49 protein-coding genes are annotated in these 55,261 nt (G+C 68.0%); 31 read left to right on the top strand and 18 right to left on the bottom strand.

What is annotated here, in order from left to right; translation table 11 throughout:
* From VGT00_10550 to VGT00_10525, 6 genes are all read left to right on the top strand, one after another.
* The coding region (locus VGT00_10550; protein ID HEV8531845.1) for an RNA polymerase sigma-54 factor at positions 1–604 on the top strand (604 nt) is incomplete at its 5' end.
* 7 nt (positions 605–611) lie between these two features.
* Positions 612–1,505: an RNase adapter RapZ gene (rapZ, locus tag VGT00_10545; protein HEV8531844.1), complete on the top strand. Its 894-nt coding sequence runs from the start codon at positions 612–614 to the stop codon at positions 1,503–1,505.
* Positions 1,498–3,630, top strand: coding sequence for an alpha-amylase/4-alpha-glucanotransferase domain-containing protein (locus VGT00_10540; GenBank protein ID HEV8531843.1), 2,133 nt, complete (start codon positions 1,498–1,500; stop codon positions 3,628–3,630). The genes rapZ and VGT00_10540 overlap by 8 nt, the downstream gene beginning before the upstream one ends.
* Positions 3,631–3,754: 124 nt before the next feature.
* Positions 3,755–4,906 carry a methionine adenosyltransferase gene (gene metK, locus VGT00_10535; GenBank protein ID HEV8531842.1) on the top strand — a complete coding sequence of 384 codons (1,152 nt, stop codon included), beginning with the start codon at positions 3,755–3,757 and terminating at the stop codon, positions 4,904–4,906.
* A 114-nt stretch (positions 4,907–5,020) separates the two neighbouring features.
* Entirely contained in the window at positions 5,021–6,289 is a 1,269-nt protein-coding gene (gene ahcY, locus VGT00_10530) for an adenosylhomocysteinase (protein ID HEV8531841.1), read from the top strand.
* A 93-nt stretch (positions 6,290–6,382) separates the two neighbouring features.
* A complete protein-coding gene (locus VGT00_10525) occupies positions 6,383–9,076 on the top strand; it encodes a UPF0182 family protein (protein ID HEV8531840.1) in 2,694 nt (897 codons plus the stop codon).
* A gap of 204 nt (positions 9,077–9,280) precedes the next feature.
* Here VGT00_10525 and lptG read toward each other — a convergent pair whose 3' ends face one another.
* Positions 9,281–11,605: an LPS export ABC transporter permease LptG gene (lptG, locus tag VGT00_10520; GenBank protein ID HEV8531839.1), complete on the bottom strand. Its 2,325-nt coding sequence runs from the start codon at positions 11,603–11,605 to the stop codon at positions 9,281–9,283.
* Positions 11,606–11,628: 23 nt separating this feature from the next.
* Here lptG and VGT00_10515 point away from each other — a divergent pair, with 23 nt between their 5' ends.
* The 15 genes from VGT00_10515 (at position 11,629) to VGT00_10445 (ending at position 31,800) form a co-directional block, all read left to right on the top strand.
* Entirely contained in the window at positions 11,629–12,702 is a 1,074-nt protein-coding gene (locus tag VGT00_10515) for a hypothetical protein (protein HEV8531838.1), read from the top strand.
* Between the two features lie 3 nt (positions 12,703–12,705).
* Positions 12,706–15,327, top strand: a complete 2,622-nt coding sequence (locus VGT00_10510; protein ID HEV8531837.1) for a valine--tRNA ligase — start codon at positions 12,706–12,708, stop codon at positions 15,325–15,327.
* On the top strand, positions 15,324–16,097 hold the full coding sequence (locus tag VGT00_10505; protein ID HEV8531836.1) for a biotin--[acetyl-CoA-carboxylase] ligase: 774 nt from the start codon (positions 15,324–15,326) through the stop codon (positions 16,095–16,097). Before VGT00_10510 ends, VGT00_10505 begins: the two co-directional genes overlap by 4 nt.
* Entirely contained in the window at positions 16,081–16,875 is a 795-nt protein-coding gene (locus VGT00_10500; protein HEV8531835.1) for a type III pantothenate kinase, read from the top strand. Before VGT00_10505 ends, VGT00_10500 begins: the two co-directional genes overlap by 17 nt.
* Before the next feature lie 125 nt (positions 16,876–17,000).
* The gene (locus tag VGT00_10495; protein ID HEV8531834.1) at positions 17,001–18,161 is read left to right on the top strand and encodes a GuaB3 family IMP dehydrogenase-related protein; all 1,161 of its coding nucleotides are present in this window, start codon (positions 17,001–17,003) and stop codon (positions 18,159–18,161) included.
* Between the two features lie 87 nt (positions 18,162–18,248).
* The gene (guaA, locus tag VGT00_10490; protein ID HEV8531833.1) at positions 18,249–19,790 is read left to right on the top strand and encodes a glutamine-hydrolyzing GMP synthase; all 1,542 of its coding nucleotides are present in this window, start codon (positions 18,249–18,251) and stop codon (positions 19,788–19,790) included.
* A complete protein-coding gene (gene dnaE, locus VGT00_10485; GenBank protein HEV8531832.1) occupies positions 19,781–24,640 on the top strand; it encodes a DNA polymerase III subunit alpha in 4,860 nt (1,619 codons plus the stop codon). Before guaA ends, dnaE begins: the two co-directional genes overlap by 10 nt.
* Positions 24,624–25,577 (top strand): acetyl-CoA carboxylase carboxyltransferase subunit alpha, encoded by a 954-nt coding sequence (locus VGT00_10480; GenBank protein HEV8531831.1) that lies wholly within the window; start codon positions 24,624–24,626, stop codon positions 25,575–25,577. The genes dnaE and VGT00_10480 overlap by 17 nt, the downstream gene beginning before the upstream one ends.
* Positions 25,578–25,632: 55 nt before the next feature.
* Positions 25,633–26,985, top strand: coding sequence for a tRNA (N6-isopentenyl adenosine(37)-C2)-methylthiotransferase MiaB (gene miaB / locus VGT00_10475; GenBank protein HEV8531830.1), 1,353 nt, complete (start codon positions 25,633–25,635; stop codon positions 26,983–26,985).
* Positions 26,986–27,006: 21 nt separating this feature from the next.
* Positions 27,007–27,540 carry a bifunctional nuclease family protein gene (locus VGT00_10470; GenBank protein HEV8531829.1) on the top strand — a complete coding sequence of 178 codons (534 nt, stop codon included), beginning with the start codon at positions 27,007–27,009 and terminating at the stop codon, positions 27,538–27,540.
* Between the two features lie 3 nt (positions 27,541–27,543).
* Positions 27,544–28,734 (top strand): glycosyltransferase, encoded by a 1,191-nt coding sequence (locus VGT00_10465; protein HEV8531828.1) that lies wholly within the window; start codon positions 27,544–27,546, stop codon positions 28,732–28,734.
* The gene (locus VGT00_10460; GenBank protein HEV8531827.1) at positions 28,731–29,000 is read left to right on the top strand and encodes a hypothetical protein; all 270 of its coding nucleotides are present in this window, start codon (positions 28,731–28,733) and stop codon (positions 28,998–29,000) included. The genes VGT00_10465 and VGT00_10460 overlap by 4 nt, the downstream gene beginning before the upstream one ends.
* 7 nt (positions 29,001–29,007) lie before the next feature.
* Entirely contained in the window at positions 29,008–30,321 is a 1,314-nt protein-coding gene (locus tag VGT00_10455) for a phenylacetate--CoA ligase (protein ID HEV8531826.1), read from the top strand.
* Between the two features lies 1 nt (position 30,322).
* Positions 30,323–31,150, top strand: a complete 828-nt coding sequence (locus VGT00_10450) for a Phenylacetic acid catabolic protein (protein HEV8531825.1) — start codon at positions 30,323–30,325, stop codon at positions 31,148–31,150.
* Between the two features lie 5 nt (positions 31,151–31,155).
* Positions 31,156–31,800: a hypothetical protein gene (locus VGT00_10445; GenBank protein ID HEV8531824.1), complete on the top strand. Its 645-nt coding sequence runs from the start codon at positions 31,156–31,158 to the stop codon at positions 31,798–31,800.
* A gap of 111 nt (positions 31,801–31,911) precedes the next feature.
* On the opposite strand, the gene VGT00_10440 is transcribed toward VGT00_10445, so the two are convergent.
* The 8 genes from VGT00_10440 to VGT00_10405 all read right to left on the bottom strand — a co-directional run bounded on the left by VGT00_10440 (position 31,912) and on the right by VGT00_10405 (position 36,075).
* Positions 31,912–32,565: a tetratricopeptide repeat protein gene (locus VGT00_10440; protein HEV8531823.1), complete on the bottom strand. Its 654-nt coding sequence runs from the start codon at positions 32,563–32,565 to the stop codon at positions 31,912–31,914.
* The gene (locus tag VGT00_10435; GenBank protein HEV8531822.1) at positions 32,562–33,050 is read right to left on the bottom strand and encodes a polymer-forming cytoskeletal protein; all 489 of its coding nucleotides are present in this window, start codon (positions 33,048–33,050) and stop codon (positions 32,562–32,564) included. Before VGT00_10435 ends, VGT00_10440 begins: the two co-directional genes overlap by 4 nt.
* A 50-nt stretch (positions 33,051–33,100) precedes the next feature.
* A complete protein-coding gene (locus VGT00_10430) occupies positions 33,101–33,703 on the bottom strand; it encodes a DNA-3-methyladenine glycosylase I (protein ID HEV8531821.1) in 603 nt (200 codons plus the stop codon).
* Positions 33,704–33,780: 77 nt separating this feature from the next.
* The gene (locus tag VGT00_10425; GenBank protein HEV8531820.1) at positions 33,781–34,143 is read right to left on the bottom strand and encodes a hypothetical protein; all 363 of its coding nucleotides are present in this window, start codon (positions 34,141–34,143) and stop codon (positions 33,781–33,783) included.
* Entirely contained in the window at positions 34,140–34,358 is a 219-nt protein-coding gene (locus VGT00_10420; protein HEV8531819.1) for a hypothetical protein, read from the bottom strand. Before VGT00_10420 ends, VGT00_10425 begins: the two co-directional genes overlap by 4 nt.
* Before the next feature lie 285 nt (positions 34,359–34,643).
* Entirely contained in the window at positions 34,644–35,255 is a 612-nt protein-coding gene (locus VGT00_10415) for a thioredoxin family protein (protein HEV8531818.1), read from the bottom strand.
* Positions 35,256–35,278: 23 nt separating this feature from the next.
* Complete coding sequence (locus VGT00_10410) at positions 35,279–35,746, bottom strand: VOC family protein (GenBank protein HEV8531817.1); 468 nt, start codon at positions 35,744–35,746, stop codon at positions 35,279–35,281.
* Entirely contained in the window at positions 35,743–36,075 is a 333-nt protein-coding gene (locus tag VGT00_10405; protein HEV8531816.1) for a Lin0512 family protein, read from the bottom strand. Before VGT00_10405 ends, VGT00_10410 begins: the two co-directional genes overlap by 4 nt.
* A gap of 99 nt (positions 36,076–36,174) precedes the next feature.
* On the opposite strand from VGT00_10405, the gene VGT00_10400 reads away from it, so the two are divergent.
* Positions 36,175–36,525: a hypothetical protein gene (locus VGT00_10400; GenBank protein ID HEV8531815.1), complete on the top strand. Its 351-nt coding sequence runs from the start codon at positions 36,175–36,177 to the stop codon at positions 36,523–36,525.
* 7 nt (positions 36,526–36,532) lie between these two features.
* Here the strand turns inward: VGT00_10400 and VGT00_10395 are convergent, their stop codons facing one another.
* A complete protein-coding gene (locus tag VGT00_10395) occupies positions 36,533–37,552 on the bottom strand; it encodes an LLM class flavin-dependent oxidoreductase (protein ID HEV8531814.1) in 1,020 nt (339 codons plus the stop codon).
* Between the two features lie 96 nt (positions 37,553–37,648).
* On the opposite strand from VGT00_10395, the gene VGT00_10390 reads away from it, so the two are divergent.
* Complete coding sequence (locus VGT00_10390) at positions 37,649–38,719, top strand: hypothetical protein (GenBank protein HEV8531813.1); 1,071 nt, start codon at positions 37,649–37,651, stop codon at positions 38,717–38,719.
* Positions 38,716–39,651 carry a fumarylacetoacetate hydrolase family protein gene (locus VGT00_10385; GenBank protein ID HEV8531812.1) on the top strand — a complete coding sequence of 312 codons (936 nt, stop codon included), beginning with the start codon at positions 38,716–38,718 and terminating at the stop codon, positions 39,649–39,651. Before VGT00_10390 ends, VGT00_10385 begins: the two co-directional genes overlap by 4 nt.
* Positions 39,652–39,866: 215 nt before the next feature.
* Here VGT00_10385 and VGT00_10380 read toward each other — a convergent pair whose 3' ends face one another.
* Positions 39,867–40,763 carry an aldo/keto reductase gene (locus tag VGT00_10380; GenBank protein ID HEV8531811.1) on the bottom strand — a complete coding sequence of 299 codons (897 nt, stop codon included), beginning with the start codon at positions 40,761–40,763 and terminating at the stop codon, positions 39,867–39,869.
* 60 nt (positions 40,764–40,823) lie between these two features.
* Here VGT00_10380 and VGT00_10375 point away from each other — a divergent pair, with 60 nt between their 5' ends.
* The 3 genes from VGT00_10375 (at position 40,824) to VGT00_10365 (ending at position 43,970) form a co-directional block, all read left to right on the top strand.
* Positions 40,824–41,912, top strand: coding sequence for a mandelate racemase/muconate lactonizing enzyme family protein (locus VGT00_10375; GenBank protein ID HEV8531810.1), 1,089 nt, complete (start codon positions 40,824–40,826; stop codon positions 41,910–41,912).
* A gap of 142 nt (positions 41,913–42,054) precedes the next feature.
* On the top strand, positions 42,055–42,975 hold the full coding sequence (ilvE, locus tag VGT00_10370; protein HEV8531809.1) for a branched-chain-amino-acid transaminase: 921 nt from the start codon (positions 42,055–42,057) through the stop codon (positions 42,973–42,975).
* Positions 42,976–42,995: 20 nt separating this feature from the next.
* Positions 42,996–43,970 (top strand): SMP-30/gluconolactonase/LRE family protein, encoded by a 975-nt coding sequence (locus VGT00_10365; protein ID HEV8531808.1) that lies wholly within the window; start codon positions 42,996–42,998, stop codon positions 43,968–43,970.
* Between the two features lie 70 nt (positions 43,971–44,040).
* Here the strand turns inward: VGT00_10365 and VGT00_10360 are convergent, their stop codons facing one another.
* The 7 genes from VGT00_10360 to VGT00_10330 all read right to left on the bottom strand — a co-directional run bounded on the left by VGT00_10360 (position 44,041) and on the right by VGT00_10330 (position 51,519).
* Positions 44,041–44,829, bottom strand: coding sequence for an undecaprenyl-diphosphate phosphatase (locus VGT00_10360; GenBank protein HEV8531807.1), 789 nt, complete (start codon positions 44,827–44,829; stop codon positions 44,041–44,043).
* 4 nt (positions 44,830–44,833) lie between these two features.
* Positions 44,834–45,853 (bottom strand): NAD(P)-binding domain-containing protein, encoded by a 1,020-nt coding sequence (locus tag VGT00_10355; protein ID HEV8531806.1) that lies wholly within the window; start codon positions 45,851–45,853, stop codon positions 44,834–44,836.
* Between the two features lie 23 nt (positions 45,854–45,876).
* Positions 45,877–46,728 (bottom strand): DUF1932 domain-containing protein, encoded by an 852-nt coding sequence (locus tag VGT00_10350; GenBank protein HEV8531805.1) that lies wholly within the window; start codon positions 46,726–46,728, stop codon positions 45,877–45,879.
* A gap of 161 nt (positions 46,729–46,889) precedes the next feature.
* The gene (locus VGT00_10345; GenBank protein HEV8531804.1) at positions 46,890–47,660 is read right to left on the bottom strand and encodes a class I SAM-dependent methyltransferase; all 771 of its coding nucleotides are present in this window, start codon (positions 47,658–47,660) and stop codon (positions 46,890–46,892) included.
* Positions 47,661–47,677: 17 nt separating this feature from the next.
* Positions 47,678–48,355: an SOS response-associated peptidase gene (locus tag VGT00_10340; GenBank protein ID HEV8531803.1), complete on the bottom strand. Its 678-nt coding sequence runs from the start codon at positions 48,353–48,355 to the stop codon at positions 47,678–47,680.
* A 41-nt stretch (positions 48,356–48,396) separates the two neighbouring features.
* Positions 48,397–50,646 carry a SulP family inorganic anion transporter gene (locus VGT00_10335; protein ID HEV8531802.1) on the bottom strand — a complete coding sequence of 750 codons (2,250 nt, stop codon included), beginning with the start codon at positions 50,644–50,646 and terminating at the stop codon, positions 48,397–48,399.
* 372 nt (positions 50,647–51,018) lie between these two features.
* Positions 51,019–51,519 carry a hypothetical protein gene (locus VGT00_10330; GenBank protein HEV8531801.1) on the bottom strand — a complete coding sequence of 167 codons (501 nt, stop codon included), beginning with the start codon at positions 51,517–51,519 and terminating at the stop codon, positions 51,019–51,021.
* A 7-nt stretch (positions 51,520–51,526) separates the two neighbouring features.
* Here VGT00_10330 and VGT00_10325 point away from each other — a divergent pair, with 7 nt between their 5' ends.
* The 4 genes from VGT00_10325 to VGT00_10310 form a co-directional block, all read left to right on the top strand.
* Positions 51,527–52,342, top strand: coding sequence for an ABC transporter substrate-binding protein (locus VGT00_10325; GenBank protein ID HEV8531800.1), 816 nt, complete (start codon positions 51,527–51,529; stop codon positions 52,340–52,342).
* Positions 52,343–52,446: 104 nt separating this feature from the next.
* A complete protein-coding gene (locus tag VGT00_10320; GenBank protein HEV8531799.1) occupies positions 52,447–53,394 on the top strand; it encodes a cyclase family protein in 948 nt (315 codons plus the stop codon).
* A 67-nt stretch (positions 53,395–53,461) separates the two neighbouring features.
* Positions 53,462–54,448, top strand: a complete 987-nt coding sequence (locus VGT00_10315; GenBank protein HEV8531798.1) for an ABC transporter substrate-binding protein — start codon at positions 53,462–53,464, stop codon at positions 54,446–54,448.
* On the top strand, positions 54,448–55,261 hold an 814-nt coding region (locus VGT00_10310), incomplete at its 3' end, for an ABC transporter substrate-binding protein (protein HEV8531797.1). The genes VGT00_10315 and VGT00_10310, both read left to right, overlap by 1 nt.

The following is a 55,261-nucleotide window of genomic DNA, read 5'->3' as shown; positions in this document are numbered from 1 at the left end:
CAAGGTGGGCGACGACTACGTGGTGGTGCTCAACGAGGAGGGGATCCCCCGCCTGCGCGTCAACGCCCTCTACCGCTCGCTCCTGCGCCGCTCGGGCGACGAGGCGCGGCTCTATGTCGAGCAGAAGCTGCGCTCGGCCGTGTGGCTCATCAAGAGCGTCGAGCAGCGCCAGCGCACGCTGCGGAAGGTGACGCAGAGCCTGGTTAAGTTCCAGCGCGATTTCCTCGACCGGGGCGTGGCCCACCTGAGGCCTCTGGCGCTCCGGGACGTGGGCGAGGATATCGGCATGCACGAGTCCACCATCAGCCGCGTGACCACCAACAAGTACGTGGAGACGCCGCAGGGGCTCTTCGAGCTCAAGTACTTCTTCCACAGCGGCATTGCCTCGGACTCCGGGGAGATGGTCTCCTCCGTCTCCGTCAAGAAGAACATCCGGGATCTCGTGGCCGCCGAGGACGGGGGCAAGCCGCTGTCGGACCAGGAGATCGCCCAAGTCCTGCGCGGACAGGGCCTCACCATCGCGCGGCGCACGGTAGCCAAGTACCGGGAGGAGCTCGGCATTCTCCCCTCGCACCAGCGGCGGCTCCAACCCAAGAAGCGCTGAGGGGAGCATGCCTGCCGAGCAATCGGCCGCGTCCGTCCCCGCTCCTCGCTTCGTCATCATCACGGGCATGTCGGGAGCGGGGCGCAGCTACGCCATCAAGTGCCTCGAGGACTTGGGATATTTCTGCGTGGACAACCTGCCCACCACCCTGATCCCGACCTTCGCGGAGCTCTGCGAGCACTCGAGCCGCGATATCCGGATGATTGCCCTGGGGGTGGACATCCGCGAGGGCGAGTATCTCGCCCACCTCATGGAGACGCTCGACAAGCTCCGGGCCCAGGGGCACAAGCCCGAGGTGCTCTTCCTCGAAGCGGGGGAGGAGACCCTGGTGCGGCGCTACCAGGAGACACGGCGCCGCCACCCCCTGGCCGGCGAGGGCGGCGTGCTCGAAGGCATCCGCGCCGAGCGGAAGGCCCTGGCCCACCTGCGCGGGGTCGCCGACCGCATCCTCGACACCACCGGGCTCTCCGTCCACCAGCTCAAGGACCGGCTCGTGGAGGCCTATGGTCCGCACGGGACGCGCGACGGGCTGACGGTCTCGCTCATGTCCTTCGGCTTCAAGCACGGCGCGCCGTACGATGCCGATCTCGTCTTCGACGTGCGCTTCCTGCCCAACCCGCACTTCGTGGCGGCCCTCAAGCCGCTGGACGGCCGAGATGAGCCCGTGGCCCAATACGTGCTGTCCTTCGAGGAGGCGCGGCAGCTCCTCGCCAAGCTCGAGGATCTGCTCCGCTTCCTCGTCCCCCTGTACCAGCGCGAGGGCAAGGCCTACCTCACCGTCGCCATCGGCTGCACGGGGGGCCGCCACCGCTCGGTCACGCTCGTCGAGTCCCTGCGCCGGGCGCTCGAGGCCACGGGTGCCGCGCCCGTGGTCCGGCACCGGGACATCGATCGTGAGTGAGGACCTCCGCTTCCTCTTCGGCGTTCACAATCATCAGCCCGTCGGCAACTTCGACTCGGTCGTCCTGGAGGCGGCCGCCCAGGCCTATCATCCCTTCCTCGAAGCGGCGGGGGCCGTCGAGGGCATGGTGGTGGCCGTCCACTGCTCGGGCGGCCTGCTCGCCTTTCTGCGGGAGCGGGCGACGGCGACCTTCGATCTGCTGGGACGGCTCGCGGCCGAGGGACGTGTCGAGCTCCTGACGGGGGGGTTCTACGAGCCCATCCTGGCCATGCTGCCCGATGAGGACAAGGTCGGGCAGATCCAGGCCCTGACCGAGTTCCTCCGCGCCAATTTCGGGGCGCGCGCGCGGGGGGTGTGGCTGGCCGAGCGCGTGTGGGAGCCCCAGCTCCCGCGCATCCTCCGTCGCGCCGGCGTGGAGTTCGTCGTGCTCGACGACGCCCACTTCGCCCTGGCCGGGCTCGAGCCCGAGTCCCTGGGCGGCTACTACCTGACCGAGGAGCAGGGCGATCGGCTCGCCGTCTTTCCCATCAGCCAGCGCCTCCGTTACCTCGTGCCCTTCTCCCCACCCGAAGACGCCCTCGGCTACCTCGAGTCACGGCGCGGCGCGGGAGCGCTGACCCTGTTCGACGACGGCGAGAAGTTCGGGGTGTGGCCGGGCACGCACCATCTCGCCTACGGAGAGCGCTGGCTCCCGAGATTCTTCGAGGCGCTGGTGGCCGCGCCGCGGCTCCAGATGTCGACCTTTTCCGGATGGCTCGACGCGGCGCCCCCGGCCGGCCGCGTCTACCTGCCCACGGCCTCCTACACGGAAATGGGCGAGTGGGCGCTGCCCGCGGCGGCCGCGCAGGAGCTCGAAGAGACACGTCGCCGGCTGGAGGCGCTGCCCGACGGCCCTCGTCTGGCGCGGCTGCTGCGCGGCGGCTTCTGGCGCAACTTTCTCGTGAAGTATCCGGAGATGGGCGATGCCTATGGAATCATGCTCGCCCTGTCGCGCCGTCTCCACGAGGCGCTGCGGGCTCGCCCGGACGACCCGCGCCTGCAGGCCGCGCGAGAGGATCTCTGGCGCAGCCAGGCCAATGACGCCTACTGGCACGGCGTTTTCGGCGGCTGCTATCTGCCCCACCTCCGCCGCGCCGTGAGGAGCGCGCTGGTGGCGGCGGAGCGCCGGCTGGACGAGGCGGCGGCGAGGAGGGCCGTGGAGTGGGCGCGCGAGGACATCGACGGCGACGGGCGCGAGGAGATCCGCGTGCGCACCCGGGAGCTCGCGGTCACCCTCCGCCCCGAGGCGGGGGGGACGGTGAGCGAGCTCGCCTTTCGCCCTCTCGATCTCGACGTGGCGGCCGTCTTCACGCGGCGGCCGGAGGCCTATCACGGCCTCGTCAAGGACAGGCTGGAGGCGGCGGACATCACCGGGGCCAAAACCATCCACGCGGCGCCCACGGTCAAGGAGGAGGGTCTTCAGAGGCTCCTTGATTATGATCCCTGGCGCCGCGCTTCGCTGATGGATGGGTTCTTTTCCTCCGCCGAGGCGCCCGACCCGCTCAACCCATGGTCCGGGGCCCGGCTCGCCCTCGGAGAGCGGGCATTCCACGCGCGGGTGTTCTCCACGGAGACAGCCTTCGAAGCGGCCCTCGATCTCGAAGCGCCCGACGGCCTGCCCCTTCGCGTGGAGAAGCGCGTCACCATCGGCGCATCGCTCGCGGAGGTGCGCGCGGAATACCGGCTTTACTGGCACGGCGAAGACCCGCTCGAGGGGCGATGGGCCGTCCAGCTCAATCTCACCCTCACCGCGGGAGACGCCGAGGGGCGTTACTACGGCGCCCCCGACAGACCGTCGCTGGGCTCGCGCGGCGCGCTCGACGGCGCGGTGGCCCTCACCCTCGTGGACGAGTGGATAGGCGGCGAGATCGCCCTCCAGTGGTCTCCGGGTGGGCATGTCGGCTGGGCGCCCATCGAGACGGTGTCGCTTTCCGAGAGCGGCTTCGAGCGCATTTACCAGGGCTCGGCGTTGCTCCTGAGTTGGCCCGTGACCTTGGCGAAGGGAAGCTCGTGGGGGGGCTTCGTCACCATCGCGCCGAGCGTGCGGCCGCGGGGAGCTCCCCGTGGCGCGCGCGGGTCGGCCTGACGACGGCATTTCGCTTGAGCGCTGTCGGGGACCATGCTAACCTCGCGTGAGTACGTCCGAATCCGGGCGGACGAAGTAGTCACCACTGCCCCCGGGCAGTGACCAAATTGACGGGAGGACGACGATGGCGCGTGAGGAATATCTGTTCACCTCGGAGTCGGTGACCGAGGGACATCCCGATAAGATCGCTGATCAGATCTCGGACGCCGTGCTCGACGCGATCCTGAGGCAGGATCCCACCGGGCGCGTGGCCTGCGAGACCCTGCTCACGACGGGCCTCGTGGTGGTGGCGGGTGAGATCACGACCTCCTGCTACGTGGACATCCCGAAGATCGCCCGCGAGACCATCAAGGGCGTCGGATATACGCGGGCCAAGTTCGGCTTCGATTTCGAAACCTGCGGCGTCATCACGGCCATCGACGAGCAGTCCAGCGACATCGCCATGGGCGTGGACAAGCTGGGCGCGGGCGATCAGGGGCTCATGTTCGGCTATGCCTGCACGGAGACCGAGGAGCTGATGCCGCTGCCCATCATGCTGGCGCACAAGCTGGTGCAGCGGCTCTCCCAGGTGCGCCGCAGCGGCGCCCTCGACTACCTCCGCCCCGACGGCAAGAGCCAGGTGTCGGTGCGCTATGCCGACGGCAAGCCCGTGAGCGTGGAGACGGTGGTCATCTCCACCCAGCACGGTCCCGACGCGAGCCTCGAGAAGATCAGGAAGGACATCATCGAGCACGTCGTCCTGCCCACCGTACCCAAGCACCTGATCGATCCCAAGAAGGTCACGTACCACATCAATCCGACGGGGCGTTTCGTCACCGGCGGACCCATGGGCGACACGGGCCTCACGGGACGCAAGATCATCGTGGACACCTATGGCGGCTCCTGCCCGCACGGCGGGGGCGCGTTTTCCGGCAAGGACCCGACGAAGGTGGACCGATCGGCATGCTACATGGCGCGGCACGTGGCCAAGAACATCGTGGCGGCGGGGCTGGCCGAGCGCGCGCAGGTGCAGGTCGCCTATGCCATCGGGGTCGCCGAGCCCGTGTCCGTCATGGTCGAGACCTTCGGCACGGGCAAGGTGACGAATGCCAAGCTCGAACAGATGGTCCGTCGTCACTTCGACTTCACCCCCATCGGCATCATCAAGTACCTGGACCTTCGGCGGCCGATCTATCACAAGACGGCGGCCTTCGGCCACTTCGGCCGGACCGAGCCCGAGTTCACCTGGGAGCAAACCAACCGGGTCAAGGACCTGCGGGACGACGCGGGCATCTGAGCCCGCGCCGAGACACGATCAGACGGCCCCACGTCCGGCGCGCGAGCCGGCGTGGGGCCGCGGCTTGACCGGGGTTCGCCTTCGCCACGATCGACAGGACGAAAGGAAGACGGCATGACCGAGCACGACGTGAAGGATCTCTCCCTCGCCGCGGCGGGGAAGCTGAAGATCGAGTGGGCCGAGCAATCCATGCCCGTGCTGCGCCAGGTGCGCGAGCGCTTCACCAAGGAGCAGCCGCTGAAGGGGATACGCCTCGGCGCCTGCCTGCACGTGACGACGGAGACGGCCGTGCTCATGATGACGCTCAAGGCCGGGGGCGCCCAGGTCGCCCTGTGCGCCTCCAACCCGCTCTCGACCCAGGACGACACCGCGGCCGCCCTCGTCAAGGAATACGGCATCCCCGTCTTCGCCCAGAAGGGCGAGGACAACAAGCGCTACTACAGCCACCTCGAGGCCGTCCTCAAGACGGGGCCGCAGGTGACCATGGACGATGGCGCCGACCTCATCTCCCAGCTCCATGGCGAGAGCAATGTGAGCAAGGGCCTCGCCAAGAACGTGATCGGGGGCACCGAAGAGACGACCACGGGGGTCATCCGATTGCGGGCCATGGAGAAGGAGGGGGTGCTGGCCTTCCCCGTCATCGCCGTCAATGACGCTGACACCAAGCATCTCTTCGACAATCGTTACGGCACCGGCCAGTCCACCATCGACGGCATCCTGCGGGCGACCAATGTGCTGCTCGCGGGCAAGATCGTGGTGGTCGCAGGCTACGGCATGTGCGGGCGGGGCGTGGCCTCGCGCGCCCATGGCATGGGCGCCCATGTCGTGGTCACGGAGACCGCGCCCATGCGCGCGCTCGAGGCCGTGATGGACGGCTACCCCGTCATGCCCATGGCGCGCGCCGCCGAGGTGGGTGACATCTTCGTCACCGTCACCGGCAACATGGCGGTCATCCGGCAGGAGCACTTCGTCAAGATGAAGGACGGCGCCATCGTCGCCAATTCGGGCCACTTCAACGTGGAGATCGACCTCGCGGCTCTCGGCGCCCTCGCCCAGTCCCGGCGCTCCGTGCGGCCATTCGTGGAGGAGTTCAGCCTCCGGGGCGGCAAGCGCGTCTATGTCCTCGGGGAGGGCCGGCTCATCAACCTGGCCGCGGCCGAGGGACACCCGGCCACCGTCATGGACATGAGCTTCGCCAACCAGGCCCTCTCCGCCGAGTACATGGTCAAGCACGGCCGCAGCCTGGAGAAGAAAGTTTACGGGGTGCCGAGGGACATCGATCTCGAGATCGCCCGGCTGAAGCTGGCCTCCATGGACGTGCAGATCGACGAGCTGACGCCCGCCCAGGAGGAGTACCTGTCCTCCTGGACTCACGGCACTTAACGCCGGTCCTTTTCGACAGCGTGGCTCCCGGGATTTCCCTCATCCGGGAGCCGGAGGTCCTCCTCCTTGGCGACAGGACAGCGTCCTCCGCGTTTGGGCTTGTGGCTCTTCCTGGCCTTCATCGTCCTCGCCGGCGTCGGCCAGGCCGTCCCGCTCTACACGGACTGGCTCTGGTACGGTGAGGTCGGCTTCACCCAGGTCTTCACGACCGTCCTGACCCTGCGGGGCTGGCTCGTGCTGGGCGCGGGGGGCATCGTCTTCGCCTTCCTCTACGCCAATCTCTGGATGGCCGCGCGCACCGCGGCTCCCGACGTGCTGTGGGAGCTCGACGATCAGCTCGGGCTGCCCGGACGCGCCGTCCTCGAGCCCTTGATCCGGCGCCTGCTCGTGCCCGCGGTGGCCGTCATCGCCCTCCTCTCCGGTATCAGGGCCAGCGCCTCCTGGGACATGCTCCTGCGCTATCTCAATGCCACCCCCTTCGGGGTGGCGGATCCGCTCTTCGGTCGCGACCTGTCCTTCTTCGTCTTCGAGCTGCCCCTCTGGCGCTTCATCTACAGTGGTGCCCTCACCCTCGTCGTCGGCACTCTCGTCCTGAGCATCGCCACCTACGTGCTGCTGCGAAGCCTGGTCCTCACGGCCCAGGGACCCCGGATGGCCGTGGGCGCTCGCACTCACCTCCTGGGCCTGGCCGCGCTGGCTCTTGTTCTCCGATCCGTCGGCTTCTGGCTCGACCGCTACGAGCTTCTCTATTCGCCGCGCGGGGTGGTCTTCGGCGCCTCCTACACCGACGTCCACGCCTCCCTTCCGGCCCTCGGCGCCCTCGCCGCCATCGCGCTCCTGTGCGCGGCGGCCTGCGTGCTCCAGATCGGGCGCGGGGGCTGGGGCTTCCTGGTGGCGGGCCTGGTCGTGCTCGCCGTGGTCTGGGTCGGTGGGCTCGGCATCTACCCAGCCCTCCTCCAGCGCTTGCAGGTGACGCCGAACGAGCTCGAAGCCGAGCGGCCGTACATCAAACACAATATCCGGATGACACGGCAGGCCTACGGTCTCGACGCGATCAAGGAGCAGGATTTTCCCGCCGAGGATCGGCTGACCGCGGCCGCCCTCGACCGCAACAGCCTCACCATCAAGAACATCCGGCTCTGGGACCATCGGCCGCTCCTCACGAGCTTCGCCCAGCTCCAGGAGATCCGGACCTACTACAAGTTCGCCGACGTGGACGTGGACCGCTACACCCTCAACGGCGAGCTCCGGCAGATCATGCTCTCCGCGCGGGAGATGTCCTACGCGCACCTCCCGAGCCGGGTCTGGATCAACGAGCACCTGACCTTCACCCACGGCTTTGGGCTGGTGGCCGGGCCCGTCAACCGCATCACCCCGGAAGGGCTGCCCGATCTCTTCGTGCAGGACATCCCGCCGGTGGTCAAAGGCGGGGTGCCCAAGATCACCCGGCCGGAGATCTACTACGGAGAGCTCAGCAACGAGTATGCGATCGTGCGCACCAAGTCGCAGGAGCTGAACTATCCGTCCGGCGATCAGAACGTGTACACCCGGTACGATGGCCGGGGCGGCATTCCCGTGGGGGGCTTTCTCCGCAAGCTCGCCTTCGCCATCCGCTTCGGCGAGATCAAGATCCTCCTCTCCGACGACATCTCGGCGGAGAGCCGGATCATGCTCTACCGTAGGGTAGGCGAGCGCGTCCGTCAGGTCGCCCCCTTCCTCCGCTTCGATCACGACCCCTACCTCGTCATCACGGACGAGGGGCGTCTCATCTGGATGGTGGACGCCTACACGGTCACGGACCGCTATCCATTCGCGCAGCCCGAAGGCCCCATCAACTACATCCGCAACTCGGTCAAGGCGACCGTGGATGCCTTCGACGGCACCGTGGCGTACTACATCGCGGATGAGAAGGATCCCTTGATCCGCACCTTCGCGCGGGCCTTCCCCGGGCTCTTCAAGCCGCTCGAGCAGATGCCTCAGAATCTTCGCGCCCACATCCGGTACCCGGAGGACCTCTTCCGGATCCAGGCGAAGCTCTATGGCACCTACCACATGCAGGACCCCCAGGTCTTCTACAACAAGGAGGATCTCTGGAGCATCCCGCGCCTGCAGCAGGAAGGGCGCGACCGGGAGATCGAGCCCTACTTCACCATCATGCGGCTGCCCGGGGAGAAGCGGGAGGAGTTCGTCCTGCTTTCCGGCTTCAACCCGGCGCGGCGCGACAACATGATCGCCATCATGGGGGCGCGGATGGACGCGCCGAACTATGGCGGGCTGGTCGTGTACATCTTCCCCAAGCAGAAGCTCGTCTATGGCCCGCGCCAGGTCGACGCGCGGATCAATCAGGATCCCGTCATCTCGCAGCAGATCTCGCTCTGGAACCAGCAGGGCTCGCGCGTGCTGCGAGGCTCACTGCTCGCCATCCCCATTGAGGAATCGCTGATCTACGTTCAGCCCCTCTACCTCTCTGCCGAGCAGGGGGCGCTGCCCGAGCTCCGCCGGGTCATCGTCGCCTTCGGCAATCAGATCGCCATGGAACCCACCCTCGAGCAATCCCTCCAGCGCATCTTCGGCGGGCGGGTGCGTGGCGATGACGCGCCCGCGGCCAAGAGCCCGGACGGCCGGCCGACTCCGGTCGTGTCGGGCGCGCTGGCCGGACTCGTCCAGAGGGCCTGGGAGGCCTGGCAGCGGGGGCAGGAGGCGATCAAGAGGGGCGACTGGTCGGCCTATGGCCAGGCGCAAAAGGAGCTCGAGGCCCTTCTCCGCCAGCTCCGCGACGCTCGGTAGCGGCGGCTGAAAAAGGCCCATCTGCGGGAGTGCGGCGAGCGCCGCGGCGCCCCTCAACGTACGTGGCATTTCGAGCTGAGGGGCGGAGCCACGAGGCGAGGGCTGAGTGAGTGAGAATCACGCCTCGGGGGCCGCGGCGCTCGCCGCCTCGCATCTGGACCCTTTTGAGCCGCCTGAGATGTGCGCTGGAAAACACTTCGGGGGCTAAGTGCGGGCGCGGAGAAACAAGGCCACTCCCACGCCCGCGAAGACGATGTTCGCCGTCCAGGCGCCGAGCAGGGGAGGGAGGAGCTCCGCCTTCGCGAAGGCGATGGCGATGGAGTGGATGACCCAGTAGCTGATGGAGATGAGAATGGCCACGCCGATCCCCACGGCGCGGCCGCCGCTCCGGGGCGAGCTCAGGGCGAACGGGATGGCCACGAGCGCCAGGATCACGTGGATGAGGGGGAACGAGAGCTTGCGGTAGAGATCGACGACATACTTGCCGACGTTGTGCCCCGTCTCCGCGAGCCGCGTGACATAGGTCCGGAGCTCTCTGAAGCTCATGGTCTCGGGCGCCTGCTGGACCTGGATCAGGTCATTGATCTGCTCGGGCATGGTGACGAGGCGCTCGGCAAAGGGGTCGGCGCTCACGTGGTTGCCCGGCCCCACGTGACGAGAGACGCCGTCGGAGAGCACCCATCCCTCCCCCGTCCAGCGCGCCTTGCGCGCGTCCAGCCGATCGGCCAGGCGAAAATCGGAGGTTATTCCCACCACGAGGAGGCCGTCGAGCGAGCGCTCGATCGGGTCCAGCAGCTCCATGCGCATGAAGCGGGTGTCCGACGACCGATACCAGATCTGCGTCTGGCGCTGGAGGTGACGGGGCTGGTTGCCACGGATCTTGATCCGGTCCACCTCTTCCGCCTTGCTGTTGATGACGGGAAGCACCGTCTCCTGGAGCACCACCGAGGTGAGGCTGATGGCGAGAGCGACGAGGAGGACGGGCAGGCTGGCGCGGTAGAGGCTGATCCCCGCCGCCTTCATGGCGTCCAGCTCCCGCGCTTGGGTCAGGGAGAGGAAGAGGAAGACGGTCGAGATCAGCACGATGATGGGCAGTCCATCGTACAGCGAGCCGGGCAGACGGTAGAGCAGGTGCTGGAAGATGTAGAGGAAGGGCGGCTTCACCCGGAGGAACTTGTCGAGGTACTGGAGGAGATCGACCACGAGGATGAGCACGGCGGCCACCGCCACGCCCGTCCCGATGAAGGTCAGATACTCGCGGACGAGATAGCGATCGATGATGTAGGTCGAGGCGCGCGGCCCGCGGGCGCCCGCGGGTTCCCGCCGCGTCCGCTCGACGGGCGGAGGCCGGGGGACCACCCGTCGGACGACGCGCGGGAGGGCGGCGCGGAGCCGTAGCAGGACTCGCGTGAAGGACAGGGGCATACCCGCGGTGGCGCCGTACAGCAGGACGAGGCCCGCGACGCCGAAGATGACATTGGGCAGCCACATGGCCAGGGTCACGGGCAGCCGCCGCCGGAGGGCCAGGCCTTCGAGGAAGGTGTGGATGACGTAGTAGCCGACCACGATGGCCAGGCTCGACCCCATGGCCAGGGTGCGGCCGCCGCGCAAGGTGCGGATGCCCAGGGGAAACCCGACCATGACGAAGATGAGAGCGGCCACGGGCAGGGTGAAGCGCTTCTGGATCTCGACGCGGAAGGGGACCACGATCTGTCCCTGCGGCTCGAGCTCGGCGATGGTGGCGCGCAGCTGCTCGAGAGTCATCTCCTTCTCGGGCTTCTCGATGCGCTGGGCGGCGCTCTGGGGATTCTCGAGCGGGAGGTTGAGGTCGTACAGGCTGAAGGCGGTGAGGCGGAATCGCCTCGCGTCGCTGGCGTCGGTCTCGCTCACCACTCCGTCGATGAAGCGCATGGTCACGCGCCGCCGCTTCGTGTCCGTGAAGAGGCGTCCCTCCTTGGCCACGATGACGCGCGAGAGCTTGGCATCGCGCTCGTCGGAGACGAGGAGGCCACGAAGGGCCATCTGCGAGGCGCTGATGTCCTCCACGTACATGACCATCTGGTTGAACGACGCGGTGAACGTGCGCTCCTTGATGCCCGTGGTGGCCTTGGTCTGGAGGATCTGGAAGAGCTGGTTCTGGAAGGCCCCACTGGCCGCGGGGGCGGCGATCAGGGTGACGAAGGCGACCACCGCGCTGACCACACAGGCCGCGAGCACGAAGGGGCGGAAAAGCCGGAGCGGGCTCACGCCGGAGGCCTTGAAGGCTGCCACTTCCATGTCGGCGGCCATGCGTCCCGACACGAGGAGGACGGCCACGAGGAGGGCCATGGGCAAGGTCAGGCCGAGGAAGGCCGGGAGCATGAACGCGAGCAGACCGAGGACCAGGTGGAAGGGAACGTTCTTGGTGATGACGAGATCGGTCAGGTCGTACACGCGGTCGATGACGAGGAAGAAGGTCAGCACGCAGACGGCGAGCACGAAGGGCGGGCCGAGCTCTCTCAGCAGGTAGCGGTCGACGGTCTTCAGCACCACGCCCATTGTACGATAGGCGCATGCGCGCTCCGGTCCTTCTCGCGCTCGTCTTCTCGCTCCTCTGGTGGCTGCTCTCGACCGGCGCGGCCGGCGCCGCGGAGCCTCGGGACCGTCTGGAACGCTTCCGCGAGCTCGCCTCGCGACGGCTCGCCCTCGTCGAAGAGATAGGCGGGCGGCTCGACGCCGACGTCCAGGACGAGCTCGAGGCTCTCCTCGATGCCGAGGTGCTGGACAACCTGCGCAGCGGCGGTCCTTTCGCTTCGTCCGAGTTCATCCGCGATCGTCTGGAGGCATTCGCCGAGGCCTGGGGTGGCGCCTCGCTCCGGATCGAGCCGGTGGGCGGTAGCTTTCTGGTGGGGCGCTTCCATCTCTCGGCCAAGGGCGTGGGCAATTCGATACGGCTGTATGGCCGGGACGGCGGCACCCCGTCGCTCATCAGGGCGTGGCGCGAGGACGGCGTGCCCGAGGTCTTTCCGTGGCCCCGCCAGGGGGAAAGGGACACGGCCAGCTTCCTCGCCGCGTGGACGGAGGCGCCCACCGGATGGGGAAGCCGTCCCCTGCGGGTCGCTCTGTGGCGTGTCCGCGGCCGTGCCCTTGTGTCGCCGTGGCGGAGCGCGGAGATGTACCCGGACGGGCTCTGGGCTTCCCAGCTCGTGGTCAAGGCGGGAACGGTCTTCGTCCGCTACGAGCTCCGCTATCCGGGCTGGAAACCGGGCTGCGACGTCCAGAGCGAGCAGGAAGACATCTATCGCGCCGAGGCGGCCACGGGCCGCCTCCGGCTCGTGAGCCGCCAGCTCTTCAACGGCTGGCACCGGGAGCTGCAAGTGGCGGTGACGCGCTTCTTCGCCGCGCTGGAGAGACGCGACACGCGCGCCGTCGCCACCCTTGTACCCGACGCGGCCGTGCGCGAGAGGCTGCCCGCGGGCCTCGCGCCCGAGTCGGCGTGCGATGTCCAGAACCCTGATACGCCCAGGACGGCGCAGGTGGCGGCCAGCGCGCCTGGAGACAGTGGACGGCGCGTTCCGTGGACGCTCTGGTGGGGCCGCGGCGCCTCCGGGTGGCGCCTGAGCGGCGTGGCCCCCGTGCTACAATGAGCGATCATCATGGCTGAGATCGCGGACCGCTACGACCCGAGCAACGTCGAGTCACGCTGGTACCGCGAATGGGAAGGGCGCGGATTCTTCGGCGCCGATCCCGCTTCGCCCAAGCCGCCCTACTGCATCGTCATCCCGCCTCCCAACGTCACCGGCTCGCTGCACTGGGGGCACGCCCTCAACAATACCTTGCAAGACATCCTCATCCGCTACAAGCGCATGGATGGCTACAACGCGCTGTGGGTTCCCGGCACCGACCACGCCTCCATCGCCGTCCACGTGATCCTGGAGCGGCAGCTCGCCGCCGAGGGCAAGACCCGTCGCGACATCGGGCGCGAGGCCTTCCTGGAGCGCGCCTGGAAGTGGAAGGAGGAATCCGGCGGGACCATCATCCGCCAGCTCAAGCGCCTGGGCGCCTCCTGCGACTGGTCGCGCGAGCGCTTCACCATGGATCCCGGGCTGTCCCGCGCCGTGCGCGAGACCTTCGTCCGTCTCTATGAGGAAGGCCTCATCTACCAGGACGACTACATCGTCAACTGGTGCCCGAGCTGCCAGACCGTGCTGTCGGATCTCGAGGTCGAGCGCGAGGAGCGCGACACGGACTTCGTGTACATCAAGTACGGCCCCCTCACCCTGGGAACGGTGCGCCCGGAGACGAAGCTGGGCGACACCGCGGTGGCCGTGCACCCCAAGGACAGGCGCTACGCCAAGTACGTGGGCAAGACGCTGGAGGTGCCGTCGGTCGAGGGCACCGTCACCTTGCGCGTGATCGCGGACAGCGCCGTGGATCCGAAGTTCGGCACCGGCGTCATCAAGGTCACCCCCGGCCACGATCCCATCGACTTCGAGATCGGGCGCCGCCACAACCTGCCCACGCGCACGGTCATCGGCTTCGACGGGCGGATGACCGCGGAGGCGGGCAAGTACGCGGAGCTCGATCGCTTCGAGGCCCGCAAGCGCATCGTGGAGGACATGCAGCAGCTCGGGCTCATCGAGCGCATCGAGCCCTACCGCCACGCCGTGGGCCTCTGCTATCGCTCCAAGACGGTGGTGGAGCCGCTCATCTCGCGCCAGTGGTACGTCAACGTCAAGCCCCTGGCCGAGGTCGCCACCAAGGCCGTGCGGGGGCGACGCATCAAGATCCTGCCCCGTCACTGGGTCAAGACCTACTACCACTGGATGGAGAACATCCGGCCCTGGTGCATCTCGCGGCAACTGTGGTGGGGGCATCGGATTCCCGTCTGGTACTGTGACGCGGATGGCAGCGTGCACGTCTCGCGGACCGATCTGACTGAGTGCCCGAAGTGCGGCGGCCCCCTGCGCCAGGATCCCGACGTGCTCGACACCTGGTTCTCGTCGGGGCTCTGGCCGTTCTCCACGCTGGGCTGGCCCGACGACACGCCCGACCTCCGGACCTTCTATCCCACCAGCGTCCTCATCACGGGTCCCGACATTCTCAACATCTGGGTGGCGAAGATGGCCATGCTCGGGCTCCATTTCCTGGACGAGGTGCCGTTTCGCGACGTGTACCTGCACGCCATCGTCCGCGACGCCGAAGGCCAGAAGATGTCGAAGTCCAAGGGCAACGTGGCCGATCCCGTGGTGGTCATGGAAAGGTACGGGACGGATGCCTTCCGCTTCACCCTGGCCGCCCTCGCGGGGCTCGGGAGGGATATCCGGATCAGCGACGAGCGGATCGAGGGCTACCGGAACTTCGCCAACAAGATCTGGAACGCCGCGCGGCTCGTGCTGACCAACCTCGACGGCTTCGACCGAGCGTTGGCGGCCAGGGGCAAGCCGTCCGTGGCGGACCGCTGGATCGGTAGTCGCCTGCACGCGACGACGGCCGCCGTCCGGAAGGCCCTCGATGCCTACCGCTTCAACGACGCGGGTTCTGCGGTGTACCAGTTCCTCTGGCACGAGTTCTGCGACTGGTACCTCGAGATCGCCAAGCGGAGCCTGTACCAGACGGAAGATCCCATCGCGCGGGCGGTGACCCAGCGCACGCTGACCGAGACGCTGGAGACGACGCTGCGGCTGCTCCACCCGTTCATGCCCTTCATCTCGGAAGAGATCTGGCAGCGGCTGCCCCACGAGGGTGAGTCGATCATGCTGGCGCCCTTTCCGAAAGCCGGGCGCAAGGGACGCGATGCGGCGGCCGAGCGCGAGATGGCGCCGGTCATCGCCGTGGTCAGCGCGATCCGGACCGTGCGGAGCGAGAGCCGGATCTCGCCCGCCGCCGAGCTCGAGGTGACCGTGCGGCCGTCGATGAAGGTGACCAAGGCTCTCGAAGCCGCCGCGCCTCTGATCGGCGGCCTGGCGCGAGCGAGGGTGCGGATCGTGCCCGGGGCCGAGCGGCCGCCCCTCTCGGCCCACGTGGTGGACTCCGGAATCGACGTCTTCGTGCATCTCCAGGGCGTGGTCGACGTCACCGCGGAGCGGACCCGCCTCGGCAAGGAGATCGAGAGGGCCCGCAAGGAGATCGCCTTCCTCGAAGGCAAGCTCTCGCGGCCGGACTTCGTGGAGCGCGCGCCCGCCGAGGTGGTGGCCCGCGAGCGCGAGCGCCTCGGCGAGCAGCAGCAGATCGAGGCCAAGCTCACCCAAAGCCTGGCCGGCCTCGCGTGATCCGGGCCGCGTCGGCGAGGCGCCTCGGCCACACCATCCATCGCTTCGCCGCCCTCGATTCCACGCAGGGGGAGGCGGCCCGATGCGCGGCCGCCGGCGCCCGCGAGGGCACCGTGGTCATCGCCGCCCACCAGAGCGCGGGCAGGGGACGCCGCGGACACGTCTGGCTCGACGCGCCGGGCGAGAGTCTCTTGATGTCGGTCGTTCTCCGTCCACCCATCGCGGCCGCCCTCGCGCCCCAGCTCTCGCTCGTCTCGGCTATCGCGGTCGCCGACGCTCTCCGTGAAGTTCCCGGAGTCCAGGCGGAGATCCGCTGGCCCAACGACGTGCTGCTGGACGGCCGGAAGGTCTCGGGCATCCTGGCCGAGGCCTCGACCGACCCGTCGGGTCGCCTCGCGCACGTCATCCTGGGCATTGGCGTCAATGTCAACCAGCTCGTCTTTCCGGACGAATTGGCCGAGCGCGCGACGTCGCTGCGGCTCGCCACCGAGCGTCCCCACGAGGTGGCGGCGGTGCTGGGCGCGCTGCTGGAGGCGCTCCAGGAGCGCTATGCCCGCTTTCTCGAGGGAGGCCTGAGCGTGCTCCGGCCAGCGTGGCTCGAGCGCGCCTGGAGCATAGGCCGCCGCGCCCAGGCCGCCGATGGGCGCGAGGGCCTGGCCGTGGACCTGGCCGCCGACGGGGCCCTCGTGCTCCGGATGGACGACGGCAGGAAGCTGCGGATCGTTGCCGGTGAAGTCGCCGCGGAGGCTGACCGTGCTCCTGCTCATTGAGGTCGGCAATACCAATACCAAGATCGGCGTCTGCCAGGACTCCCGCCTCCTCGTGTCCTGGCGCCTGACCACGCGCCGGGAGCAGACGGCCGACGAGTACGGCGTGTTCATCCGGACCCTCCTGGCCACGCGAGGCATCGCGCAGCAGGAGATCCGGGGCGTGGCCATCTCCAACGTGGTGCCCACCGTGCAGCAGACGCTCGAAGCCATGGTCGAGGCGTATTTCGGCGGCAACCCGTTCACCGTCGAGCCCGGCATGAGCGATGTACCGCTCCTCGTGGACGCGCCGCAAGAAGTCGGGGCCGACCGGCTCTGCGACATCGTGGGCGGCGTGACGCTCTACGGCGCGCCGTTGATCATCGTGAATTTCGGGACGGCGACCACCTTCGATTGCGTCAACGGTCGGGGAGAGTTCATCGGGGGCGCCATCGCCCCGGGACTGGTCACGGCCTCCGAGGCGCTGATCTCGCGCGCGGCGCGACTCTACCGGGTCGAGCTGCTCAAGCCGAAGGAGGCCATAGGCCGGAACACGGCGACCAATATCCAGTCGGGGCTGACCTACGGCTGGGCCGGCCTCGTCGATGGCCTCGTCGAGCGCATGCGGAGCGAGATGGGGTCGCCCGTGAAGGTCGTGGCGACGGGCGGCCTCGCCGAGCAGATGCGCGGAGTGGCGCGGAGCATCGACGCGGTCAATCCCGATCTCACCCTCGAGGGCTTGCGCGTGCTGTGGGAGCGCGCCCACCCCGCGGAGGGGCCGCGCGAAGGCCGTCAGGGTTGACTCTCCGCGCGCCCCCTCGTATACTCTCCCCCTAAATACGGTAGGGCGCGGCCGGTGGTTCTCTATATACGGGGCCTGGTGGGGGGGCGGTGACCCGTCCGGGCCTGGAGAGGACGATCAACCCTATGGGCATGTGGGTGGGGCGCGGGCGCAAGGCTCGGGCGGCGTACGGCTTTGACGACATCGCGCTGGTCCCCGGGTCGCTCACCATCAATCCCAGCGAGGTCGACATCTCGTGGGAGCTCTGCGGCCGCCGCTTCCAGATTCCCATCATGGCCGCGGCCATGGACGGCGTGGTCAGCCCCAAGCTGGCCATCGAGATGGGACGGCTGGGCGGGCTCGCCGTGCTCAACCTCGAGGGCATCTTCTCGCGCTACGAGAATCCTGCCGAGGTGCTCGACCGGATCACCTCGGCGAGCCTCGAAGAAGCGACCAAGATCATCCAGGGCATCTACGGCGAGCCCATCAAGGAAGAGCTGATCCACAAGCGCGTGTCGGAGATCAAGAAGGGCGGCGGTCCCGTGGTCGTCTCCTCCATCCCGCAGCGCGCCGAGCGCTTCGCCAAGATCGCCGAGGAGGCCGGCGCCGATTTCTTCGTCGTCCAGTCCACGGTCACCACGGCCCGCCACATCGCCACCGAGTACAAGCCCATGGATCTCCGCCAGCTCAAGAAGCACCTGTCCATCCCCCTCATCGTCGGCAACGTGGTGACGTACGAAGCCTGTCTCGAGCTCATGGATTGTGGCGTGGACGCCCTCCTGATCGGGGTGGGGCCGGGCGCCGCCTGCACGAGCCGTGAGGTGCTGGGACTCGGCGTGCCGCAGGTGACGGCGACGGCGGACTCCGCGGCGGCGCGCGACTTCTACTACAAGCGCACGGGCCGCTACGTCCCCATCGTCACGGACGGCGGCATGACGAGCGGCGGTGACATTTGCAAGGCGCTCGCCTCGGGGGCGGACGCTGTCATGATCGGCTCAGCCTTCGCGCGCGCCCAGGAGGCGCCCGGCCGGGGCTATCACTGGGGCATGGCCACGCCGCATTCGAACCTTCCGCGGGGGACGCGCATCCGCGTGGGTGTGGCGGGCCCCCTCGAGCAAATCCTCTTTGGCCCCGCCTTCACCGAGGACGGCACCCTCAACCTCGTGGGGGCCATCCGCACCTGCATGGGCTCCGTGGGCGCCATGAGCATCAGAGAGCTCCAGCAGACCGAGCTCATCATCGCGCCGTCCATCAAGACCGAAGGCAAGGTGTTCCAGCGGGCCCAGAAGCTGGGCACGCCCAGATAGCGGAGCGGTTGCTGCGCCGGCGCCGCCCGGAAAGCCATGGCGGGATGGGGCCGATGATGCGCTCGGCAGAACTTGCCCGGAGTCTCGATGGATAAGATCTGCGTTCTCGATTTCGGCGCGCAGTATAGCCAGCTGATCGCCCGCCGCGTCCGCGAGCTGTCCGTCTACTCCGAGATCGTTCCCTGCACGGAACCCGTGGAAAAGCTCCTGGCCGGAGGCTACAAGGGCATCATCCTGTCGGGCGGTCCGTCTAGCGTCTACGATGACGGCGCGCCGCTGCCCGACCCGCGGCTCTTCGAGGCGGGCATCCCCGTGCTCGGCATCTGCTACGGCATGCAGGCCATGGGCTATCTGCTGGGCGGGAAGGTCGTGCCCGCGGAAAGGCGCGAGTACGGTCCCGCCGAGCTTGCTCTCGAAGCGCCCGGGGAATTGCTCGAGGGGGTGACGCCTTCACCGAGCGGGCGACTCACCGTGTGGATGAGCCATGGCGACACCGTGATGAGCCCGCCGTCGGGATTCGCTCGGCTCGCCTCCACGGAGAACTGTCCGGTGGCCGCCATGGCCGATTCCCGGCGCCGGCTCTACGCCGTCCAGTTCCACCCCGAGGTCGCCCATACGCAGCAGGGCAAGACGATCCTGAGGAATTTCCTGACCGCCTGCGGCGCCACGGGTGATTGGTCCATGGCCTCCTTCATCGACACCGAGGTCTCGGCCATCCGCGAGACGGTGGGACGAGATCGTGTGCTCTGCGCCCTCTCGGGTGGCGTCGACTCTTCGGTGGTCGCCGTGCTCATCCACAAGGCCATCGGCGACCAGCTGACGTGCCTCTTCGTGGACAATGGGCTCCTGCGACAGGGCGAGGCGGAGGCCGTCGTCGCGACCTTCAGGGATACCTTCAAGATCAAGCTCATCCATGTTGACGCAAGTAAGCGTTTTCTCGACCGTTTGAGAGATGTGACAGATCCGGAGACCAAGCGCAAGCGGATCGGCAATGAGTTCGTCGCCGTCTTCGAGGAAGAAGCGCGCAAGCTCGGTCACATTCCCTGGCTCGCCCAGGGCACCCTCTATCCGGACGTGATCGAATCCGTCTCCTTCAAGGGCCCGTCGGCGACCATCAAGACGCATCACAACGTGGGCGGGCTGCCCCCCGACATGACGTTCAAGCTGCTCGAGCCGCTCCGCGAGCTCTTCAAGGATGAAGTCCGCGAAGTCGGCGCGCTGCTCGGGCTGCCGGGCGAGATCATCTGGCGCCAGCCTTTCCCGGGCCCGGGGCTGGCCATCCGCGTCCTGGGCGAGGTGAGCGAAGAGCGGCTGGCCGTCTTGCGGGAAGCCGACGCGGTGGTCCAGGAGGAAGTGCGCCGGGCCGGGCTCGAGCACGAAGTCTGGCAGGCCTTCGCCGTCTTGCTACCGGTACGGACGGTGGGCGTCATGGGCGATTTTCGCACCTATGCGGATGTGGTCGCCCTCCGAGCCGTCACGAGTCAGGACGCCATGACCGCGGACTGGGCCCGGCTGCCCTATGATCTTCTCGCGCGGATCTCCTCGCGCATCATCAATGAGGTCAAGGGCGTCAACCGCGTGGTCTACGACATCTCCTCCAAGCCTCCCAGCACCATCGAATGGGAGTAGACGGCCCGGTCCGGGAGGGTGGCGCCCCGCGCGCCGACTTCGTCCACCTCCACGTCCACTCGGAGTACAGCCTGCTGGACGGCGCCGCCCAGCTCGAGAAGATCGAGCGCGCTCCGGGGCAGGGCAAGAAAGAGGTGGACGTGGGGCTCATCGCCCGCGCCGCCCAGCTCGGCTTCCCGGCCCTCGCCCTCACGGATCACGGCAACCTCTTCGGCGCTATCGACTTCTACGCAGCCTGTCAGCAGGCCGGGATCACGCCCATCATCGGATGCGAGCTCTATGTCGCCCCGGGCAGCCGCTTCGAGCGCTCGCCCCAGGACGGCGGCTACGAGGGCGCCAGCCACGCCACCATCCTCGTCCGCAACGAGACGGGCTACCGCAACCTGATCAAGCTCGTCTCGAAGGCGTATCTGGAGGGCTTCTACTACAAGCCGCGCGTCGATCACGAGCTGCTGGCCCAGCATGCCGATGGGCTCCTCGTCCTCTCGGGCTGCCTCAACTCGGAGGTGAGCAAGCTGCTCTCGGCCGGGGAGGAGGCCAAGGCCCTGGAGACGGCGGGCTGGTACCAGGAGGTCTTCGGCAAGGACTGCTACTTCATGGAAGTCCAGTCCCACGGGATCGATCTCCAGGCCCGAGTGACCGAGGCCACCGTGCGGCTGGCCCGGCAGATCGGGGCGCCGCTCTGCGGCACCAATGACTCGCACTACGTCGAAGCCGGACACGCGCGGGCCCACGAGACGCTCCTGTGCATCCAGACGGGCGCCACCATGAGCGACCCGAACCGGTGGCGGTTCTCGACGGAGGAGTTCTACCTCAAGTCGGCCGACGAGATGCGCGCCGTCTTCAAGGATCTGCCCGAGGCATACCGCAATACCTTGGCCGTGGCCGAGCGCTGCAAGCTCCAGCTGGGCTTCGGACAGTTCCACCTGCCGAACTACGACGTCCCCGCCGGCCACACCCTCGACTCCTACCTCGAGCACCTCGCCACGGAGGGCCTGGCCCGGCGCTACGGCAGCTCGCCCCCGGACGCCGTGGTCGAGCGCCTCCGCTACGAGCTCTCCGTCGTCTCGAAGATGGGCTTCTCCGGCTACTTCCTCGTGGTCTGGGATTTCATCGCCTACGCGCGCGGGAAGGGGATCGCGGTGGGACCCGGCCGGGGCTCCTCGGCGGGGTCCCTCGTCGCCTACTGTCTCGGCATCACCAATGTCGATCCGGTTCGCTACGGGCTCCTCTTCGAGCGCTTCCTGAATCCCGAGCGCATCTCGATGCCCGACATGGACATCGACTTCGCCGACGACCGGCGTGACGAGGTCATCCGCTACGTCGTGGATCGCTACGGCGCGGACCGCGTGGCCCACATCATCACCTTCGGGACCATGGGGGCCAAGGCGGTCATCCGCGACGTCGCGCGGGTGATGGGCCTGTCGTTCGGCGAGGCGGATCGGATCGCCAAGCTCGTCCCCGTCTTCCCCCTCAACATCACCCTCGACGAAGCGCTCGAGAAGGCGCCGGCCCTGGCCGAGCAGGTGAAGCGGGACAGCCGGATCGGGGAGCTCTGGGCGGTGGCCCGGACGCTCGAGGGCTGCACCCGCCACGCATCCGTGCACGCCTCGGCCGTGGTCATCTCCGACGTGCCGCTCATGGACCGCGTGCCGCTCTACAAGGATCCCAAGCGGCCCGAGCTCATCACGGGCTACGCCATGGGGCCCATCGAGAAGCTGGGCCTGCTCAAGATGGACTTCCTGGGGCTGCGCACCTTGACGGTCATCGCCGATGCCGCGCGCCTGGTCTCGGAGTCCACGGGCATCGCCCTCGACCCCGAGGCGCTGCCCCTCGACGACGCCAAGACCTATCAGCTGCTCTCCGAGGCCAAGACCTTCGGGGTCTTCCAGCTGGAGTCGGCGGGCATGAGAGACGCCCTCAAAGCCCTCAATCCTACCCGCATCGAGGACATCATCGCCATGGTGTCGCTGTACCGGCCGGGCCCCATGGAGCTGATCCCGGACTTCATCAATCGCAAGCACGGCCGGGCCCCCAGCACCTACGAGCATCCCCTCATGGAGAAGTACCTCCAGGAGACCTACGGGATCATGGTCTACCAGGAGCAGGTGATGGGGCTCGCGGCCGAGCTCGCCGGCTTCACCCTGGGCGAGGCCGACACCCTGCGCAAGGCCATGGGCAAGAAGGACCGCGAGCTCATGGCCGCCCAGAAGGCGAAATTCCTCGTGGGGTGCCGCGCCAACGACATCGACGGCCGCAAGGCCGAGCGCATCTGGGACCTCATCGAGAAATTCGCGGGCTATGGGTTCAACAAATGCTTGACAGGGGATTCACAGATCGAGATGGCCGACGGGACCCGGAAGCCGATCACCGAGGTGCGGCGTGGGGATCTTGTCCTGACCAAGGACGGCCCTTTCCCTGCTCTTGCGGTCCGACCGAGCGGAGTGAGAACCGTCGGTCGGCTTCGACTGAGAAACGGGATGCAGCTCCGGTGCACTCCCGACCACCCCGTCTTCACCCAGCGAGGTTGGGTCAACGCCGAAGAGCTCACCGTCGACGATTTCGTGGCGGTCGTGCGCGAGCTCCCGACGGGGAGCATGACGGTGCCAGAGAGTCACGCGGCGCTGCTCGGCTACGCTCTCTCGGAAGGATCCCTGGGCTATCCGGGACACTTCTACCTGTTTTCCAGCGCGGTCGATGAGATCGAGGACATGGCACGGGTGCTCGCAGCTTTTCCGAATACCGTTGCCCGCGTCGAGCATCGGAGAACGGGCAAGGCCTCGTCTGTCCGGCCCGTTCGCGCTGATCGTGAAATGCCGCCGGGGGCGGTAACCTTCCTTTTCGACGAGTGCGGGCTCCAAAGGCTAGGGGCCCTCGAGAAGCGAGTCCCGGCCCTCGTGGACCGCTGGGACCAGCGAAGCCTGGCCGTGCTGGTGGCCAAACTCTTCCAGGGTGATGGGTGCATCCACGAGAAGACGCGGTCGATCTTCTACGCCACCTCTTCCCAAGGGCTGGCCGAAGACGTCAGGCGTTTGCTGCTCAAGCTTGGACTCTCCGCCACCATCCACACGAAGAGCTTCTCCTACCGTGGCGGCCGGCGTCAGGGCTTCACGGTCAACCTCCTCGGCGGCCGCGCCATGTTCGCTCGATTCAGAACCGCGGTCGGCGCCCATCTGCTCGTGCAGAAACGCCAGGCGCTCGAAAGGCTCGCCGATTCGTCCGAGGGTTGGCCCAGGCTCCTCGCGCGAGGAACCGTGGATGTGGTGCCCAAAGAGATATATCTCGAGCCGCTTCGCGAGGCGGTCCTCAAGGCCTTCCCGAGTCTGCGCGCCGGGTATCGCGCCCTCGGGATCTCGGGGGGCCTGCTCTTCGCAGATAGGCGCAAGCGAGGCATCCGAAGGGACACGCTCGCCTTCCTCGCTCAACGGTTAGACTCACCGGCCCTCGCCGCCCTGACGGAAACGCCCACCGCTTGGTCACGCGCGCGAAGCTTCAGCCTCGAGGGTGAAGAGGCGACGTACGACTTCGAAGTCCCTGGAGCTGCGAGCTTTCTCGCCAATGGTATGGCCGTTCACAATTCGCACGGCGCGTGCTACGGCCTCGTCGCCTACCAGACCGCGTACCTCAAGGCGAACCATCCTGTCGAGTTCATGGCCGCTCTGCTCACGTCGGAGATGGAGAAGACGGACAAGATCGTCCAGTACATGGAGGAATGCCGCAGCATGGGGCTCCGGGTGGAGCCGCCCGCCGTCGGCGTCTCGGGCGCGCGCTTCACCGTGCTCGGCGACACCATTCACTTCGGCCTGGCCGCCATCAAGAACGTGGGGACCACGGCCATCGAGTCGATCACCAAGGCGCGCGAGGCGGGAGCTTTCGCGGGCCTGGCCGATTTCTGCGGCCGCGTCGATCTTCGGCTCGTCAATCGACGCGTCGTGGAGAGCCTGATCAAGGCGGGCGCCTTCGACTCGCTGGGGGACACGCGCGCCGGACTTCTGTCGGGGCTGGACCAGGCCATGGAGGCGGGGCAGCGTAGCCAGCGCGATCGGGAGGAGGGGCAGGGCTCCCTCTTCGAGTCTCTCACCTCGCCGCGCACGGACGCCTCGGCGCCGGTGCCGCGACCCGATTCGCAGGTGGCGGAGTGGCCGCGCGAGGAGCTCCTGGCCTACGAGAAGGATGTGCTCGGCTTCTATCTATCAGGGCACCCGCTCGACGAGTTTCGCGAGGTGGCGGGGCGTCTCGGGGCCGTCTCGGCCGCCGAGCTGGCCACCTTGCCCGTTGCCTCGCGTGTGCTCCTCCTCGGACTGGTGAGCGCGCTCCAGGAGAATTCCACCAAGAGCGGCAATCGCATGGCCTTCGCCACGCTCGAGCTGGTGGACGGCTCGGTGCCGCTCACGATCTTTCCCGAGCCGTATCGGGCGTGTGCGGTGGCCCTCCGTGACCGCGGACCCGTGCTCGTACGCGGTCGCATCGACGACAGCGACAAGGGTCGCGTCGTCCTCACCGAGGAGGTCAAGCCGCTGGACGAGCCGACCGTCGCCCAGGTCCGCGCGGGCGGGGAGCGGGCCGCCGGACCCGGAAACGGCGCGGCCAGCCTCGAGAGCGCGCAGACGTGCCGGATCAGAGTGCGGGCGGGGGTGGCGGAGGCGCCGGCCCTCCTGGCCTCCGTGCGCGGGATCTGCGAAGCCCATCCCGGGCCGACGCCGCTCTTCGTCCACGTCCTCCTGGACGAGCAGGAGGTCGTGGTCCGGGCCAAGGGGCTATCCGTGCTGGCCGACGAGGCGCTGCTGGGGAAAGTCGAAGGCGTGCTTGGCCCCGGCAGTATACTCGTCGAGTATGCGGGACGAGCTTGAGTTCGAGCGGCCACTCCTGGAGCTCGAGAACCGGATCGCGGAGCTTCGCGCGTCGGAGAACCCGCAGGGCGCCCGCGACGAGATCCATCGTCTCGAGGAGCGCCTCCGGCGCCTCCAGCAGAAGGTCTATGGCTCCCTGACGCCCTGGCAGCGCACGCAGCTCGCCCGTCACCCGAAGCGTCCGCACACCCTCGACTTCTTCCGTCTCCTCCTCGACGACTTCATCGAGCTCCACGGCGATCGCGTCTTCGGCGACGACAAGGCCATCGTGGGCGGGCTCGCCCGCTTCGAGGGTCAGCCCGTGGTGGTGCTCGGTCACCAGAAGGGGCGTGACACGCGGGAGAACATCGCGCGGAACTTCGGCATGCCGCACCCGGAGGGCTATCGCAAGGCCCTGCGGCTGATGGAGCTGGGGGCGAAGTTCGGCAAGCCCATCCTGACCTTCATCGATACGCCCGGCGCCTATCCGGGCCTGGGCGCCGAGGAGCGCGGCCAGGCCGAAGCCATCGCGCGCAATCTCCGCGAGATGGCTGGATTCGGGACGCCCATTGTCTGCGTGGTCACCGGCGAGGGCGGAAGCGGGGGGGCCCTCGCCATCGGCGTGGGCAATCGGGTGCTCATGCTGGAGTACGGGGTCTACTCGGTCATCTCGCCCGAAGGCTGCGCGGCCATCCTCTGGGGCGAGGCCACGAAAGCGCCGGAGGCCGCCGAGCTCATGCGCATCACGGCGCCGGAGCTCAAGAGCCTGGGCGTCATCGACGGTGTCGTGCCGGAGCCGGTGGGGGGCGCGCATCGGAACTGGGAGGAGACCGCGGCCAATCTGCGCTCTGCGCTCCGCGACTCCCTCTGGGAGCTCCGCTCGCTCTCTCCGAGCGAGCTCGTCTCCCAGCGGGCCGACAAATTCCGCCGGATCGGCGTGTTCGAAGAATCGGTCTGAGCCTCGCCGGTTTGACAGGCCCAGGTGCGAATGCTAACGTAAGTGTCGGTCTTTTATGCCAAAACTTCATTTGATCACCTACGGCTGTCAGATGAACGAGTACGACTCCGAGCGCGTCGCGGGTCTGCTGCGAGATGAGCGTTACGAGCTGACCGAGCGAGCCGAGGATGCCGATCTGATCCTGCTCAACACCTGCGCCATCCGCGAGAAGTGCGAGGACAAGGTCTTCTCGCGCCTGGGCGAGCTCAAGCACCTGAAGCGCGAGCGGCCCCATGTCATGATCGGGGTCATGGGCTGCATGGCCCAGCTCTGGCAGGGGAGGATCCAGGAGCGCGCGCCCTCGGTGGATCTGGTCTTCGGCTCGGCCGCGGTCTCGCGCGTGGGAGAGTTGGTGGCGCGCGCCCGCGCGACGGGCGCGCCCGTCCTGGAGACGGGCGAGGCGCCGCTCGTCAAGATCACCGCGCGGTCCGCCGGTCCGGGGCAGCTCAAGGCCTTCGTCACCGTGATGGAGGGCTGCGAGAAAGGGTGCACGTTCTGCGTGGTGCCGGTGACGCGGGGACGCGAGCGGAGCCATTCGCCCGCCTCCATCGTCGCCGAGGTCCGGGAGCTGGCCGCCGCGGGCGTACGCGAAGTGACACTGCTGGGGCAGACCGTCAATGCCTATGGACGCGACCTGACCCCCGCCACGGATCTGGCCGAGCTTCTCGAGCTCGTCAACGAGGTCGAGGGAATCGAGCGCATCCGCTTCACGACCTCCAACCCGTACAACCTGACCCCGCGCCTCATCCGCGCCATCCAGGATGTGCCCAAGGTGGTCGAGTACCTGCACCTGCCGCTCCAGTCCGGCTCGGACCGCGTGCTCGACCGCATGCACCGCGGGTACACGCGAGCCCGCTACCTCGAGCTGATCGCGGAGCTCGAGGACACCGTACCGGGCATCGCCCTCTCCACCGACCTCATCGTGGGATTCCCGGGAGAGGAGGAGGCGGACTTCGAGCAGACGGTCGGGATGGTCGAACGCATCCGCTACGACAATGCCTTCATCTTCCGCTACTCCCGCCGGCCGGGGACTCCGGCCGCCACCATGCCTGATCAAGTTTCCGAGGAGATCAAGGCGAGGCGGAACAGCCGTCTCCTGGAGGTGGCCACGCGCGTGGGCGCCGCCCGGAGCCGGGCCCTCGAGGGCCGGGTCCTGCCCATCCTCGTCGACGGTGTCTCGCGGAAGAATCCCCAGGAGGCCACGGGGCGCACGCGCTGCAACCGAGTCGTGAACTTCGACGCCCACGGCCGCCGTCTCCTCGGCGAGGTCGTGCCGGTGCTGATCACCCAGGCGCTGCCCCACAGTCTGCGCGGCGAACTCGCCGGCGCGGGTGCCGAGGGGCGCGTGCTGGCCACCGCCGCGGTGTAGCCGCGGCGCAGGGGGGACGGCATGTTTCTCGAAATGAAAGTGAAGCAGCTCGCCCTCGATCCCCTGTCGAACATGCCCATCATCATCCTGCGCGACGAGGAGGAGAAGCGCTCGCTGCCCATCTGGGTCGGCCTCTTCGAGGCCAACGCCATCGCCCTCGAGCTCGAGAAGATCACCACGGCGCGCCCCATGACCCATGATCTGATCAAGAACATCCTCGAGTCGCTCGACGCCCGGGTGGTCAAGGTCGTGGTCAACGACCTTCGCGAGAACACGTTCTACGCCGTCATCCACCTCCAGCTCGGCTCGGCCGAGATCACCGTCGACTCGCGTCCCTCCGACGCCATCGCCCTCGCCCTGCGCGTGGGCGCGTCGATCTTCGTGGACGAGGAGGTCGTGGTCAAAGCCAAGAGCGTCGAGGTGACCAAAGAGCGGGACCTCGGCAAGGGGCTCGCCGAGGACCAGGCGACCATCAAGACCTGGCTCGATTCGATCAAGCCCGGCGACTTCGGCAAGATCGAGCGCGGAAAAGAGCCCGGCGCTCAGGATGAATAACGGATGCGCGTCGGTCTCTTCACCAACAACTACCTTCCCTTCCGCGGCGGCGTCACCACCGCGGTAGAGACCCTGCGCGAGGGCCTCGACGCCCTCGGCCATCGGGCCTGGGTCTTCGCGCCCGCGCCTGCCCGGCCGCTTCCCGAGCCGGCCTTCGTCTTTCGCTACCCATCGGTGCCGGCGCCGACCTATCCTGGCTTCGCCCTGCCCCTGCCGCTCTCGCCGCGCCTCGCGCGCACGGCGCGCGAGCTCGGGCTCGAGATCTTCCACGCCCAGCACCCCTTTCTCCTGGGCCCGGCCGCCCGGCGACTGGCTTCAAGAGCCGGGCGGCCCATCGTGTTCACCTACCACACGCGCTATGAGAAGTACGCGCACTACGTGCCGCTACCCGAGAGGCTCGTGGCCGCCCTGGCCGTCCGGCTCTCGTGCCGGTTCGCGGACGCGACGGATCTGGTGGTGGCGCCCTCGGCCAGCATCGGGCAGGTGCTCGTGTCGAGAGGGGTGCGGGCCCCGGTGGTCGTGGTGCCCACGGGAGTGGACCTCGACCGCTTTCGCCCCGGAGAGCGAGAGGCGGCGCGGCGGCGCCTTGGCCTTCCCCCCGACGCGCCCATCTGTCTCTACGTCGGGCGGCTCGACCGCGAGAAGAGCGTGGAGCGGATCATCGAGGCCTTCGGCTCCATCGCGGAGGCGGTCTCGGGAGCGCGACTGATCTTGGTGGGTCAGGGGAGCCATGTCGGGCCGCTCGAGCGACGGGCGGCGGGCAGCCCCGCGCACGAGCGCATCCACTTCCTGGGCGGTGTCCCGCGCGAGGAGCTTCCCCCCTATTACCAGGCGGCCGATCTCTTCCTCTTCGCCTCCGAGACCGAGACGCAGGGCCTCGTCCTCGCCGAGGCGCATGCCTGCGGGCTGCCCGCGGTGGCCGTCAGGGCCTCGGGAGTCGACGAGGTGATCCGGGACGGGGAGACGGGACTCCTGACCAAAGGCGACGCCGCGGATCTGGCCGACGCCGCCATCGGCCTCCTTCTCGATCCGGCGCGGCGCGAGAGCATGTCGCGGTCGGCGCGGGCCTGCGCGGAGACCGAGTTCTCCGCCGTCCGGCAGGTCGCCGCCATGGCCGGCCACTATCTAAGCGTGCTGGGGAGCCGGCTGAGCCGGCTGGAGAACCGGCGAACGCCCCTCGAGCGTCGGCGGTGAGCCCGGCGGCGACCACGCAGACCCTCCAGGCTTCTTTCCAGCCCGACTGGCATCCTGGACCGGGCGATCCCGGTCGCCGAGGCTTCCTCTCCCCGGATCCCCGCGTGCGGACCCTCCTGCGTGTGCTGATCTCGTACCCCGAGGTACGCCACGTGCTACCCGACCGCGTGAGCCTGGACGCGGGTGCGGACGTGCGGCTCATCGAGAGCATCATGCGCTTCGTGGCGCGTCAGGGGTGGCTGGTGACGCGCGTGACGCTCGGCTAACCTCGCCATGATCTGGAATCGGGCGGCGGAAACCATGTCGCGCGCGGCCCTCCGCGAGCTCCAGCTCGAGCGGGTGCGCCACGCCACGGCCTGGGCGAGCGAGCGCGTGCCGTTCTATCACGAAGCCTTCGCGGCGGCCGCCGTGGATCCCGCCACCATCAAGAGCCTCGACGATCTGGCGCGACTGCCCTTCACGCGAAAGAGCCATCTCCGCGACCAGTACCCCTGGGGCCTCTTCGCCGTCCCGCGCGAGGCCCTCATCCGCGTGCACGCCTCCTCGGGCACCAAGGGCAAGCCCACCGTGGTCGGCTATACGCGGCGCGACCTCGAGACGTGGCGCGAGGTCATGGCGCGCTCGCTGGCCCTGGCCGGCGCCGAGCCCGGGCACCTGATTCAGATTGCCTACGGCTACGGCCTCTTCACGGGGGGCCTGGGCGTTCACGACGGCGCCGAGCACATGGGCATGACGGTGGTGCCCGTCTCCTCCGGCAACACCCTCCGGCAAATCCTGCTCCTCCAGGATTTCTCCCCGCAGGGTCTGGCCTGCACACCTTCGTTCGCCCTCCACATCGGTGAGACCATGAGGGAGCAGGGACTCGACCCCCGCGCGGTGGGGGTGAGGTACGGCATCTTCGGCGCCGAGCCGTGGACCGAGGCGATGCGGCAGCAACTCGAGGCGCTCTGGGGGCTCTGCGCGGTGGACTGCTATGGGCTGAGCGAGATCATCGGCCCGGGGGTGGCCATGGAATGCGCGGAGGCGCGCGACGGGCTTCACCTCAACGAAGATCACTTTCTGCCCGAGATCATCGACCCCGTCTCGGGCGAGCCGCGGCCCGAGGGTGCCGAGGGCGAGCTGGTTCTGACGTGTCTCACCAAGGAAGCGCTGCCCATGATCCGCTACCGGACGGGCGACCTGACCAGCCTCGATGCCACGCCCTGTCGATGCGGGCGGACCACGGCGCGGATCGCGCGGATCAAGGGCCGGGTGGACGACATGCTCGTGATCAAAGGCGTCAACGTCTATCCCTCCCAGCTCGAGGCGGCCTTGTTGACGCTGGACGAGCTGGCGCCGCATTATCAGCTGGTGGTGGACCGCACGGCCGGCTTTCCCACCCTCGAGGTGCACGTGGAGCCCGCCGAGGCCCGCGTGCGTGCCTGGGGCGGCTTCGACCCATCGCGGCCCGAGGTGCAGAGGCTGTCCGCGCGGGTAGGGGAGAGGCTCCGGGGCCATCTGGGGCTCAATCTGGCCGTGGTCATCGTACCGCCCAAGACCATTCCTCGCAGCGAGGGCAAGGCGGTGCGCGTGGTGGAAAGGAGATGACATGAGCGGGCGCGTGACGGAGGCGGAGCTCCTGGCCCGGATCGAGCGCGGCGAGCGCATCGAGGCGGCCGAAGAGATGACGGAGGAGTACCAGAAGAACCTGATCCACCTCATGACCATGCAGGCTGACTCGGAGCTGTCCGGCGGCTACGGCTATGTCCCGTGGATCATGAAGGCCCCTGACGTGGAGGAGAAGCACGTGGTCGCGCAGATCGTCAAGGACGAGCATCGCCACGCCGCCGTGATGTACGGGCTGCTCGGCGATCTGGGGGTGGACGTGCAGGCCCACGTCAAGGCTCACGACGAGGCCCTGGCCATGCGGATCGACGATTCGGCCGATATCGGGACGACCCGGATCACCGACGACAAGCGCGTCAACATCTTCTACTACCCCATCGATACCTGGGCCGATTTCACCTTCTTCAATTTCTGCATGGACCGCGGGGCGGGGCACCAGCTCGAAGACGTGCGGCACTGCTCCTACGGGCCCTGGGTGCGGGCCATCGAGGGCATCTTCAAGGAGGAGAAGTTCCACATTCGCCACGGGGAGTTCTGGGTCAAGAAGCTCGCCGAGGACCCCTCGACCCGCGACGAGGCGCAGAAGACGTTCGAGAAGTGGTACATCCGCACCATGAACATCTTCGGCCGCCCGCGCACGGCCAAGAACGCCGTGTATCGCAAGTACCGCCTCAAGGTCCGGGACAACGACGAGGTGCGCCAGGCCTTCGCGGCCGAGGTCAAGGACAAGGCCGAGGCGGTGGGACTCCACCCGCCCGAGTGGAAGCCGGTCTGGGACAAGCTGCCCGAAGAGGGGCAGATCCCGGGGTAGGGCTCGTGCGCTTCCCGCCGCTCCTGGTCATCGCGTTCATCCTGACCACCGGCATGCCTGCGGGCGCCCAGACGGGCCGTCAGGTCAAGGTCGTCCTCGAGTTCCAGCAGCAGAGCCAGGCCTCGCGCCAGGGCGCGCAGGGGCAGGGCGGCATCGTCATCGAGGACGGCAAGAAGCCGCGGGCCCGCGGCGGTCTCGCCGTCGACGACACGACGACTCGCACCACGCGGACCAATGGCGTGTTCACCGTCGTCCAGGACGGCGGCACGGCGAGCATGATGGTGGCGAGCGAGGTGCCCTACACCGCGATCTCGTGGTTCCGGGACTACGCGACCGGGCAGGGATACATCGCGCAGGGGACGGCCTGGCAGCGCGTGGGGACGACCCTCGTGGTCAATCCGACCATTCTTCCCAAGGGCCAGATCCGGGTGCGCCTCGTCCCCCAGGTCAGCTACTTCACCCCGGACGGCGGCGGCAGCATCGAGTTCAACGAGGCGGTGACCGACGTCATCGTGCCCAATGGCCGCGCCATGCGCGTGGGCGGCGCCACGCGCGGGATCAATCAGGTCACCCGCCAGATCCTCGGCTACAGCCAGCAGCAGTCGGCCAGCGAGTCGAGCTTCATCCTGACGGCCACCATCCTGGATTGACGGGGGAGTCTTCGGAGAGTTGCCCGGATCATGGTAGAAGCATGGTTGACATAATGCCTCTTATCAGACATAGCAGGAAGGGTGCAATATCTTCGGGTTAGCTTCCTGAGACTACGGTTTGATTGGGGACTGAAGCATGGCCACGCGCGCTCGCATCTCCTCGGCGCGTCGACCATCAGGCAGCTCTTTCAGGATCTTCTGATAGGTCTCGACCGCCGCGGCGCGCTTGCCACCTAGCTCCTGGACCCGGGCCATGTCCGACATGGCTTCTTCGTAGAGGAAGTCCTTGGGGCCGGCGCCCTTGATGGTTTCGGAGTAGCTCTTCTCGGCCGCTTCATAGTTCTTTTCCGCTTCGAAGGTGAAGCCGATGCCCAAGGAAGCCAGGCTGACCAGGCTCGTCGAGCGCGCCCGGGCTTTGGCGATCTGGAAGGCCGCGCGAGCCTGAGGGTATTGCCCGGCGGCGAACCGGAGATTGCCAAGCTGATACGCAGCCTGGGCTCCCGAGCTCAGCCTCGGGAAGTCCGCGACGACCTCCTCGAGGGCTTTCTGGGCGCGCCCCTCGGCGCCAGGCGCCGCGTTGGGGGCCTGCGCCTGGGCCAGGAGCAGCCGAGCCTGGGCCAGCGCCACGGCCCCGTGAGACTCCGCGCGCGTGCTCCAGAGCATCCAGCCACCCCAGCCGAGACCGACGAGGGCGAGGGCCAGGAGCGCCAGGCCCGCCCAGCGGCCCCAGCGGGATGCCTGGAGGGCGGCCAGGAGCTCGCTCACCTTGGCTCCTCCGGGGAGCCGAGGCCTCGTCCATCGCTCGGGCGGCTGTGCTGCGCACGCTCGAGCCAGATCTCGCCCTTGACGGAGGCGCCCTCGGCCGCCGAGAAGCTGCCCGCCTTGAGGGTGCCCGTCAGCACGCCGGTGGGAAGGATGTCGAGGCGCGTGGTGGCCGAGAGATTGCCGCGAACCTTGCCCGCGATGACGATGGAGGCGGCGTTGACATTGGCGTCCACCTCGGAGCTCTCGGCCACCACCACGCGTCCGGAGACGTCGATCTCGCCCTCGAAGCGTCCGTAAACGTGGAAGTCACCTTCCCCCGTGATCTCGCCGCGAAGGGAGAGGCCGCTGCCCAGGACCGCGCGCCCGGGATCGGAGGGATCGCTCAGGCCCGCCGAGATGACCGCGCGCGGCGCCGAGTCCTCCGGGGCGCCACTCAATCCGAGAAAGCGGAGGATGCCGCCCATCGGCCCGCGGTCACTCGCCATGCGACATCGTGGTCAGCACACGGTCAGTCTAGACGGCCCGCACCGCGATCTCAAGCATGCTTTCGGTGCCGTGCTCCGCCTCGCCTCGCCGCGAGACGGCGGACGGGCGCGTAGCGGAAGCATGAGGTGAGGTGATCGTTGACGAGCCCGACCGCCTGCATGAAGGCATAGCAGGTCGTGGGGCCGACGAAGGTGAAGCCGCGCCGCTTGAGATCGCGCGACAGCGCCTGGGAGAGCGGCGTCTGGGCCGGCACCTGGCCGGGTGAGCGCCGGCGGTTGTCGAGCGGCCGGCCGCCGACGAAATCCCAGAGATACGCGGCGAAGCTGCCGTGCTCGCGCTGGACGGCAAGAACGGCCCGCGCGTTGCCGATCGCGCTCTCGATCTTGCCACGGTGCCGGATGATGCCGGGGTCACGCAGCAGGCGGCCGATCACGGCCGGCCTGAAGCGGGCCACCCGCGCGACATCGAAGCGCGCGAAGGCGTGCCGGTACCCCGCGCGTCTGGCCAGGATGGTCGACCAGCTGAGTCCGGCCTGGGCGCCCTCGAGGACGAGGAGCTCGAAGAGCCGGCGGTCGTCACGCACCGGGACGCCCCATTCGAGGTCGTGATACGCAGTGGTCGTTCGAGCCGAGACGGTGCCGACGAGCCGCAGGCGAGGAGACCGGCGAGGCGAGGGCTGAGTGGTGTCGGGCTCGCCGCGGGCCCAATGGCACCGGCGGGGCATGCGCGCTAGCGGCAGTCGGTGTAGACGGAGGAGCCGATCGCGTAGCTGGAGCAGCGCATGGGCGGGGCGGGCATGGCGGGAAGCGCCCGTGAGGCCTCGGGGCGCCTCGTTCCCATGACGATGGGAGCGGCGACGGGCGCGCACTCGACATGCGTGTCGGTGCCCGTCTTCGAGCTGGTGCAGTGGATGGCCGGTGAGGTGGCGGGACCCGCCGCGCGCTGACATTCGGTCTGCGTGTTGGTGCCGACCGCATAGCTCGAGCAGCGGGTCGACGGCTCGCTGGCTCTCTCGGGCTGCGCCCAGGCCGCGACGGAGCCGAGGAGCAGGGCCATCGAGAGCGCGAGCGCGGGGACGCGGACCCCTCTCATGGAGTGGGCTCGTCGGGCAGGCGCTGGCTCTTGGACCTCGCTCCTCCGCCCCGCCCGCTGCGCTCGCGGCTCGTGAGCTGCCAGACCATGAGCCCCACGACCAACACAACGAGGATCCAGCCGGCCAGGTCGGAGTTCCAGATGAACCAACCCACGAGACTGAGCACCGCGAGGAGCCAAAGCAGTGCGATGTAGCGCGACGCGAAGCTCTTCATGCTCCCCTCATCTTCTCAGCCCTCGGCTCGTCGGCACCGTCTCGGCTCGAAGATCAACTCAGCCCTCGACCCATACTCGTCACGTAGTTCCGGCAAGTTACGTCTGTGATACGACCCAAATCCCGACGGGGGTAGGATACCACACACTGCTTTCGACTCACCGCGTGCGACCAGCTCGGGCGAGGGTTCTTCGGAGCGCGGACTCGTCCCGCCCGGAAAGCGCGTGAGCGCTCCCCCGGGCGGGACGGGGGCGTGACACTCGATCAGCGGAGGCGAGCGCCTCCTTTACTTCTTGGCGGCGAGCCCCAGGCGCTGCTCCAGCACTTGCCGGACTTCCTTGGCCGTCTCCCGCCACAAGCTCTTGTCGGGGGCCGTGTCATACGTGCCCTGGACCTGCTTGCGGAATTCCGCCATGGCCGCGTCCTGCTTCTCCTTGTTGTCGGCCGGCGCGGCATCAAGCGTAGCGGCGCGGATGGCGAACGAGCGCTGAGTGGCGGCGCCGGCCCGCTCGATCCATCGTCCGACCTCGTTCCAGTCCTTGTCGAAGAAGACCACGATGGGAATGGAGCGGTAGCCGTTGTTCAGGAAGCACTCGGTCAGGTCGGGGTGCTGGTCGCGCAGGAGCACGCGCATCTCGGCCCCCGGCATGGCCTCGACGATGCGCGCGATCATCGGGGAGTTGCGATGGACGTCGCCGCACCAGTTCTCGGCCATCATGAGCACGTACTTGACCTGGCCAATGCCGGAAAAGAACTTGCGCTCGTCATCGGTGAGGCCGGCCTTGGAGTAGTTCTCTTCCGTGCGGGGCTTGGTGTCGCCCATCTGGGCCAGGTAGTCCTTCCAGCTCAGGCCCGTGTTGAAGCGCTTCTCGTCCAGGGGAATTCTCAGCTGCGCCATGTCGTGGTCTCCTCCTGTGGGATCTAGTTGGTGATGCCGCGCCGGGCGAGCTCGCCCTCGAGGTCCAGCTCCCTGGTCCCAATCGAGGTGCCGCCGGGCACTGTCCAGAAAATCTCGAACTCCAGCCCGTCCGGGTCCTTGGCGTAGAGCGACAGGCTCACCCCGTGGTTCGAGGCGCCGACGAGGGCGCCCGCCTCGAGGAGCCGGTCTCGCGCGCGCACGAGGTCGGTGATCTCGCCGACCTCCCAGGCGGAATGGTACATGCGGGCCACGCGCTCATCGGGTCCGGGCACGCCCGGGTGCTCGAAGAGGCCCAGGTGATGGTCGTCGGGACTGCCGGGGATCCTCAGAAAGGCCGCGCGCGGGGACTGCGTCTTCACCTCGAAGCCGAGGAGGTCGCGATAGAAGCGCACGCTGCGCTCGACGTTCGACACCCACAAGACCAGATGCTGCAGACGCTTCAGCCCGATGCCCGTGGTGGCCGTGGTCATGTCGGATACTCCACGCTGACGGTGATGGCCGCGCACGCGATGATGGTATCGGCACCCGTCACGCGCAGGCCGCCGCTCACGGGGCGGACGGTCACCTCACCGTGCGGAAGCTCGCGCTGGACGACGTCGATCTTGACCGAGCCGGGGTCGGGAACGCCGACCGTCACGTCCACGAGCATCTTGCCCCCCCGCTCGCGGACATCCTGGAAGAAGGGCAGGCTCGAGTGGCGGATGGCGTCCGACACGGCGCGGCAGGCCGCCTTGGTCGAGTCGTTGCCATGGACATCCACGCCCATGCCGAACTCGAGTACATATCTGCTTGCGCTCACGACCCACCTCCGATAGCGTCGTCCGCGGGAAAGCCCGGCGGCTCACGCATCGTTCACCATGAACTCACGGCTGTCAAGCGCCCGTGACGAGGAGCGTGCATGCGCATCCATAACCTGTACACGGATACGAGCGGGCAGTCGCATTTCCGGGATATCGACGTCGAGTGGGCCGAAGAGACGCGCGGGGGCAAGCTCTCCAAGCGTCTCCCCGCCACCGGGATCATCTTCCGGCAGGTGCCGCCCACCTATGATCTGGACTGGCATCCCGCGCCCCGCCGCCAGTACATCATCAACCTCGACGCCGGGGTCCAGATCACGGCCAGCGATGGCGAGAGCCGCGTCATCGGGGCCGGCGAGGTGATCCTGGTCGAGGACACCACGGGCAAGGGCCACCTTTCGAAGGCCATCGACGGGAAGCTGCGTCACTGTATCTTCGTGCCCGTGGAATAGGCTCGCGTCACGAACGCGCCGAGGGAAGCTTGGCGAGGTGGGGCATGACCTCTTCTGTGAAGAGATCGATGGAGGCGGTGGCCTCCGCCTCGCTCATGTTGCCGAACATGAGCCGGCAGACGAAGTAGGTGCATGTGCTCTCGGCGATCTGCTTCTCGACCTCCTCCCTGACGCGGGCCGGCGTGCCCGCGAAGGCGATGCCGCGCTGGCGGGCCTCGTCGAAATCCCGAGCGAAGCGGATCGGCGTGGCTCCGAAATCGCGCCAGAGCTTGGTCAGGTTCGCGTACCACACGGCATAGTTCGACCGGGCCAGGGCTTCCGCCTGGGCATCGGTGCGGCCCACCACGATGTGCCGCGAGATGCCGAGCTTCGGCATGGGCGCTCCCCCGTGCTTGCGCTCCCACACTTCGACGTAGCGATCGAAGAGAGACTTCGTCACCTCCGAGGGGCCATTGCTGATCACGTGCACCTTGTTGGTGGCCGCCCACTCCGCCCCCGCCGCGTGGCCGAGGCCATACCAGAGAGGGGGATGCGGCTGCTGAACGGGGCGGAGGATCATGGGCACTTTGCGGTAGGTGTAGCGCGCCCCCCGGTGGTCCAGCACGTCGCTCGTGAGACCCTGGAGGATGACCTCGAGCGCCTCCCGGTAGATCTCCTCCGTCTCGAGGTGATGCAGGTTGAAGTAGGCCATCTCGTAGGGCACGATCCCCCGCCCCACCCCGAAGTCGAAGCGCCCGCGCGAGAGCTGATCGAGCATGCAGACCTCTTCGATGAGGCGCAGCGGATCATAGAGGGGCAGGCAGTACACGCACGGGCCGAGACGAATGCGGCGGGTCCGTTGGGTGGCCGCGGCGAGGAAGATTCCGGGCACGGGAGCCAGCCCGAGCGGTGTCGCGTGATGCTCGGCCAGATGGTACGAGTAGAAGCCGGCGGCATCGTATCGCTCGAGCAGGCGAAGCCGGCTCTCGTAGAACTCGTCGAGGGGCGCCTCCCGCCGGTCCAGATGATCGAAGATCCCGAGCTCCATCGTCCCTCCCTGACCGGGCCCGGGCTCCGAGGCCCCGATTCCTGGTCGATTGCCGGTCCGCACAGAAGGTTATACTGCTGGACGCGAGCCTTGGCCATGGCCACTTCCGGGCGACCCAGCGGCGAGGCGCATCTCATCGGCAGCGTACCGCTGGCCGATGCCGAGGCGGTGCTCCGGACCGTGGCGGCCGCCCTCGGGCCCTTTCTGCCGCGGATACCGGACGGAGAGACGGGGGAGCGCCGGCGATGGATCTTCTTTCAAAGCATCATGCTCAAGAACCATCCGGCCATGGAGATCGACCCCACCGTTCCTCTCTTCGCGCTCAGACAGTGGGACGGCAAGCTCTTGCGCGAGATGCCCCTCCTCCGCTTTCGCGCGGACATCGATCCCGACGGGGTGGCCTTCGAGACCGGCTATGCGCAGGCCGCGCGCGCCTCCTACGATGTGTTCCGGCGGCTGCAGGGCGAAGGGGCAATTCCCGCGGGCACGCGCTTCCAGGTCTGTCTCCCCACGCCCATGGCCAGCGGCTACATGTACGTGAGCCCGAAAGCGCGCGAAGCCTATCTGCCGACCTATGAGCGCGCGCTCAGACACGCGCTCGCGGAGATCGTGGCGTCGATTCCCGCCGGGCAGCTCGCCATCCAGTGGGATGTCTGCCAGGAGGTGCTGGTCTACGAGGGATTCTTCGCCGAGCGGCCGGGGGACTACAAGCGGCAGATCGTGGCCGAGCTCGCGCGGCTCGGCGATGCGGTCCCCTCCACCGTCGAGATGGGCTATCACCTCTGCTATGGCTCGCCCGCGGACGAGCATCTGGTGATGCCGCGCGACATGGCCGTCATGGTGGAGATGGCTAATGGAGTGCGCCAGGCTCTGGCCCGGGGCATCGACTTCCTCCACATGCCCGTGCCCCGGCACCGTGCGGATGCCGCCTATTTCCGCCCGCTCGGGGAGCTCGACGGCTTCGGGGAGAGCGCGCTCTACCTCGGCCTCATACACCACGACGACCGCGCGGGTGACGGGGCGCGCATCAAGGTCGCGCGCGATGTCGTCGACGTCTTCGGGGTGGCCTCGGAATGCGGCTGGGGACGGACGGATCCCCAGCGCGTGCCGGGCCTGCTCGACAGTCACCGGGCCGCAGTCCAACACATGACGGGGGTGAAACCGTGAAGATCCTGTTCTTCGACGACTTCAAGCTGGGCGTGCTCAAGGCCGATGCCGTGGTGGACGTCTCGGACGCGGTGAAATCGATTCCCCACAATGCGCCGCACGAGCTCATGAGCGGCCTCCTCGCTCGGTTCGCCGAGTATCGGCGACCGCTGGAAGAAGCGGCCGCCCGCGGCAAGGGGATCCCCGTGGCTCAGCTGCGCATCAGGCCGCCCGTGCCCAAGCCCTACAACATCGTGGCCATGGCCGTGAACTACATGGAGGACGGGACCCGGTCCGAGCCGGCCCCTATCAACGCGTTCCACAAGTCGCCTCACGCCGTGATCGGCGATGGCGACACCATGGTCCTCCCCGATGTCCCCGCCACCATCTTCGAGGGCGAGGCGGAGATGGCGCTCGTCATCGGCAAGCACGCCTCGCGGGTGCCCGCCGCGGAGGCCATGAGCTATGTCTTCGGCTATCTCAACTTCATCGACGGATCGGCGCGGGGGCTGCTCCCCCCCGGGAATACCTTCTACCAGATGAAGTCACGCGACACGTTTGCCCCCATGGGGCCGTATCTGGTCACGGCCGACGAGGTGCCCGACCCCCACAAGCTTCAGATTCGCCTCTGGGTGAACGGCACCCTCAAGCAGAACTTCAATACAAGCGACATGGCGCACAAGATCCCGCGATGCATCGAGTGGGTCAGCTCCATTCATCCCCTCGAGCCGGGTGATGTGGTTGCCACGGGCACCAACCATCGCGGGCTCAGCGCCTTTCAGGACGGCGATCGCATCGAGCTGGAGACGGAAGGGCTGGGGCGGCTGCGCCTCAACGTGCGCGACGACTTGAAGCGTACCTGGGCCAGGGAAACCCGGCTGGACCGTCAGGAGAAGAAGCTCGAAGGGACAACGCCCCAGCTCACGGGCAAGCACGCGCCCCCGAAGTCCTAACCGGGACTATTCGCGAGACAACGCCACCCTGATCTACTCAGCCCTCGCCTCAGGGCTGCGCCCTTCAGCTCGAACTGCGGCCCTCTCCCTCGGAGAGGGAGAGGGATTCATTTTGATCCCTCGCCCCCGAAGGGGGCGAGGGCAGGGTGAGGGGAGGCCGGGATGCGGTACGCGCGCTCGTGAATAGTTCGGGCGAGCCGGGGGCGGCGCCGAGCTCAGGTCTGCCCTGTCCACGAGGCGTTGGCGGCCTCGCGCCACCTGGCGCGGATGGCCTCGAACTCCTTGGCGGGCAGGGTGCCCGCGTCGAGCAGGGCGGCGTTGTGCGGCCAGCGCTCTGGCTTTGTCGTGCCCACGATGGCCGTGTGGACGCCCGCCACGGCGATGGTGAAGCGGAGCGCGGTGGACGCGACGGCGTCCGGCCCTTTCTTGAGGAAGGGAAAATCGAGGGCCCGCAGGCGGGACCAGTAGGCCTGGTAGTAGGGCTCGGCGGGCTTTCGAGGGTACCGCCAGGCGGCATTGGCCAGGGGCCGCTTGGCGATGACTCCCATTTCTCGCGCTCGGGCCAGAGGCAGCGTGAGGTCGAGGGCCTCCTGGTCCGCGATGCTCACCGAGGTCTGGAGCGTGTCGAAGCGGCCGCACTCGATCGCGTAGCGCGCCGCCTCGCCGTCTCCGCTATAGCCGATATACCGTGTCCAGCCCCGATCTCGCGCCTGCTCGAGCGCCGTGATGACGTCTCCCTTGCGAAGCTCTGCCACCGAACAGCTGTGGAGCTGGATCAGGTCGAGGTGGTCGGTGGCCAGGCGCTTGAGGCTCCGCTCGATGCTGGCCAGGAGCGCGGCGGGCCGCCAGTCTCCCCCACCCCCGCCGCGGCCATGGCCGCACTTGGTGAAGAGGTAGAACTCCCGGCGCCGCCCGGCGACGGCCCCACCGATGAGCTCCTCGCTGTTCTCGTAGCACTCCGCGGTGTCGACCACGTTGAGCCCGGCGTCGAGGGCGCCGTCCAGGAGCCGGGCCACGGTTTGGCGGCTCACGCGCTGATAGCCGATCTCCGAGCCCCCGAATCCCAGGACGCTCGCCATCATGTCGGTGCGGCCGAGCCGGCGTCTTTCCATGCCTCCGTCCCGTGCTAGAATTCGCGTCCGTCGATCACTCTTTCGCCAGGTGAGGCTACCATGAAGATCACGCACGTCACCACGCGGGTGCTGAGCACGCCGGCCGACAACCCGCTCGTGGTCGGTCTGCCCGCGCCCACCGATACGCGCGAGTTCGTCCTCCTCGAGCTCGGCACCGACCAGGGCCTCACGGGAATCGGCCTGACCTTCTTCGGCGCCGCCCTCACGCCCGCCCTCAGGGTCGCGGTGGACACGCTCGCCCGGCTGCTCGTGGGCGACGATCCGAGCCGGGGGGAAGCCATCGCGGCCAAGCTCCGCCGCGCGGCGAGCGGCTCGGGCCCGGGGGGCATCTTCGCTCTGGCCCTCTCGGCCATCGACATGGCGTGCTGGGATCTCAAGGGCAAGGCCGTGGGCCAGTCCGTCTGCGCGCTGCTGGGCGGGCTGCGCGAGCGCGTGCCGACCTATGCCAGCGGCGCCCTCTTGCGCGCGCATCCCGTCGACTACCTGGCCAAGGCGGGGCCGCGTCTCGTGGACATGGGCTTCCGCCAGATGAAGATGCAGTGCGGGAGCGAGCCCACGGTGGCCGCCTCCGTCGAGCGCGTCGCCGTCATGCGCGAGGCCATCGGCCCCGACGTCGATCTCATGTGCGACATCAACCAGCTCTGGAGCGTGAACCAGGCCATCGAGGTGGGGAATCGCATCGCGGACTATCACCTCTTCTGGCTGGAAGACCCCACGGCCCACGACGACTTCCCCGGCCTCGCCCGCATCGCCGATGCCCTCACCGCTCCCATCGCCGCGGGCGAATACCACTACGGCATCGTGCCGTTCCGCCACATGCTGGAAGCGCGCTCCATCGACATCGTGATGATCGATCTCCTGCGCGTGGGTGGCATCACGCAGTGGATGAAGGTCGCCGGCATGGCGGAGGCGTTCAATCTGCCCGTGGTCAGCCATCTCATCCCGGAGATCCACGTCCAGCTGGTGGCGGCCATCCCCAACGGCCTCACCGTCGAGTACATGCCGTGGACGCTCCGGCTGTACGAGGAGCCGCCCGCGCTCGAAGCCGGGCATCTGGTCGTCCCCGAAAAGCCCGGCCTGGGCCTCGCCTTCGATCAGGCGGCCATCAAGCGTTACCAGGTCGGCTGATCCTGTCCTGGATGGTGAAAGGCGGATACGCTCTTCGGCCATTTCCGCGATCATCAAATCCTGATAATTTCGGGGATTCCTGATAGTCTTGGCGGGTCGGACGACACAACGACAGACACCCATATCGGAGGAGCCGAGCGAGATGAAAGACTTCAAGATCTGGATGAACGGCAAGCTCGTCACGCAGGCGGAGGCCGTTCTGCCCGTCAACAGCGCGGCCGTCTTCTACGCGAGCAATGTCTTCGAGGGCATCCGGGCCTACTGGAACGAGGCCGAGGGCGAGCTCTACTGCTTCCGGCTGGCCGAGCACTTCGCGCGCTTCCGTGAGTCCATGAAGATGATGCGCTTCACCGTTCCCTACCAGGACCTCGATCTCTACGATGCCGTGCGCGACATGCTCCGCGGCAACGAGGTGCGCGAGGACGTCCACATGCATCTGGTCGCCTACGTGGCCGGGGCCGGGCTCGACGCGACCTCCCCCACGGGTCTCTACATCAATCCGCGCCGCCGGCCCCGGGTGGAGGGCGGCAACGGGCTCAAGGCCTGCATCAGCTCCTGGCAGCGCACGCATGACAACGCCATCCCCATCCGGCTCAAGTGCGGCGCCAACTACCAGAACGGGCGGCTCGCCACGCTGCAGGCCAAGGCCGACGGCTACGACTCGCCCATCTTCCTGAACCAGCGGGGCACGGTGGCCGAGGGCACGGGCGCGACCTTCTTCATGGTCCGCCGGGGCAGGCTCGTGACGCCGCCCGTGACCAGCGACATCCTCGAGTCCATCACGCGGACGACGCTGATCGAGTCGCTCGGCCCCAGCCTCGGCATGGACGTCGTCGAGCGGGAGATCGCCCGCACCGAGCTCTACGTGGCGGACGAGGCCTTCTTCTGCGGCAGCGGCTATGAGATCACGCCCATCGTGTCCATCGACCGCTTCCCCGTGGGCGATGGCGGCGTCGGTCGCATCACGCAGCAACTCTCCACCGCCTACCTGAACGTGGTGCGCGGGATAGATCAGCGCTTCCCCGAGTGGCGCACGCCGGTGTACAAGCCCGTCACCGTGTGATCCGGCCCGAGAAGGACGGTATGCGCGGCTCGCTGCGGCATCTCGTCCTCCTCGCCGGCCTCCTCCTCGCGGGTGCTCCGTCGAGCGCGCAGGCGCAAGTGGCCGCGCAGGCCTATGCCCTTCCCGCGGGCGGCGGCTTTCCGCACGATGTGGCGGTCGGCACGGACGGCATCGTCTGGTACACGGCCCAGCGTGACGGCAAGCTGGGCCGCCTCGATCCCGCCACGGGCAAGGTCGAGCTCATCCGTCTCGGCACCGGCGCCGCCCCGCACGGCGTCATCGTCGGCCCGGACGGCGCGCCCTGGGTCACCGAAGGCGGCACCAATTCCATAGTCCGTGTCGATCCCCAGACCCGCGAGGTCAAGCACTGGCCGCTCCCCGAGGCGCGCGGCTACGTCAACCTCAACACGCTCACCTTCGACAGGCGCGGCCGCGTCTGGTTCACCGGCCAGAACGGCATCTACGGCCGGCTGGATCCCAAGACGGGAGAGATGAAGGTATGGGACGCCCCGCGCGGCCGCGGACCCTATGGCATCGCGACGACACCGGACGGCGTCGTCTACTATGCCTCCCTCGCGGGCAGCCACATCGCCCGCGTCGATCTCGACACCGGCGCCGCCACCATCATCGAGCCCCCGACCAAAGGCCAGGGCGCGCGGCGAGTGTGGTCGGACTCGAAGGGCCGGATCTGGGTCGCCGAGTGGAACAGCGGCAACGTCAGCGCCTTCGATCCGCGCTCGAACAGCTGGAAGACCTGGAAGCTTCCCGGCGAAAAGCCGCGGACCTATGCCGTCTATGTCGACGAGCGTGACATGGTGTGGCTGAGCGACTGGGGCGCCAATGCCATGGTCCGCTTCGACCCCGCCACGGAGAAGTTCGAGGTCTTTCCGAGCGACCGCCCGGGCGCCAATGTGCGCCAGATCCTCGGCCGACCGGGTGAGGTGTGGGCACCCGAGTCCGGGACCGACCGGCTCGTGGTCTATCGCGTGAAGTGAGCCGATCCGCGGGGCCGCTGCGCCTCGCGGGCGCCCTCCCCTTCCCGTTCGGCGAGTAGCGCGTCGCGCGCTACACGAAGCGCATCAGCATGGCCAAGCCGAGGGCGATGCGGTACCAGCCGAAGGGCGTGAAGCTATGCGTCTGGACCCACCGCAAGAGCCAGCGCACCACGAGAAACGCGGTGATGGCCGAGACGAGGGTGCCGAGGGCGAGAAGGCCCCAGTCGGTGGCCACGGGACCCGGATGCCGGAGGGCGTGCAGGGTTTCATAGGCGCCCGCGGCCAGCAGCGTGGGGACGGCGAGCAGGAAGGAGAATTCCGTCGACGCCCGGCGGCTCAGGCCCAGGGCCATGGCGATCAAGATGGTGGCCGCGGAGCGGGATGTGCCGGGGAAGACGGCGGCCAGGAGCTGAGCCAGCCCCACCACGACCGCCATCGTCCAGGTGACGTCCGAGCTCAGTCGCTTGCCGCGGAGCGCCCACTCGATCACCAGAATCACCAGGCCGCCGATCAAGGTCGCCCAGGCGATGGGGGTGACCTCCTTGGGCAGCGTGAAGCCCAGCTTCTTGACGATGAGCCCGCCCACCCCCGTGATGACGAAGGCGACCACGAGCTGCAGCAGGTACTCTCGCGTGGCGGGGTCGCCGAGCCTCGACAAGAGCTCGCGGATGCGGCCGGAGAATGCGGCGAGCACCGCGAGGGCCGCCCCGGACTGGATGGTGATGTTGAAGAGATCCGACTGCTGGGGCAGCCAGTGCGCGTTCTCCACGAGCAGCAGATGGCCCGTGGAGGAGATGGGAAGGAACTCGGTGATGCCCTCGATGACGCCCAGGATGGTGACAGCGAGCCCGGCAGGCAAGCGCTTACGTACCTGAGCGGCCCGGAGCTTCCGGTTCGGGCGGGGGAGCCGCCGCCAGTCTCCGGAGGTGCTCCTCGGCGTCGGTGATGGGGGAGGGACCGCGCGTCATGGTCCTGGCCACGTCGAGCATCGGGTAGCCATTGCGGGCCTCGTCCTGGAATCGCCGCGCGAATGCTCCGCTTCGGATGTCTTCCAGGACGGTTCGGAAGCTCTTCGCCATGGCCTCCCGGTCCATCTCGAGGGTACGGGTCAACCCGCCGAAGAGGGCCGTCGGCCCGTGATCCTCCGAGGAGCGGAGGAAGCCCGATTCCCGAAACGACTTGAAGACCACTTCCATCTCGCCCGACATGTACATCTCCATGACCAGCGCTTCGGGCGGGATTCCCGCCTCACGGCCCACGTCGAAGGCGATCATGATGGCCATGCCGAGGAGGGACCCCACGGTCTGCTCCACGAAGAGGTCGAGCGACGCCTCGACCGCCGCGCTCATCTCGACGGCGCCGGCGCGCAGCACGCCCAGCCCTTCCGCCAGCCCCAGCATCCGCTGCTGCGCACGCCCGCTGCGGTCCGCTTCCACGCCGACGCAGGCCCAGAAGCCCTGTCCCGCCAGGTACCGCGTGCGGGCGGAGACCCCCGCCATCCGAGGCGCGACGAGGAGCACGTCGACCGTTTCTGGTGGGTGTATGAGCCCGAAGGCCAGACTGTAGCCCGAGCCAAAGGCGATGGCGCTGCCGGGCCGGAGGGCGGGCGCGATCTCGCGGGGGAAGACGTCCGGGATGACCTCATCGGGGAGCAGCACGAAAACGATATCGTCCGAGGCCGCGGTGGCGATGGGCACGACCTCGAATCCCTCGGCGCGCGCCTGGGCCGGGTACTCGTCCTCGCGGTTGCCCACCCGGACCTTGATGCCGGAGTCCCGGAGGTTCAGGGCGGCGCTGCGCCCCAGATTCCCGTAGCCGAGCACGGCCACGGCCTCGCCCGCGAGCGACCGCTCGGGCGCGTCCGCCGCGCCGTACACCTTCACGGGCCTCTCTCCTGCGTTCTCCACTAGACGCGATTCCGCTGCAGCGCCGCCTTGATGACCTCCTCGGCCGACGGCGTCCCGGCCGCGTCCTTGTACTTGGCCAGGCGCTCATAGATCTCGCCGGCGGCACGGAAGAAGCCGCCGGGAAGATCCGCGGCCTCGAGGGTCGCCGCGATCTCCGCCATCTCACCGGTGAATCGCCAGGCCTTGCGTGCGTTGTCGCGAGCGGCGCTCTCGGAGCGAGCGGCCACCCCCGGCTGGCTCCGCCCCCATTCGGCGAGCAGCGCCTGATCCACGCCAGCCTGCATGGCCAGGGCGCGGATGGCGATGAGCAGAGCCGAGGTGCCCTTCGTATAGGAGGCATACGCCATCTTGAGCGCGGAGGCGGCGCCGGGACCGCCATCGATGGCGATCGCCTCGAGCGGTCCTTGCTCGAACAGGCGCGCGATCGTGCCGGCCTGGCTACCCGAGAGGTACAGTCGTGTCGTACCGGGTTTGCGGGGCGGCGGTCCGATGATGCCGCCGTCCACGAAGGTGGCGCCGCCCTTCTCCACGATGCGGCCGATCTCCCGGCCGGTCTGGGGCGAGACGGCATTGCCGTCCACGTAGATGCCCGAGAAGCCCTGAGCGGCGACCTCACGAGCCAGATCGACCGCCGCGTGCGGCGGGCATACCGAGAGGATGACCTGGCTGGCCGCCACCAGCGGCGCGAGCGCGTTGACGTCCTCGAGCCCAGCAGTGGCGGCCCGCTCGCGGGTCTGGGCGCTACGTCCCTCGGAGGCCCAGAGTACGCGGAGACCATTCGCGCGTGCCGAGGCGCCGACCATGCCCCCCATGTCCCCTGGATGCAGAAGGCCTAGCGTCGAGCTTGCCATTGTCCGCCTCTCTCTCGGAAAGTCCGGCTATCTCTCGGTTCGCTGATCCATGCTTCACGGGGTCGAGCCCGGCAAGGAATTGTACGCGGTCGCGAGCCGAAATGCAGGCCATTTGGATGATCGACCCCGGCATTCTGCTGAGCACGAATTGCCCAACTCGCTCAGGGGAGCTTTTTCCTCAAGCGCCAGATCTCCTCGGACGGCCATCGACGTGCCCACTCGTGCGTCACGTATTTGTGTCTCGAGGTGTCGCCGTCGGGCGCCTGGATCTCCACGAGGTCCAGGATCTCGAGGCCATTGGCGCGAAAGAGCCGGATCCACTCGCCGATGGGCAGGGTGAATTCCACCGACTGGTCGTCGGACCACTCCAGACGATGCAGCCCGAAGTAGTCGCGGACAAGACGGTCCGCGGCGGGATCCTCGCTATCGGGAGCGCACAGATTGAAGAGGGTGCCATTCTTGAGAAAGATCAGATGGCCCCCGGGCCTGAGGAGCCTGACCGCCTCCGGGATCCAGCGGTAGGGATCGCACCATATGCTGGCGCCGTACTCGGAGAGGGCGAGATCGAAGCTCGCGTCTGGCAACGGGACCTGCTCGGCATTGCCATGCAGGAGCGGGAAGCTGAGGCCGTGCTCCCGCTGGAGGGCCGCGGCCGTCTCGAGCTGCTTGGTGGAGTTGTCGATGCCGACGACCCGGGCGCCCCGTCGGGCGAGCCAGGCCGACCAGTAGGCGGTGCCGCAGCCAAGCTCTATGACGTCCTTGCCGTCGACCTCCGGCACGACGCGAAGTTCACGCTCCGGCACCCCCCAGATGCCCCAGGTGGGCTCGTCGCGCGCCCAGGCGCGGCGGCCGTACGCCGCATACTCCACGCTGAGCCGGTCCCAGTGATCCCGGTTTCGCCGGACGTGCTCCGGCAGATTGTCCTCGCTCATGGCGCGGCGACCCTCCCCTACACCGTGACGGGCTCGACGAGCTGGGCGCCTTCATTGTCGGGCGAGGAGACCAGCGTGGACACGGGATAGACCTCCAGCCGGTCTGCCGGCAGGGGCCGCAGGCACGACAAGACGTGACCCGGGTCGGTCACGCTCGCGTCGAGCCATCGGGTCTCGTCGTCCTGCTCCAGGATGACGGGCATCCGATCATGAATCTGGGCCAGCAACTCGTTTGGCGTGGTCGTGATGATGGCGCAGGTCGGCGGCGCGCCGGTCTGTGGATCGGACGGCGTCCAGAGGCCGGCGAAGCCGAAGAGCCCGCCGCCCTTGAGCCGGACGTAGAAGGGCTGCTTCCGCTTCTGACCCGGCACCGGCTTCCACTCGTAAAAGCCGGCGGCGGGGACCAGACAGCGGCCGCGCCTGACGGCCGCCTCGAACATGCCGCTGGTTGCCACGGTCTCCGCCTTGGCGTTGATCGGCGCGAGCTTGCTGGTCTTCATCCAGCCCGGGTGAAAGCCCCATCGAGCCATCACGAGCCGTCGTTCGCCATGGTGGGCGACGACAATGGGCACGGGCTGCGAGGGCGCGACGTTGTAGCGGGACACCACATCCTCGCCGCCGACCTCCTCGACGGTGATGCCGAACCGGAGGGCCAGCTCATCGAAGGCCGCGGTCTGCGTGTAGCGCCCGCACATGAGGTCAGTCTACCTGATCGCGTCTCTCCCGGCTCGCCCGCTCACCCCTCCAGCTCGGAGATCATGGCATTGGCCCGGCGCAGCCGACGGCTCAGCTCGCTCCCGAGATTGGTCAAGAGCTGGATCGCGATGGCCTGGTGGTCCCGGACGAGCGCGCGAAACGCGTCCTCCGAGAGGACATAGCAGACCACTTCCTCGTCGGCCGTGACGGAAGCCGAGCGCGGCTGCTGGTCGAGAAGGGCCACTTCCCCGAACACGGTGCCCGCGGTGAACGACGCGACCCGGCGCTGCCGGCCCTGGCCCGGGAGCTCGACCTTCACGCTGGCCACGCCTCGCGCCATGAGGAAGAGGTCTCGATCGCGGCTGCCTTCCTGGATGAGGGTCTCGTCCTTGTCGTAGGTGCGACGCAGGAGCACGGCCCGCACGACCGCGCACTCCGCCTCGGTCAAGCCGTCGAAGACGCTCAGCCGGTCCACGGGCATCTCGCCGTGCAGGGCGATGCCGGGAGCATGGGCCAGGATGAGCCGGTCTTCGGCGAATTCGAGGGCGGCATCCGTATCGACGAACGACCCATGGTGTCCCAGGGCGCCCGTCACGCCGAGGTCTCGCAGGACGTTGGACACGAGGTGATTGTCATGGGTGTGGCTGAGGAGGAGACACCCGCCCCGCTGCTTCAGGCGGTCGTTGATGTGGAGGAGAATGCGCGCCCCCGTGCTGTCCAGCTCGTTGACCCGCTTGAAGTCGAGCACCACGAAGCCCCCGCCTCCCCGCGCGGGCTCTTCGGCCCGGGTGGCCAGATCCTCGGCCGTCCCGAAGAAGATGGGTCCCTCCAGCTCGAAGACCACGATCTGCCGCCCGTGCGCCGCGAGAAGCTCCATCAACTTCGGATCCCGGGATTTCCGCGACCGCACCACGTCCCCGTGATACATCCGCCGGACCACCGACTTGCTCATCCGGACGAGGAAGAACATGACGGCGAGCGCCACCCCCATGCCCACGCCGACCACGGGATCGAAGACGAGGATGGTGGTGGCCACCAGGATGACCACGAGAAGGTCCAGGACCATCCCGCGCCGGTGGAGGAGCTGCCGGCCCAGTACTCGGGTGAGGAGCTGAAAGCTCGATCGGTCGAAGAGCTGGATCCCCACGACCACCAACATGCCGGCCACCACGACGCGCGGCAGGACGGCGATGGCCGGGCTGAGCAAGAGCACGGCGAGCAAGATCACCGCAGCGGCGATTACCGCGGCGAGCCGCGTCCGACCGCCCGAGCGAAAGTTGGCGAAGCTCGCGCCCAGATTCACGCCGCTGGGGATTCCTCCGAAGCAGGCCGCGGTCACATTGCCCAGCCCGATCCGCACGAGCTCCCGGGGTCCGCTCGATCGCTCTCCCGTCACTCCGTCCATGACCCGAGCGCAGAGCAAGACGTCCAGCGACGACACCACGGCCAGCCCAAACGCTCCGACGGCCAGGGTGAGCAGGATGGGCCAGATCCCCGGCTCGGCCGGGAGACTGGCGAAGCCGGCAAGATAGCGGGGCACCGGCAGGGCCGACGGCAGAGGCCCGATGACGGGGCCGAGGAGGGCCTGATAGCCCGCCGCCGCGAGCGCGTAGTACGCGGCCGTTCCGATGAAGAGCCCGAGAAGGGTTGACGGAATGCGTTTCGCGAGCCGCGGGCCGTACCACATGCCCACGCACGTGAGGACGCCGACCGCGAGGGTCAGCGGCTGCACGGCGGCCAAATTCGACGCGATCGCGCTCAGGGGTATGTGTCGGCGAAATCCAAGCAGCGTGTCCACCTGGGAGAGCAGGATGAGAACGGCCGCCGCGTTCTGGAATCCCGACATGACTGGTGAAGGAATGTAGCGGATGAGGCGTCCGAGGCGGACGGCGCCGAAGAGGGCCTGGAACAGCCCCGCCGTGAAGACCACGAAGAAGACCAGGGTGAGGGTCCGCCCGACATCGCCACGAGCCGCGATGGCGGCAGGACCATGCGCTACCCCCTCGAGGACCACGGTAGCCATCACGAGCGTCACCACACTCCTGGGCGTGTACATGAGGCCCGCCGAGCCGCCGAGCAGGGCACAGGCGAGCAGGACGACGATGGCGCTCATGAGCCCGGCGACGATCCCGTACGAGAGGTACCCCTCGCCCAGGGGCTGAAGGGCGAGGAGACCATAGCCCATGCTCACCGGGATAGTGAGCACTCCGGCGGTGATGCCCCCGGATATGTCGCCCTTGAGGTGGGACCGTCCGATCGTGGCGCCCGCGGCCACGGTGTCTGTGGGCATACGAGCGGCTATCTTAGTCGAACCGGATCGAGGCTGTCGTCCGCAGCTTGATCGGCAAGGAGAAGCTTCCGCGGCACGATCCTGAACACCGAGGACGGCACGTATGAGGCGGAACCCCTCGGGAGGCACTGTCGGAGAACTGAACATCCCCGGTAGCCGAACATTTCACGGGCGTCGTATGTAGCGAACTTTCCACAGCTCTGCCGGCTGGCATGACGCGTGCTCTTCCCGCTCCGGGGGAGTATCTCCGTCAATGATAGAGACACCCGTGCGAAACACCCTGTTCGTGTCGGCCCTCGTCCTGGGGCTGGTGGCCGCTTTCCCGACGGTGTCCCCTGGGGGGTCCACGTTTGTCAACGTGGGTGGTATCGATTACTTCGGAAACCAAAGCTCGACGAGCCCCGGCTCGAAGATCCGCGAGAGATCCCAGCCGGTCAATACAGGCTCCGCGAGCCCCGAATACGGCAACAGGCTCATCGACAGAGCCCAGACGGGCTCCACGAAGTCCGCCGACAAGGCCGCGACGGGCAGCGGGGGTTCGGGTGAATACGGCAAACCGGAACAGGGGGGCGAGTACGGGAGACCGACCAGCCCATTCTGCTCCACCACGAACATCACGATCGGCGAATTCCACCAGACTACCCTGCACTGCCCTGGCGGCACGATTCGCTGAGACCATGTTGCCGCCAACGCTGCGATCGTCTTCTCGCTCACCTTCTTCTCTGGCCTCGCGATGATCTGCTCTGCCCTGTCGCGGGGGCTTGTGGTCGCGCTGGGGCTCGGCCTGCTCTGGGCTCCACCCGCCTTGGCGGCGTCCCCCGCATCCCCGACCGCAGCCTTGCGGACCTTCTTCGAGCGAGCCAATGCCATCATGCGGACGATGGATCCGACGCGCGGGCTGGAAGAGCCGCGCCAGGCCATCCGCGAGCTGGTCAATGACGTGATCGAGTTCCGGGCCGCCGCCGCCCTCGCCCTGGGCCCCGCCTGGAATCTGAAGCGGCCGGAGGATCAGGACGAGTTCGTCGGGCTCTTCGCCAGTGTGCTGGAGAAGGGCTTCGTCGCGGCCATCGTGACCAATGCCAGCGTGTCCGGCGGGGTGAGGCTCGAATACCTGGGCGAGTCCGTCGCCGATGACTCGGCCAGCGTCGCCACCACGCTCCTGAGCCGGAACGGGAACCAGCTTCCCGTCGACTATCGGCTGGTGTGGCGCGGCGGGCGCTGGAAGGTGCAAGACATCATCATCGACGGCGTCAGCCTGATCGCGAACTACCGCGCCCAGTTCAACCGCATCCTGCGCGACTACTCGTTCACGGAGCTGATCGCGAAGATGCGGGGCGAGGCGCTCGAGGCGCGCCCGCCTGCCGTCGCGGCGCTGGCCGTACCGGAGACGCAGCCGGTGCGGAGCGACGCGCCGGACGTACGCCCCCCTGCCGTGGCGGTGATCGTGCCCGCGCCGCCGAAGCCCCGGACCAAGCCCCTTGACGTGTCCCGGCCGGCTGGCGAGGTGATCGTGCCGGAGGTGGACCGGAGGCGGGGCGATTGGCTTGAAGGCCCCCGCCCTGCTGTCGCGGCAATCCTGTCCGCGGCGGTGCCGGATGGGCCGAGCCCGAGCTGGGTCATGGGACGAGACGGGTTGGATGCCGAGCAGGAGATGGAGGTTCCGGCGACCCAGACGGTCAGGCAGGGCCACGACTAGCTTCACCTGATCTGTCTCTCGGCGTTCCGCCCTCCGCAACACTCTCGCCGCAGCTCCACCGGCTTTGCTAGACTCGCCGCCATGCGTGCATACCAGGCGGTCGCATGAGCGAAGAAGCCCTCCGGAAGATCGCGCTGCAGGTACGAAACTGGGGCCGGTGGGGGCCGGACGACGAGCTCGGCACCCTGAACCACATCACGCCGGAGCGCATCGCCGCGGCCTGCCGGCTCGCGACGACCGGCAAGGTCTTCGCGCTCGGGATCCCCCTCGAGCGCAACGGGCCTCAGAGCGGCACGCGGCAGCGCTTCAATCCCATCCACACCATGTTCCGCGATGGCGGCGATGCGCCCAAGACCCCCGCCGAGGTGAAGGCCATGGAGGGCTACGGCGGCTCGGACGACTGGATCGTCATGCCCCTCCAGTGCGTCACGCAGTGGGACAGCCTCGCCCATATCTTCTTCGAGGGGAAGATGTACAACGGCTACGACGCCGCCCTGGTCACGAGCAGCGGGGCCGCCAAGAACAGCATCGACAAGACCAAGAGCAAGCTGGCCGGGCGCGGCGTCCTCCTCGACGTCGCGCGACACAAAGGCGTGGGCGCGCTCGAGCCCGGCTACGCCATCACCATCGCCGATCTCGAGGCCACGGCTGCCGCCGCGCGCGTCGAGGTACTGCCCGGGGACATCCTGCTCGTCCGCACGGGCCACATGTCACGCTATCTCGACAAGAACGACTGGCGGTACTACGATCTCGATCCCTCCGCGGGCGTCTCCGTGCACACCGCCCCGTGGCTGCACGCCAAGCAGATCGCCGCCATCGGCTGCGACAACTACGCGGTCGAGGTCCGCCCCTCGGAGATCGCGGGCTTTCGCAATCCCTTCCACGTGGTGGCCATCCCGAACATGGGCCTGACCCTCGGCGAGATCTTCTTCCTCGAGGAGCTGGCCGCCGACTGCGCGGCCGACGGCCGCTATGCCTTCCTGCTCGTCGCGCCACCCCTGCCCGTCACGCGGGCCGTGGGGACCCCGATCAATCCTTATGTGTTGAAGTAGCCGAGGCGCTGGACCTCAAGGGGTGTCCTTGCCTACTGGGGTGGACGAGGTGATTAGAGGTGATCAAATGATGGACCGGCGCGCGTTCATGTGGGGGCTGGCCGGCGCCGCGGCGCCATGGTCGACGGCCGCCGCCGCTCAGCCACCCGCGAAGGCTCGCACCGTCGGGCTGTTGATGACCACGACGCCGGCGGCGGCGGCACATATCGCCGCAGCCTTTGTGGACGGGCTACGAGAGCTGGGTCACATCGAAGGCAAGAACGTCCGTGTCGAGTACCGCTGGGCCGAAGGCCAGCGCGAGCGTCTCGACGGGCTGGCCGCCGAGCTCGTGCGGCATCCGGTCGATGTGATCATCGCCTCCTCCCAGGCGGCGGCGCTTGCGGCCCAGCGGGCCACGAAGACGATCCCGATCGTGATGGTCAACGCTGTGGACCCGGTAGAGGCGGGCCTCGTCACCAGCTTGGCCCGGCCCGGGGGCAACGTCACCGGGCTCAGCACGTACCTCACCCCCGAAATCCTCGCCAAGCAGCTCCAGCTCCTCAAGGAGATGTTCGCCAAGGGCTCCCGGCCGCTGGTGGTGGCGCTTCGGAGCCCCACGACGACAGTGGATCTGCGTGCGTACGAGACAACCGGGAAGGCCCTCGAGCTACGCGTCCAGTTCATCGAGGTGCGCAACCGCGACGATCTTGGGCGGGCCTTCGCGGCCATGACCCGGGACCACGCCGATGCCGTGCTCGTGCCGGGAGACACCTTCTTGTTCACGGAGCGGCTGCGCGTCGTCGAACTGGCCCGCGAGCGGCGGCTGCCGGGCATGTACTCGCTCCGGGAGTACACGGAGGCGGGGGGCCTCATGTCCTACTCCGCGCGGCTGACCGAGCAGTTCCGCCATGCCGCCGTCTATGTCGACAAGATCCTCCGCGGCGCCCGTCCGGCCACCCTTCCCGTGGAGTCGCCCAGCCAGTACGAGCTGGTGATCAACCTCAAGACCGCCAAGGCCCTCGGCCTGACCATCCCGCAGTCGCTGCTGCAACGGGCGGACGAGGTGATCCAGTAGTGCATCGGCGGGCATTCCTCGGCGCGATGGCGGGCGGTCTCCTCGCCGCGCCGCTCGTTGTCGAGGCGCAGCCGGCGGGGAAGGTGTGGCGGATCGGTGTGCTCGAGACGGTGCCCCCAAGCCTCAACGCGGTCAATTTCGATGCCCTTCGAGAGGGACTGCAGGAATTCGGGTACGTCGAGGGGAAGAATTTGGCCATCGAATATCGATCGGCTGACGGTCGCCCCGAGCGATTCCCGGAACTGGCCAGTGAATTGGTTCGCCTCAACGTCGATCTGATCGTGACAAGAGGCACGCCGGCGGCCTTGGCGGCCAAGCATGCCACGGGAAGCATTCCCGTGGTCATGGCATCCAGCGGCGATCCGGTAACCTCGGGCGTGGTCGCCGGCCTCGCACGGCCGGGCGGCAATATCACGGGGATGAGCGCCGATGCGACGGAAATAGAGGGGAAACGGCTGGAACTGCTCAAGCAGATGCTGCCGAGAGCGTCACGAATCGCGGGGCTGTTCAATATGAGTAACCCGGTGGCCCATTCACAATGGAAGGAAACAGAGATAGGGGCACGAGCCCTCAGGCTTCACGTGCAGCTCTTTGACGTTCGAAAGCCTGAAGAGTTTTCGCGCGCCCTCGAGGCGGCGATACGGCAGCGCGCCGATGCGATGGTGGTGGGGCTGGACACCCTCTTTCAGGCCCATCGACAGGCACTCGTCGACGTTGTGACGAAGCATCGGCTGCCCGCGATCTATCAATCCAGGGAGTTCGTCGACATCGGGGGATTGATCGCATACGCGGTGAGCTATCCTCACATGTACA

This window comes from Candidatus Methylomirabilota bacterium (assembly GCA_036002485.1).
GTDB lineage: Bacteria > Methylomirabilota > Methylomirabilia > Rokubacteriales > CSP1-6 > AR37.
The sequence above is the reverse complement of the archived record's forward strand: the minus strand, read 5'-3'. Positions and strand labels throughout refer to the sequence as shown.

Bases quoted from the DNA above. Each gene is read 5' to 3' on its own strand.
- VGT00_10390 (HEV8531813.1), top strand. From the start codon at position 37,649: ATGGCCACTTCCGGGCGACCCAGCGGCGAGGCGCATCTCATCGGCAGC.
- VGT00_10415 (HEV8531818.1), bottom strand. From the start codon at position 35,255: ATGGCGCAGCTGAGAATTCCCCTGGACGAGAAGCGCTTCAACACGGGC.
- VGT00_10420 (HEV8531819.1), bottom strand. From the start codon at position 34,358: ATGAAGAGCTTCGCGTCGCGCTACATCGCACTGCTTTGGCTCCTCGCG.
- dnaE (HEV8531832.1), top strand. From the start codon at position 19,781: ATGGGAGTAGACGGCCCGGTCCGGGAGGGTGGCGCCCCGCGCGCCGAC.
- VGT00_10375 (HEV8531810.1), top strand. From the start codon at position 40,824: ATGAAGATCACGCACGTCACCACGCGGGTGCTGAGCACGCCGGCCGAC.
- VGT00_10480 (HEV8531831.1), top strand. From the start codon at position 24,624: ATGCGGGACGAGCTTGAGTTCGAGCGGCCACTCCTGGAGCTCGAGAAC.
- VGT00_10450 (HEV8531825.1), top strand. From the start codon at position 30,323: ATGAGCGGGCGCGTGACGGAGGCGGAGCTCCTGGCCCGGATCGAGCGC.
- VGT00_10330 (HEV8531801.1), bottom strand. From the start codon at position 51,519: ATGATGGCATTGGCTCGCTCGAAGAAGGTCCGCAAGGCTGCGGTCGGG.
- VGT00_10365 (HEV8531808.1), top strand. From the start codon at position 42,996: ATGCGCGGCTCGCTGCGGCATCTCGTCCTCCTCGCCGGCCTCCTCCTC.
- VGT00_10465 (HEV8531828.1), top strand. From the start codon at position 27,544: ATGCGCGTCGGTCTCTTCACCAACAACTACCTTCCCTTCCGCGGCGGC.
- metK (HEV8531842.1), top strand. From the start codon at position 3,755: ATGGCGCGTGAGGAATATCTGTTCACCTCGGAGTCGGTGACCGAGGGA.
- VGT00_10410 (HEV8531817.1), bottom strand. From the start codon at position 35,746: ATGACCACGGCCACCACGGGCATCGGGCTGAAGCGTCTGCAGCATCTG.
- VGT00_10350 (HEV8531805.1), bottom strand. From the start codon at position 46,728: ATGGCAAGCTCGACGCTAGGCCTTCTGCATCCAGGGGACATGGGGGGC.
- miaB (HEV8531830.1), top strand. From the start codon at position 25,633: ATGCCAAAACTTCATTTGATCACCTACGGCTGTCAGATGAACGAGTAC.
- VGT00_10395 (HEV8531814.1), bottom strand. From the start codon at position 37,552: ATGGAGCTCGGGATCTTCGATCATCTGGACCGGCGGGAGGCGCCCCTC.
- ilvE (HEV8531809.1), top strand. From the start codon at position 42,055: ATGAAAGACTTCAAGATCTGGATGAACGGCAAGCTCGTCACGCAGGCG.
- VGT00_10345 (HEV8531804.1), bottom strand. From the start codon at position 47,660: ATGAGCGAGGACAATCTGCCGGAGCACGTCCGGCGAAACCGGGATCAC.
- VGT00_10320 (HEV8531799.1), top strand. From the start codon at position 52,447: ATGAGCGAAGAAGCCCTCCGGAAGATCGCGCTGCAGGTACGAAACTGG.
- rapZ (HEV8531844.1), top strand. From the start codon at position 612: ATGCCTGCCGAGCAATCGGCCGCGTCCGTCCCCGCTCCTCGCTTCGTC.
- VGT00_10455 (HEV8531826.1), top strand. From the start codon at position 29,008: ATGATCTGGAATCGGGCGGCGGAAACCATGTCGCGCGCGGCCCTCCGC.
- VGT00_10425 (HEV8531820.1), bottom strand. From the start codon at position 34,143: ATGAGAGGGGTCCGCGTCCCCGCGCTCGCGCTCTCGATGGCCCTGCTC.
- ahcY (HEV8531841.1), top strand. From the start codon at position 5,021: ATGACCGAGCACGACGTGAAGGATCTCTCCCTCGCCGCGGCGGGGAAG.
- VGT00_10340 (HEV8531803.1), bottom strand. From the start codon at position 48,355: ATGTGCGGGCGCTACACGCAGACCGCGGCCTTCGATGAGCTGGCCCTC.
- VGT00_10435 (HEV8531822.1), bottom strand. From the start codon at position 33,050: ATGGCGAGTGACCGCGGGCCGATGGGCGGCATCCTCCGCTTTCTCGGA.
- VGT00_10515 (HEV8531838.1), top strand. From the start codon at position 11,629: ATGCGCGCTCCGGTCCTTCTCGCGCTCGTCTTCTCGCTCCTCTGGTGG.
- VGT00_10315 (HEV8531798.1), top strand. From the start codon at position 53,462: ATGATGGACCGGCGCGCGTTCATGTGGGGGCTGGCCGGCGCCGCGGCG.
- VGT00_10400 (HEV8531815.1), top strand. From the start codon at position 36,175: ATGCGCATCCATAACCTGTACACGGATACGAGCGGGCAGTCGCATTTC.
- VGT00_10335 (HEV8531802.1), bottom strand. From the start codon at position 50,646: ATGCCCACAGACACCGTGGCCGCGGGCGCCACGATCGGACGGTCCCAC.
- VGT00_10380 (HEV8531811.1), bottom strand. From the start codon at position 40,763: ATGGAAAGACGCCGGCTCGGCCGCACCGACATGATGGCGAGCGTCCTG.
- VGT00_10325 (HEV8531800.1), top strand. From the start codon at position 51,527: ATGGATCCGACGCGCGGGCTGGAAGAGCCGCGCCAGGCCATCCGCGAG.
- VGT00_10470 (HEV8531829.1), top strand. From the start codon at position 27,007: ATGTTTCTCGAAATGAAAGTGAAGCAGCTCGCCCTCGATCCCCTGTCG.
- VGT00_10495 (HEV8531834.1), top strand. From the start codon at position 17,001: ATGGGCATGTGGGTGGGGCGCGGGCGCAAGGCTCGGGCGGCGTACGGC.
- guaA (HEV8531833.1), top strand. From the start codon at position 18,249: ATGGATAAGATCTGCGTTCTCGATTTCGGCGCGCAGTATAGCCAGCTG.